Annotated in this window: 57 protein-coding genes and 1 tRNA gene (1 of these 58 only partly in view); 41 read left to right on the top strand and 17 right to left on the bottom strand. The window is 70.9% G+C overall.

Going from position 1 to position 56398, the window contains the following annotated elements; genetic code table 11:
* Positions 1-98 precede the first annotated feature (98 nt).
* Both D0T12_RS30040 and D0T12_RS30035 read right to left on the bottom strand, forming a co-directional pair.
* Positions 99-695, bottom strand: a complete 597-nt coding sequence (locus tag D0T12_RS30040; protein ID WP_117403840.1) for an MFS transporter — start codon at positions 693-695, stop codon at positions 99-101.
* Positions 696-946: 251 nt separating this feature from the next.
* A complete protein-coding gene (locus D0T12_RS30035) occupies positions 947-1618 on the bottom strand; it encodes a hypothetical protein (protein WP_117403838.1) in 672 nt (223 codons plus the stop codon).
* A 201-nt stretch (positions 1619-1819) separates the two neighbouring features.
* Between D0T12_RS30035 and D0T12_RS30030 the strand changes: the two genes are divergently transcribed.
* Together D0T12_RS30030 and D0T12_RS30025 are read left to right on the top strand one after the other, a co-directional pair.
* Positions 1820-3943 (top strand): sensor histidine kinase, encoded by a 2124-nt coding sequence (locus tag D0T12_RS30030; RefSeq protein WP_117403836.1) that lies wholly within the window; start codon positions 1820-1822, stop codon positions 3941-3943.
* Positions 3940-4587, top strand: a complete 648-nt coding sequence (locus D0T12_RS30025) for a response regulator transcription factor (protein WP_117403835.1) — start codon at positions 3940-3942, stop codon at positions 4585-4587. Before D0T12_RS30030 ends, D0T12_RS30025 begins: the two co-directional genes overlap by 4 nt.
* Before the next feature lie 27 nt (positions 4588-4614).
* Here the strand turns inward: D0T12_RS30025 and D0T12_RS30020 are convergent, their stop codons facing one another.
* Together D0T12_RS30020 and D0T12_RS30015 are read right to left on the bottom strand one after the other, a co-directional pair.
* Positions 4615-6375, bottom strand: a complete 1761-nt coding sequence (locus tag D0T12_RS30020) for a TerD family protein (RefSeq protein ID WP_233526362.1) — start codon at positions 6373-6375, stop codon at positions 4615-4617.
* Between the two features lie 151 nt (positions 6376-6526).
* Positions 6527-6952, bottom strand: coding sequence for a VOC family protein (locus D0T12_RS30015; protein ID WP_117403833.1), 426 nt, complete (start codon positions 6950-6952; stop codon positions 6527-6529).
* A 103-nt stretch (positions 6953-7055) separates the two neighbouring features.
* On the opposite strand from D0T12_RS30015, the gene D0T12_RS30010 reads away from it, so the two are divergent.
* Both D0T12_RS30010 and D0T12_RS30005 read left to right on the top strand, forming a co-directional pair.
* The gene (locus D0T12_RS30010) at positions 7056-8036 is read left to right on the top strand and encodes a helix-turn-helix transcriptional regulator (protein WP_117403832.1); all 981 of its coding nucleotides are present in this window, start codon (positions 7056-7058) and stop codon (positions 8034-8036) included.
* 147 nt (positions 8037-8183) lie between these two features.
* The gene (locus D0T12_RS30005) at positions 8184-9092 is read left to right on the top strand and encodes an NAD-dependent epimerase/dehydratase family protein (RefSeq protein WP_117403831.1); all 909 of its coding nucleotides are present in this window, start codon (positions 8184-8186) and stop codon (positions 9090-9092) included.
* A 77-nt stretch (positions 9093-9169) separates the two neighbouring features.
* On the opposite strand, the gene D0T12_RS35640 is transcribed toward D0T12_RS30005, so the two are convergent.
* Both D0T12_RS35640 and D0T12_RS30000 read right to left on the bottom strand, forming a co-directional pair.
* Positions 9170-9313 (bottom strand): hypothetical protein, encoded by a 144-nt coding sequence (locus D0T12_RS35640; RefSeq protein ID WP_158581681.1) that lies wholly within the window; start codon positions 9311-9313, stop codon positions 9170-9172.
* A gap of 18 nt (positions 9314-9331) precedes the next feature.
* Entirely contained in the window at positions 9332-10723 is a 1392-nt protein-coding gene (locus D0T12_RS30000) for an MBL fold metallo-hydrolase (RefSeq protein ID WP_117403830.1), read from the bottom strand.
* 194 nt (positions 10724-10917) lie between these two features.
* Between D0T12_RS30000 and D0T12_RS29995 the strand changes: the two genes are divergently transcribed.
* The 5 genes from D0T12_RS29995 (at position 10918) to D0T12_RS29975 (ending at position 15655) form a co-directional block, all read left to right on the top strand.
* Positions 10918-11373, top strand: a complete 456-nt coding sequence (locus tag D0T12_RS29995) for a nuclear transport factor 2 family protein (protein ID WP_199487779.1) — start codon at positions 10918-10920, stop codon at positions 11371-11373.
* A 309-nt stretch (positions 11374-11682) separates the two neighbouring features.
* Complete coding sequence (locus D0T12_RS29990) at positions 11683-12897, top strand: MBL fold metallo-hydrolase (RefSeq protein ID WP_199487778.1); 1215 nt, start codon at positions 11683-11685, stop codon at positions 12895-12897.
* A 17-nt stretch (positions 12898-12914) separates the two neighbouring features.
* Positions 12915-13808 (top strand): alpha/beta hydrolase, encoded by an 894-nt coding sequence (locus tag D0T12_RS29985; RefSeq protein ID WP_117403827.1) that lies wholly within the window; start codon positions 12915-12917, stop codon positions 13806-13808.
* Between the two features lie 399 nt (positions 13809-14207).
* Positions 14208-15224, top strand: a complete 1017-nt coding sequence (locus D0T12_RS29980; RefSeq protein WP_117403826.1) for an MDR family NADP-dependent oxidoreductase — start codon at positions 14208-14210, stop codon at positions 15222-15224.
* A gap of 20 nt (positions 15225-15244) precedes the next feature.
* Positions 15245-15655, top strand: coding sequence for a MerR family transcriptional regulator (locus D0T12_RS29975; protein ID WP_117403825.1), 411 nt, complete (start codon positions 15245-15247; stop codon positions 15653-15655).
* 182 nt (positions 15656-15837) lie between these two features.
* Here the strand turns inward: D0T12_RS29975 and D0T12_RS35065 are convergent, their stop codons facing one another.
* On the bottom strand, positions 15838-16131 hold the full coding sequence (locus D0T12_RS35065; RefSeq protein WP_147339686.1) for a hypothetical protein: 294 nt from the start codon (positions 16129-16131) through the stop codon (positions 15838-15840).
* A 78-nt stretch (positions 16132-16209) separates the two neighbouring features.
* Positions 16210-16281 (bottom strand) — tRNA-Arg (locus D0T12_RS29970).
* A gap of 128 nt (positions 16282-16409) precedes the next feature.
* Between D0T12_RS29970 and D0T12_RS29965 the strand changes: the two genes are divergently transcribed.
* The 27 genes from D0T12_RS29965 (at position 16410) to D0T12_RS29835 (ending at position 43157) form a co-directional block, all read left to right on the top strand.
* Positions 16410-16772, top strand: coding sequence for a response regulator transcription factor (locus D0T12_RS29965; protein ID WP_117403946.1), 363 nt, complete (start codon positions 16410-16412; stop codon positions 16770-16772).
* Positions 16773-16782: 10 nt separating this feature from the next.
* Positions 16783-17472 carry a DALR anticodon-binding domain-containing protein gene (locus D0T12_RS37475; RefSeq protein WP_117403823.1) on the top strand — a complete coding sequence of 230 codons (690 nt, stop codon included), beginning with the start codon at positions 16783-16785 and terminating at the stop codon, positions 17470-17472.
* Positions 17469-18860: a diaminopimelate decarboxylase gene (gene lysA / locus D0T12_RS29955; protein WP_117403821.1), complete on the top strand. Its 1392-nt coding sequence runs from the start codon at positions 17469-17471 to the stop codon at positions 18858-18860. Before D0T12_RS37475 ends, lysA begins: the two co-directional genes overlap by 4 nt.
* Entirely contained in the window at positions 18857-20161 is a 1305-nt protein-coding gene (locus tag D0T12_RS29950; protein WP_117403819.1) for a homoserine dehydrogenase, read from the top strand. The genes lysA and D0T12_RS29950 overlap by 4 nt, the downstream gene beginning before the upstream one ends.
* Before the next feature lie 91 nt (positions 20162-20252).
* Positions 20253-21320 (top strand): threonine synthase, encoded by a 1068-nt coding sequence (gene thrC, locus D0T12_RS29945; protein WP_117403817.1) that lies wholly within the window; start codon positions 20253-20255, stop codon positions 21318-21320.
* 1 nt (position 21321) lies between these two features.
* Entirely contained in the window at positions 21322-22266 is a 945-nt protein-coding gene (gene thrB, locus D0T12_RS29940; RefSeq protein WP_117403815.1) for a homoserine kinase, read from the top strand.
* 454 nt (positions 22267-22720) lie between these two features.
* Positions 22721-24808: a transcription termination factor Rho gene (rho, locus tag D0T12_RS29935; protein WP_117403813.1), complete on the top strand. Its 2088-nt coding sequence runs from the start codon at positions 22721-22723 to the stop codon at positions 24806-24808.
* 201 nt (positions 24809-25009) lie between these two features.
* On the top strand, positions 25010-26416 hold the full coding sequence (locus D0T12_RS29930; protein ID WP_233526361.1) for a sensor histidine kinase: 1407 nt from the start codon (positions 25010-25012) through the stop codon (positions 26414-26416).
* A gap of 100 nt (positions 26417-26516) precedes the next feature.
* Positions 26517-27170, top strand: a complete 654-nt coding sequence (locus D0T12_RS29925) for a response regulator transcription factor (RefSeq protein WP_117403811.1) — start codon at positions 26517-26519, stop codon at positions 27168-27170.
* 238 nt (positions 27171-27408) lie between these two features.
* Positions 27409-27627 carry a 50S ribosomal protein L31 gene (gene rpmE, locus D0T12_RS29920; protein ID WP_021598595.1) on the top strand — a complete coding sequence of 73 codons (219 nt, stop codon included), beginning with the start codon at positions 27409-27411 and terminating at the stop codon, positions 27625-27627.
* Between the two features lie 86 nt (positions 27628-27713).
* On the top strand, positions 27714-28778 hold the full coding sequence (prfA, locus tag D0T12_RS29915) for a peptide chain release factor 1 (RefSeq protein ID WP_117403809.1): 1065 nt from the start codon (positions 27714-27716) through the stop codon (positions 28776-28778).
* A gap of 52 nt (positions 28779-28830) precedes the next feature.
* The gene (prmC, locus tag D0T12_RS29910) at positions 28831-29691 is read left to right on the top strand and encodes a peptide chain release factor N(5)-glutamine methyltransferase (protein WP_117403807.1); all 861 of its coding nucleotides are present in this window, start codon (positions 28831-28833) and stop codon (positions 29689-29691) included.
* A 119-nt stretch (positions 29692-29810) separates the two neighbouring features.
* On the top strand, positions 29811-30638 hold the full coding sequence (locus D0T12_RS29905; protein WP_117403944.1) for an L-threonylcarbamoyladenylate synthase: 828 nt from the start codon (positions 29811-29813) through the stop codon (positions 30636-30638).
* Positions 30639-30751: 113 nt separating this feature from the next.
* Positions 30752-31717: a DUF2207 domain-containing protein gene (locus D0T12_RS29900; RefSeq protein WP_158581680.1), complete on the top strand. Its 966-nt coding sequence runs from the start codon at positions 30752-30754 to the stop codon at positions 31715-31717.
* A 153-nt stretch (positions 31718-31870) separates the two neighbouring features.
* Positions 31871-33034, top strand: a complete 1164-nt coding sequence (locus tag D0T12_RS29895; RefSeq protein WP_117403803.1) for an MraY family glycosyltransferase — start codon at positions 31871-31873, stop codon at positions 33032-33034.
* Positions 33035-33202: 168 nt separating this feature from the next.
* On the top strand, positions 33203-33619 hold the full coding sequence (locus D0T12_RS29890) for a hypothetical protein (RefSeq protein WP_117403801.1): 417 nt from the start codon (positions 33203-33205) through the stop codon (positions 33617-33619).
* 84 nt (positions 33620-33703) lie between these two features.
* Positions 33704-33928, top strand: coding sequence for an AtpZ/AtpI family protein (locus D0T12_RS29885; RefSeq protein WP_117403799.1), 225 nt, complete (start codon positions 33704-33706; stop codon positions 33926-33928).
* Positions 33929-34001: 73 nt separating this feature from the next.
* A complete protein-coding gene (gene atpB, locus D0T12_RS29880; RefSeq protein ID WP_117403797.1) occupies positions 34002-34796 on the top strand; it encodes a F0F1 ATP synthase subunit A in 795 nt (264 codons plus the stop codon).
* A gap of 98 nt (positions 34797-34894) precedes the next feature.
* Entirely contained in the window at positions 34895-35128 is a 234-nt protein-coding gene (gene atpE / locus D0T12_RS29875) for an ATP synthase F0 subunit C (RefSeq protein ID WP_211342930.1), read from the top strand.
* Positions 35129-35159: 31 nt separating this feature from the next.
* Positions 35160-35717 (top strand): F0F1 ATP synthase subunit B, encoded by a 558-nt coding sequence (locus tag D0T12_RS29870; RefSeq protein WP_117403793.1) that lies wholly within the window; start codon positions 35160-35162, stop codon positions 35715-35717.
* Positions 35714-36535: a F0F1 ATP synthase subunit delta gene (locus D0T12_RS29865; protein ID WP_117403791.1), complete on the top strand. Its 822-nt coding sequence runs from the start codon at positions 35714-35716 to the stop codon at positions 36533-36535. The genes D0T12_RS29870 and D0T12_RS29865 overlap by 4 nt, the downstream gene beginning before the upstream one ends.
* A 40-nt stretch (positions 36536-36575) precedes the next feature.
* Entirely contained in the window at positions 36576-38210 is a 1635-nt protein-coding gene (gene atpA, locus D0T12_RS29860; RefSeq protein WP_117403789.1) for a F0F1 ATP synthase subunit alpha, read from the top strand.
* A 5-nt stretch (positions 38211-38215) separates the two neighbouring features.
* Positions 38216-39112: a F0F1 ATP synthase subunit gamma gene (locus D0T12_RS29855; protein WP_117403787.1), complete on the top strand. Its 897-nt coding sequence runs from the start codon at positions 38216-38218 to the stop codon at positions 39110-39112.
* Positions 39113-39114: 2 nt separating this feature from the next.
* A complete protein-coding gene (atpD, locus tag D0T12_RS29850; protein WP_117403786.1) occupies positions 39115-40545 on the top strand; it encodes a F0F1 ATP synthase subunit beta in 1431 nt (476 codons plus the stop codon).
* Between the two features lie 61 nt (positions 40546-40606).
* Positions 40607-40993, top strand: a complete 387-nt coding sequence (locus tag D0T12_RS29845; protein ID WP_117403784.1) for a F0F1 ATP synthase subunit epsilon — start codon at positions 40607-40609, stop codon at positions 40991-40993.
* A gap of 22 nt (positions 40994-41015) precedes the next feature.
* Positions 41016-41480: a DUF2550 domain-containing protein gene (locus tag D0T12_RS29840; protein ID WP_117403782.1), complete on the top strand. Its 465-nt coding sequence runs from the start codon at positions 41016-41018 to the stop codon at positions 41478-41480.
* 135 nt (positions 41481-41615) lie between these two features.
* Positions 41616-43157, top strand: a complete 1542-nt coding sequence (locus D0T12_RS29835; RefSeq protein WP_233526360.1) for a M28 family peptidase — start codon at positions 41616-41618, stop codon at positions 43155-43157.
* On the opposite strand, the gene D0T12_RS29830 is transcribed toward D0T12_RS29835, so the two are convergent.
* Both D0T12_RS29830 and D0T12_RS29825 read right to left on the bottom strand, forming a co-directional pair.
* Entirely contained in the window at positions 43154-44083 is a 930-nt protein-coding gene (locus D0T12_RS29830; RefSeq protein ID WP_158581679.1) for a DUF4097 family beta strand repeat-containing protein, read from the bottom strand. The two genes, D0T12_RS29835 and D0T12_RS29830, sit on opposite strands and share 4 nt — an antisense overlap.
* A 115-nt stretch (positions 44084-44198) precedes the next feature.
* Positions 44199-44825, bottom strand: coding sequence for a cob(I)yrinic acid a,c-diamide adenosyltransferase (locus tag D0T12_RS29825; protein ID WP_117403778.1), 627 nt, complete (start codon positions 44823-44825; stop codon positions 44199-44201).
* 73 nt (positions 44826-44898) lie between these two features.
* On the opposite strand from D0T12_RS29825, the gene D0T12_RS29820 reads away from it, so the two are divergent.
* Positions 44899-46491 carry a GMC family oxidoreductase gene (locus D0T12_RS29820; RefSeq protein WP_117403777.1) on the top strand — a complete coding sequence of 531 codons (1593 nt, stop codon included), beginning with the start codon at positions 44899-44901 and terminating at the stop codon, positions 46489-46491.
* A 342-nt stretch (positions 46492-46833) separates the two neighbouring features.
* Here D0T12_RS29820 and D0T12_RS29815 read toward each other — a convergent pair whose 3' ends face one another.
* Together D0T12_RS29815 and D0T12_RS29810 are read right to left on the bottom strand one after the other, a co-directional pair.
* On the bottom strand, positions 46834-48333 hold the full coding sequence (locus D0T12_RS29815) for an aldehyde dehydrogenase family protein (protein ID WP_117403775.1): 1500 nt from the start codon (positions 48331-48333) through the stop codon (positions 46834-46836).
* Between the two features lie 92 nt (positions 48334-48425).
* Positions 48426-49247 carry an SDR family oxidoreductase gene (locus tag D0T12_RS29810; protein ID WP_199487777.1) on the bottom strand — a complete coding sequence of 274 codons (822 nt, stop codon included), beginning with the start codon at positions 49245-49247 and terminating at the stop codon, positions 48426-48428.
* Between the two features lie 83 nt (positions 49248-49330).
* Between D0T12_RS29810 and D0T12_RS29805 the strand changes: the two genes are divergently transcribed.
* The gene (locus tag D0T12_RS29805) at positions 49331-49936 is read left to right on the top strand and encodes a TetR family transcriptional regulator (RefSeq protein ID WP_233526359.1); all 606 of its coding nucleotides are present in this window, start codon (positions 49331-49333) and stop codon (positions 49934-49936) included.
* A 9-nt stretch (positions 49937-49945) separates the two neighbouring features.
* Here D0T12_RS29805 and D0T12_RS29800 read toward each other — a convergent pair whose 3' ends face one another.
* From D0T12_RS29800 to nucS, 4 genes are all read right to left on the bottom strand, one after another.
* Positions 49946-50734: a site-2 protease family protein gene (locus D0T12_RS29800; RefSeq protein WP_117403769.1), complete on the bottom strand. Its 789-nt coding sequence runs from the start codon at positions 50732-50734 to the stop codon at positions 49946-49948.
* 123 nt (positions 50735-50857) lie between these two features.
* Complete coding sequence (locus tag D0T12_RS29795; protein ID WP_233526358.1) at positions 50858-51265, bottom strand: DUF3224 domain-containing protein; 408 nt, start codon at positions 51263-51265, stop codon at positions 50858-50860.
* 70 nt (positions 51266-51335) lie between these two features.
* Positions 51336-52739 (bottom strand): protein kinase domain-containing protein, encoded by a 1404-nt coding sequence (locus tag D0T12_RS29790; RefSeq protein WP_147339685.1) that lies wholly within the window; start codon positions 52737-52739, stop codon positions 51336-51338.
* A gap of 209 nt (positions 52740-52948) precedes the next feature.
* Complete coding sequence (gene nucS, locus D0T12_RS29785) at positions 52949-53629, bottom strand: endonuclease NucS (protein WP_117403941.1); 681 nt, start codon at positions 53627-53629, stop codon at positions 52949-52951.
* A 161-nt stretch (positions 53630-53790) separates the two neighbouring features.
* Here nucS and D0T12_RS35635 point away from each other — a divergent pair, with 161 nt between their 5' ends.
* Both D0T12_RS35635 and D0T12_RS29775 read left to right on the top strand, forming a co-directional pair.
* Positions 53791-53961 (top strand): hypothetical protein, encoded by a 171-nt coding sequence (locus D0T12_RS35635; RefSeq protein WP_158581678.1) that lies wholly within the window; start codon positions 53791-53793, stop codon positions 53959-53961.
* 132 nt (positions 53962-54093) lie between these two features.
* Positions 54094-54480, top strand: a complete 387-nt coding sequence (locus D0T12_RS29775) for an SCO5389 family protein (protein ID WP_117403762.1) — start codon at positions 54094-54096, stop codon at positions 54478-54480.
* A gap of 42 nt (positions 54481-54522) precedes the next feature.
* Here the strand turns inward: D0T12_RS29775 and D0T12_RS29770 are convergent, their stop codons facing one another.
* A complete protein-coding gene (locus D0T12_RS29770) occupies positions 54523-55509 on the bottom strand; it encodes an LLM class flavin-dependent oxidoreductase (RefSeq protein WP_117403939.1) in 987 nt (328 codons plus the stop codon).
* A gap of 55 nt (positions 55510-55564) precedes the next feature.
* On the opposite strand from D0T12_RS29770, the gene D0T12_RS29765 reads away from it, so the two are divergent.
* On the top strand, positions 55565-56398 hold the 5' portion of the coding sequence (locus D0T12_RS29765; RefSeq protein ID WP_117403760.1) for a 3-hydroxyacyl-CoA dehydrogenase family protein. It continues 738 nt past the right edge of the window; the window shows 834 of its 1572 coding nt (coding positions 1-834); it begins with the start codon at positions 55565-55567; the stop codon falls past the right edge of the window.

Raw genomic sequence — 56398 nt, 5'->3', positions numbered from 1 at the left:
AGATCTTCGGGGGAAACGGCACCGCGCCCTGGAGGGCTGAGGTGCCGTGACGTTTCCGCTCGAGAACGGCGACGCCGATGCCCCAGAAGGCCCCGGTGTCAGGCGTGAGCGGCCACGCTCCCCGGAGGCCCGCGCCTGACCATGGCGTAACGGAGGATGACGGCGTCCACCGGGGCCTGGAGCCGGCGCCTCGCCCGAATCGGACGAGCCGGGCCGTACACGGGCGCCGGCCGTAGCCGGGCGAACGCCCGCAGCGTCCAGCGGGCCAGCCGGCGCACCAGCGCGCACAGCCTGGCCTCGCCGCACTCCAGCCACCATGAGGTGACCAGCACCGCGACGGCGTGCATGAGCAGCATGGCGAGCCCGCCCGAGCCACCGTGCGGCTCGGGCATCGGCATCGACATCGCCGCGGACGCCTCGGCGGCGGGCACGGCCGCCGTATGGCCCCCGTCGGCCTGCGACAGCGAGAAGTGCAGGACCGCCTGGGCGGCGGCGACCGCGGGCAGGATCGTCGCGATCGTCCTCTCCCGGCGGGTGGCCGCGAGCGCCAGCGCGAGCATCACCAGAAAGCCGACGCCGACCGCCGACCGGTCGAGCCGTCCACCACCCGCGACATGGCCGCCGGCCGCCAGCACGGCACAGGCGGCGGCGAAGCTCGCCGCCCGCACCCACCGCACCGGCGACCGCAGTTCCATAGGTTCATGATCTTCTCACGGCCGCTTCCCGAGCCGTCTATCGAACGAGCGACAACCAATGACACTTCCAGACAAACAGCCAGGAGGCTCGATGACCTGACACCCCTTCGGGCGGACGGCCTCCGGGTCAGCGCCGGAGAGCGGGGCTGGTCGCCGGTGGGTTCGGGGCCCCCGCTCCCGTCGAGGGACCGTCCATGGGCGGACGGCCTTCGAGACAACCCACCGGCGGGCTCAGCCGCCCGACCGGCCGATCAGGACGCGGGCGCGGCGGGCGCGGCGGGCGTGGCGGGTGCGGCGGGGGCGGCCGGCAGGACGATGCGGGGCGTCACCGCGAGCCGCAGGCCGAGGACGCCGTAGGAGATGCCGAGCCAGGCCGCGCCCGGATAGGTGCCGCCCTCGTCGCCGAGCGCGGCCTGCCCCGCGCCCGCGACGACCAGCCACAGTCCGCACAGCAGGACCTGCCAGCGCAGCAGTCCCCGGAAGCGGCCGACCCTGGCGACGGCGATGCCGATGACGAGCATGCCGAGCATCGACAGCGGCCAGCAGATGTCGAACGGGATCACCCAGGCGGGAGTGTCGTCCGGATAGGCGACGATGAGCGGGCACCAGATCATCGCCGGCACGAGCAGCACCAGCTCCACGATGGGGATGTACCGGCCCTTGCGGCTCCCGGTGGCGTTCGTGGACAGCACCAGGACGACCAGGGACGCCACGCCCAGCAGGAACGCCAGGCTGCCCCAGATCTCGACGGGGACGACGTCGTCCTGGATGTCGTCCCCGGCGATGAGCAGCCCGGTGATCCAGGCGGTGGTGCCGGCGACGAGCGCGGCGCCGGTGAGGCGGGTCCGGAGCAGCAGCCCTCCGGGGCCGGGGTCGGACGGGTCGTGCGGATAGACGGAGCTGGGCCGGATGTGCACGGTCATTCGGTTCTCTCTCCCGTGACGGGCGGCGCAGGGGCGCGCCGCCGGTGACCCTGACGTTCCGTCCCCGATGTCCCGGGCGGCCAGTGACAGGGACGGCGCGAGCGGCCCCGGCCCACCCCCGAATCACCAGTGACCCTTGTCCTGGCCTGCAAGGACGCCGGACCCAGGTGATCGGGACGCCGCGCGGGTCAAGCTGGCCTGATGGGGAGCGCTCACCCGGCGCCTCGGGCCGAGCGGCTCCTGAGGCCGCCCGCCGTCGCGATCGCCGTGCTGTGCGCCGCGGCGACCGTCGCGACCGTCTGGCTCGACGTCCTGCTGGCGGACGCCGGCGAACCGCCGGACCCGCTGAACTGGGCGCACTGGGGGTCGTCGGGGTCGGGGCTGCCGGTGGCGGTCGCGGGCGGTGTCCTCGCGACGCGGCTGCCGCGGCATCCGCTGACCTGGCTCATGCTGGCGGGCGGGTCCATCGCGGTCCTGGACGGGGTCGCCGCGGCGTACGCGTCGCTGTCGGTGCTGGAGCACGACGGCGACCTGCCGCTGACGGCGTTCGCGGTGTACGCGGGCGGCCGCTTCGGCCCCATGATCAACATGATCGTGCCGCTGACGCTGATGTTCTTCCCGGACGGGCGGCTGCCCTCGCGGCGATGGCGCTGGCCGGTGGGGGCGGCGATCACCGCGCAGTTCGTCGGGGTCCTGGCGCTGCTGATGGTGCCGTGGGACGTGTTCTCGCGGGGTGAGCCGCTCGCGCCCGGCCTGCGGGACGTCCCCCTGGACCCGCTGACGCCGCCGCTCCCCGCCGGGATCTGGCCGGTGTCCGGCTGGATGTTCTACGCGGGCTTCCTCACGTCCTTCGGGGTGTCGATCGCCGCGTTCACGGTGCGGTTCCGCCGGTCGGACCCGGTGCGGCGGACGCAGCTGCGGTGGATGCTGCTGGCGCTGGTCGTCAACGTCGTCGCGTTCGCCTCGGGCATGGTGCTGACGGAGGTGCTCTCGCCGTCGCTGAACTGGTGGATCGGCGACATCTCCCTCATCCTCATGCACGCGGCGATCGCTGTGGCGGTGCTGGTCGCGGTCGCCCGGTACCGGCTCTACGACGTCGACCTGCTGCTCGGCTGGACGCTCCTGTACGCGGCGCTGGCGGCGGTCGTGGTCGGGATCGACGTGGCGGTGTTCGTCCTCGCGGGGACGTTCATCGACGAGCCGATCGCCGCGGTGACGGGCGCGGGCGTGGTCGCCGTCCTGTACGCGCCGCTGCGGCTGCGGTTGCAACGGTGGGTGAACCGGGTCTTGACGGGGCGCGCGGAACCCTACGACGTGGTGTCGGCACTGGCACGCCGGCTTGAGCGCTCCATGGGCCCGGACGAGTTGCTGCTGGAGGTGGCGCGGGTGGTGGCGGAGTCCTTCCGGTCCCCGTACGTGCGGGTCGAGCTGGACCGCGCGGACGGCCGGACGGTCGTCGTGGAGCACGGAACGGCCCGGGACGACGTGGTCGTCCTGCCGTTCGGGTACCGGGGCGCGGCGATCGGGCGGCTGGCGCTGGTGCCGCGCACGGGCTCCCGCCTTCCGGCGTCCGACCAGCGCCTCCTCGCGGACGTGGTCCGCCAGGCGGCCGCCGCCGCGCGGGCGACGGCGCTGACCGAGGAGCTCCAGCGCAGCCGGGAGCAGCTGGTGACCGGGATCGCCGAGGAGCGGCGGCGGCTGCGCCGCGACCTGCACGACGGCCTGGGCCCGTCGCTGGCCGCGGCGGCACTGAAGATCGAGGCGGCCCGCAACCTGGCGCCGCGGGACGGGGCCGCCGCCGACGCGACCCTGGAGTCGGTCCGCGAGGACCTGTCGGTGGTGCTGTCGGACGTCCGGCGGCTCGTGCACGACCTGCGGCCCCCGTCCCTGGACCAGTTCGGCCTGGTCGGGGCGGTGGAGCAGCTCACGGAACGGTTCCAGGGGCGGTCAATGCGGGTGCGGCTCCACTGCGCGGGCGAACTCGCGGCGCTCCCGGCCGCGGCCGAGGAGGCCGCGTACCGGATCGTCGCGGAGGCCCTGGCGAACGTGTCGCGGCACGCGGAGGCGACGCGCTGCGACGTCCGGTTGGAGGCGTCCGGGGACGCGCTGGAGGTGGAGGTCGCCGACGACGGGCGCGGCGTCCCGCCGGGAGCGCTCGTCGGCGTCGGGCTGGTCGGGATGCGGGAGCGGGCCGAGGAACTCGGCGGGCGGTGCGCGGTGTCGGCCCGGCCGGGCGGCGGGACGCTCGTCCGCGCCGTCCTGCCGTTCGGGCCGCGCGAGGTCGCCGAGCGGGAACCGCTGCCGGTGACCGGGAGCGCGCCATGACACCGCGGGTGCTGCTCGCCGACGACCATCCCGTGTACCGGGACGGGCTGCGGCTCATGCTGGACTCCACCGGCGAGGTGGAGATCGTCGGGACCGCGCCGGACGGGGCGACGGCCGTCGAGATGGCGGCCCGGCTGCGCCCGGACGTGGTGGTCATGGACCTCCAGATGCCACGGCTCGGCGGCGTGGACGCCACCCGCCGGATCCTCGCGGCCCGCCCCGAGACCGGGGTGTTGGTGCTGACCATGCACGAGGACGACGAGAGCGTGTTCGCCGCGATGCTCGCCGGAGCCCGCGGATACCTGGTGAAGGGCGCCGACCAGCACGAGATCCTGCGGGCGGTGTCCGCGGTGGCCGGCGGCGAGGTGATCTTCGGCCCGGCGCTGGCGGGCCGGGTGGCGGACTACTTCGCGCGGATCGCGGCCGCGCCCGCCGCCGACGAACCGTTCCCGCAGCTCACCGCCCGGGAGCGGGACGTCCTCGAACTGGTCGCGCTGGGCCTGCCGAACCCGGCGATCGCCGAGCGGCTCGGCCTGTCGCCCAAGACCGTCCGCAACAACGTCTCGACCGTGTTCGCCAAGCTCCAGGTCGCCGACCGCGCGGAGGCGATCCTCCGCGCCCGCGACGCCGGCCTCGGCCGCTGATCCCCGACCGTCGTGCCGTCGCGCCGTTCAGTCGTCGACGTCGACGCCGTAGTCGCGGGCCAACTCGTCCAGCCCGTGGTCGTACCCCTGGCCGATCACGCGCAGTCGCCAGGACGGTCCGCGCCGGTAGATCTCCGCCAGGAGCATCGTGCGTTCGGTGGTGGCGGCGTCGAGCGTCGCCTGCGCCAGGACCGCCTCGCCGCTGCCGGGCGCGACGGTGATCTCGATGGCGCCGGCGGTGCCGAACGTCGTGGTCCCGTCGATGGCGGCGGCGATGACGATCTTGTGGACCGCCGGGGGAAGGCTCGCCGTGTCGACCGTCATCGACTGCTCGGCCGGACCGTCCGCGGACAGGGTGACGGCGCCGCCGGGCACCTCGGGGGCGCCGTAGAACACGAAGTCCTCGTCACGGGACACCTGCCCGTCTCCGTCCAGGGCGAAGGCGACGAGGTCGATCTCGCAGGCCGCCCGGTGGGTCCAGGTGGCGGCGACGGTCCACCGCGCCGCCTGCGAGGTGGCGGGGAGATCGGTGGCGCCGCCCCGCGGCAGGACGACGACCGCGGGCGACTTCGGCCCCGCCGCGCCGGCGCCGAACGGCTGCGCCGGGGACGGCTTCTCCAGCCAGGGCTCCTCGCGCAAGGGCACTTCGAGGGAGCGGATGCGGTCCATGCGCCGATCGCGGTCCCCGCCGGGGAGGACGACGACGTCGGTGACGCTGGCGGACAGGTTGACCGCGGCGGCGCCGCCGAGTTCGACGACGCGTGCGCGGGTGGCCGCGGCATGGGGATGGGTGCCGCCGAGGACGAGCACCCGCCGTCCCGTCAACGGGCCGCGCCCGGGGCGCGGCTTCGCGGGGGCCGGCTGTCGCGGACCCTGCGCGCCCGTCGGCACACCGTGCGGGACACCGGGACGCACGTCTTCGAGCAGCCGCAGAAAGGTGGGCTCGTCGACGAGCGTGACGCCTTCGGCCGCGGCACGCCTGCTCTTGGTGCTGGGCGAGCCGGGGTGGTTCGTCACCAGCGCGCTGGTGTGCCGGCTGACCGTGGACATCACGTTCAGCCCCGCCTCGGCCGCCCTCGCCGCCAGCTCGGCGCGCGGCGTCCGGGTGTCTCCGGTGATCGCGATCTTCATGCCCTGGACGAGCGGCGCGCCGGCGGCGAGCCGACCGGGGTTGCGGTAGGCGCAGGGAACCTTCGGGACGCGCTCCGGGTGGTCGGGGACCTGGGCGGTCCGGCGGGGCGGGCACGGCACCAGCGGCAGGTCGAGGCCGAGGCGGGCCGCGGCGGCGAGCGACCCGTTCAGCACTCCCGCGAGGACGCGGGTGTCGTCGGCCGCGTCGTGCGCCTTGCGCTGGACGACGCCGTAGTGGGAGGCCAGCGTCCCCAGCCGCATGTCCGGGGTGGGAGGTGCCAGCCGGCGGTTGAGCGCCAGGGTGCACAGCCGCCGGTCGACCGGCAGGGGCACCTCGGCACGGGCGAACTCGTGCGCCAGGAAGTCGTAGTCGAAGCGCGCGTTGTGGGCGACCATGACACGTCCGCTGAGCAGGGCGGCGATGTCCGGAGCGACCTCCTCGAACCTGGGAGCCCCCGCGAGCCGCTGCCGGGTGAGCCCGTGAACATGCACCGGGCCGGGATCACAGCCGGGGTCCACGAGCGACGAGAACCGGCCGGTCACCTGGCCGTCCCCGCCGATCGCGAGTAACGCGACCGACAGCACCCGATGCTGCGAGGGCCGGAACCCGGAGGTCTCCACATCGACGACGGTCCAGTCCAGAGAGTAGTCCGACACGGACAGCATCCTCCCGGCCGGCCCTCACGGCCCGTGCTCGTACGGGCACGTTGGCCGCAGGCGGTCACCGACCCCCCGAACACCGAACGCCGCCGAACACCGAACGCCGCCTCACGCCCCGCCGGGGGAGCGTCAGGCGGCGTTCGAGACGCTAGTTCTCGCTGGAAGGACGAAGCGTCTCAAGGATCTCCAGGTAGTGCGGGTTGGTCATGATGCCGAGAACGTTGCCGAACGGGTCGACCACCGACGCGGTGACGAACCCGGTGTCGCCCTGGGCGGTGATCGGCTGGTGCTCCTTCGCGCCCAGCGACAGCAGCCGCTCGAACGTGCCCTCCAGGTCGTCCACGTGCCAGTACATGATCGCCCCGCCCGGCTCGGTGGACGACGGGCGGTACCGGCCGTCGATCAGCCCGAACTCGTTCTCGTAGTCGCCGACGCGGAACTCGTAGTAGGCGGTGTTCCCGTCCGGGCCGGGGCGGGAGAAGTAGGGCTTCATCTCCAGCACGCGCGAGTACCAGTCCTTCGCGGCCTCCAGTTCGTCGGCCCAGAAGACGATCGTCGCGAATCCACGGAACATGTCGTTCTCCCCTCATCCCACCGGGGCGTTCCCGGCTGACGTCTACGACGATAGGCGGCCATTAGGTCACTAAAAGTCCTAGAAGGACGGCAGGATGAGAAACATGCGCGATCCGTCCGGACGGCTGCTGCGGTTGCTGTCCCTCCTCCAGACTCCCCGGGAATGGCCGGGCTCCGAACTCGCCGAACGCCTCGGCGTCACGCCCCGTACCGTCCGCCGCGATGTCGAGCGGCTCCGCGAGCTGGGCTATCCCGTCCATGCCGCCCGCGGCAACATCGGCGGCTACCGCCTCACCGCGGGCACGGCGATGCCGCCGCTGCTGCTGGACGACGCGGAGGCCGTCGCCATCGCGGTCGGGCTGCGCACCGCCGCCGCGGGCGCCGTCGCCGGCATCGAGGACGCCGCCCCCCGCGCGCTGGCCAAGCTCGAACAGGTCCTGCCCGCACGGCTGCGCAGCCACGTCGCCGCCCTCGGCGAGGCGGCCCTCGCCCTGCCGCCCCAGGTCGCCGGCCCACCGCCCGCCGACCCCGAACTCCTGGCGCTGCTCGCCGCCGCCTGCACCGCCCGCGAGAAGATCCGCTTCGCCTACACCTCCGCCGGCGGCGCCGGCACACGGCGGCTGGCGCAACCGCACCGGCTCGCCACCGTCGGCCGCCGCTGGTACCTGGTCGCCTACGACGAGGACCGCGCCGACTGGCGCACCTTCCGCGTCGACCGCATCACCGACCCGCACCGCACCGGACTCCGGGGCCCCGAACGCGCCCTGCCCGGCGGCGTGGACGCCGCGGCCTGGGTGATGGACACGCTGGCCAGCGGGTCCGGGACGATCAACGCCCGGGTGCTGCTGCACGTCCCCGCCGCCGAGGCCGCCGAGCACGTCACCGCCTGGCACGGCGTCCTGGAACCGGTGGACGACACCACATGCCTTCTGCACACCCGCTCGGACTCGCTGCACTTCCTCGCCTACCGCGTCACCCTGCTGCCCCTCGACTACACCCTCCTCGACCCACCCGAACTGGCCGAGCCCCTGGCCGCCATCGCCGCCCGCGCCGCCCGCGCCATCACCTCCTTCCCCACCGCCTGACCTCCACGGGGAGCACTTCACCGCCGACGCGTCCGCGACATCGCCGTGCTGAAGCGCGCCTGCGAGCACCTGCGCATGCCCCTTGGTAGAACCGTTGGTCATGGCACCGACCGCGCGGGACATCCTCGCGGGAAAGGCAGGACGCCCATGCGCATCTTCCTGACCGGTACGACCGGCTACCTGGGCGGCTCGCTCGCGGTCACGCTGCTCAGCAACGGCCACCACGTCCGTGGTTTGACCCGCTCGGAGCCCGCCTTCGCCGCGCTCCGTGGTCTCGGGGTCGATCCCGTCCTCGGCGACCTGGACGACCAGCGGGTTCTCGCGGACGAGGCTCGCGCGGCGGACGCGGTGGTCAACGCCGCCGACAGTGACCACGCCGGGGCCGTCCAGGCGCTGCTCACCGCTCTGGACGGTTCCGGCAAACCGCTGCTCCACACCAGCGGGTCGAGCATCGTCGGCGAGGCCTCCAACGGCGAGGTCCAGGACGACGTCTACACCGAGGCCGATGTGGCGCCCGGCAGCGCGTGGCGGCCCGCGCCGGAGAAGGCGGCCAGGGTGGCGATCGACCGCGAGGTGATGGCCGCCGCCGACCGCGGCGTCCGCTCGGTCGTGCTGTGCAACACGATGATCTACGGCACCGGTCTCGGGTTGAGCGCCGACAGCGTCCAGATCCCCCGCCTCGTCGCGACCGCCCGGCGGACGGGGACGCCCCGGCATATCGGCGCGGGCGCGAACATCTGGTCCAACGTCCACCTGGCGGACGCCTGCGACCTGTACGTCCGGGCCCTGGAGGGCGCCGCGCCTGGCTCCTTCTACTTCGTGGAGAACGGCGAGGCCACCTTCCGCGATATCACCACGTCGATCGCGTCGGCGCTCCGGCTCCCGCCGCCCCGGCCCATCGGCATCGAGGACGCGATCGCCGAATGGGGATACGAGCCCGCCGTCTACGCCCTCGGCTCGAACAGCCGGGTCCGCGGCGTACGGTCCCGCGACGACCTGGACTGGCGCCCCCGCCACACGTCGGTGACCGACTGGATCGCCCGCTCGCTCACCTGACGGCGGCGGTCAGGCAAGCGGTCCGGCCGGTTGCGGGGCGGTGAGGCGGAGAGGACGTCCAGGGGCACTACCAGGCCTCAGCCCTGCGACACGACGCGTCCCGGATGGTCATCATTCATCGCGGGGATGTGGGCTGTCTCGGATTCGCCGGGGGTGCGCCCGTCGATCAGGCGGGGCGCGTCACCGGTGTCCAGGGTGACAGGAAGGGGTGGGGGCGTCATCAAGTCTCCTGTGCGGGTTCAGTGATCGGTGATGGGCAGGCCCGCGTCCGCGGCGTCTTCGAAGGCGTCGTCGATGTGCACCACCCGGCGTCCGGCCCGCTGGAGCAGGCTGCTCGCGGCGGCGGCCCGGTAGCCGGAGCCGCAGTGCACCCAGACGGTTCCGGGCGGCACCTCGCCCAGGCGGTGGGGCAGCTCGGGAAGCGGAACGTGGGTCGCGCCGTCGATGTGTCCGGCGCGCCACTCGTTGCGCAGCCGCACGTCGAGGACGACGTCCGGCGCGGACAGGTGACCGGGGACGCGCCCGGCTCGTGCGGCGGCCAGGTCGGTGAACGACGCGACGGCCAACCCGCCCAGGCGGGTCGCGTCGCCCCCGGCCCACTCCCGCGGGGTGCCGCTCGCGGTGGCGGCCGGGCGGTCGATGCCGATGCGCGCCAGTTCCCGCTGCGCGGCCGCCACCTGCTCGCGGCTGTCGCCCAGCAGCGTGAGCGGCGTGCCCCACTCGATCATCCAGCCGAGCCAGGTCGACATCGGGCCGTCCAGGCCGAAGCTCAGCGTCCCCGCCAGGTGCCGCCGCGCGAACGCCTTGCGGGAGCGCAGGTCCACGACCCACTCGCCCGCGGCGATGCGCTCGCGTAGTTCGGCGGCGTCCGCGGCGCGCGCCGGCGTGAGGTCGACCGGGTCCGCGCCCGTGGTGTTGCGGACGCCCATGTGCGCGTAGTACGCGGGGTAGGCGTCCAGCCCTTCGAGGGTCTCCGCGACGAAGTCGTCGGCCTCCAGCCGCAGCGCCGGGTTGGACCGTTTCTCCTGCCCGATGGTCGAGGCCGCGACGTCGGACTGGCCCGCCGAGCAGAAGCTTCCGAAGCCGTGCGTGGGCCAGACGTGCGCGCCGTCCGGTAGGAGGTCGGCCAGGTGGCGCGCCGACGTGTGCTGCCGGTAGGCCAGGGGCCGGGCGTGCTCCGTTCCGACCAGGTCGGTACGGCCGGTGGTGCCGAACAGCAGCGACCCGCCGGTGAACACCCCGACCGGACCGTCCGGGCCCGAGACGATGTAGGACAGGTGGTGGAAGGTGTGGCCCGGCGTGGCGACCGCGCGGACGCGCATCGTCTCCGACACGGCGATCTCGTCGCCGTCGGTCACGGCCACGCGGTCGAAGGCGACGTCGTCGGCGGCGGCGACCAGGTACGCGGCGCCGGTCAACCGGGCCAGCGCCAGACCGCCGGAGACGTAGTCGTTGTGCAGGTGGGTCTCGGCCACGTGCGTGACGCGGACGCCCAGCCGTCCGGCCAGGGTCAAGAAGCGGTCGATGTCGCGCTGTGGATCGACCACCAGGGCGACCTGCCCGTCATGGGCCAGGTAGCTGCGGTCGCCCAGGGACGAGGTCTCCACTACCTCTGTGCGGATCGCGGACATGTTCCCCCCTCATTCACGTCGTCACGCCAGTGTGCTCGGTGCCCCCTCGTCCAGCCGCAAAGCCTGGTCGCGTCCCAGGCCGAGCGTGGGTCGATCGCGTACGGCCGACCGGGTCGCGTAAGGCGCGTCCATAACTGATGGTTATTACAGCAGGTATTGGACGGGTTCGAGCGGCGGGTCCCAGGATGGGGCGCATGAGTGACACCGCCGATCGCCTTGCGATCATCGAGGCCTGTACCCGGATGGCGTGGTACGCCGACCAACGTGAGTTAAACCGGTTGGGCGAGGTGTTCGCGGACTCGGTCACCCTGGACTTCACGAGCTCGCACGGTGGTGTGCCGGTCACGTTGACGCCGGCGCAGATCGTCGAGGTCTGGGCGGGTCTGTTGGGGGCGTTCGACGCCACGCATCATCTGGTCACCAACCATCTGGTCACCCTGGAAGGCGACAGCGCGGTGTGCGCGGCGGCGTTTCATGCCACGCATCGGCTCAGTGATCCGTCCGGTGGGCCGCTGTGGACGCAGGGTGGAACGTACCAGTTTGACCTGGTTCGGGTGGAGGGTGTGTGGAAAATCGCCGGTGTGGTGATGGCCGCCACCTGGGCCGACGGCAATCGGAACCTGATGTCCCTGGCGGCGGGCACGCGGTGACCGCGCTCGTTACCGGCGGCCTGGCAGGAACAGCGACATGACCGACGCGGTGCCGAGTACGTGAACGCGTGCTTCGACTCCGCGTGAACCGATCGTTCGACACGTCGATCGTCCGCGAACCCCGCACCTTCCAGCGGTGGGTGCGCGCCCGCGCGGACGACTTCCGCCGACCCCCCGACTTCACAGAGGCTCTCGATGAACCAGAGATTGCGGCGCCTTGTCGCCGCAGGCTCCGCCGCCGCATGCGCGATCGCGCCAGTGGCGGGCTGCTCCAGCGACGACAAAGCGTCAAAACCAAGACGGAACACCGTGGGGGGACACTCCGAACCGGGTCGTTTCGCCTCGTCCAACCCCGGCTCGGTCAACACCTACTGGATCAAAGCGCCGGACGGGCTGATCGTCATCGACACCCTGCGCACGCCGGTCGACGCCCGCAAGGCGTTGGCAGAGATCAAGAAGACCGGCGAACCGGTCGTCGCGATCCTGCTCACCCACTCCCATCCCGACCATGTCGGCGGCGCGGGCGCCTTTCGCGAGGCGTTCCCCAAGGCCCCCGTCTACGCGTCCAAGGCGACGGACACGACGATGCGGGAGGACAAGCGAGGCTTCTATCCGCTCGCCCGTACGTCCAACCCGAACTTCCCCACGAAGCTCATCTACGCCGACCGTGTCTTCGAGGACGGCGCGCCGTTGCAGGTCGCGGGACTCCGCCTGGAAACCGCCGGATTCGCCCACGGCGAGTCCGACACCGCGACCGTCTACCACCGTCCCGACACCGGCGACCTGTTCTCCGGTGACCTGGCGACGGGCAAGGTCACCCCCGCACTGATCGAGGGGAGCAGTTGCGGCTGGCTCCAGATCCTCGACCGGCTCGGCGGCCGCTTCCCCGGCGCCAAGACCATGTACCCCGGACACGGCGCCGCGGGCCCGGCCCGCGCGTTGATCGACGAGCAACGCCGGTATCTGCGGGCGTTCCGCGGCCTGGTCCGTCCCGCCATCGCCCCGAGTTCACCCGAGGGCAGGACGGTCAGCACGGGCGAACAGAAGTCGATCACCACCGAACTCGACCGTGCCTACCCGGGCCACCCGCCGGTCGCGGACCTCCCGACCATCGTGCAGGAGAACATCAAGGCCGTCGCGCGGGAACTCACCGCCGAGGACCCCAAGAAGACACCCGCCGCCTGCGCGGACAGCCCCGCGCAGGGGCTCCTACCGCCGGTGAACGCCTACGTCAACGCGGTCAACGACCGGAACCTCGACGCCCTGGCGGGCGCGTTCGCCGACGACGCCGAGCTCATCGACGTCGGACGGCGCTTCACCGGCCGCGCCGCGATCCGCGCCTGGGCCGAGGCCGAGGTCATCGGTGGCCGCCTGACCGTCCTCAAGGTCGCCGAGAACCGCCCCGGCCACCAGCGCCTCCTCGTGCGCTTCGCCCCCGGCGGCCAAGGCGGCTTCGACGCCTACTACGCCTTCACCGTGGACGGCTCGTCCATCACCAAGGCCGAACTGACCTACGCGAACTGATGAGGAGCCGAAGGTTCATGACCTCGAAGCAGAAGGTCGAATTCCCTTCCGGCGGCGTCACGCTGACCGGCAACCTGTTCCTGCCCGACGGCGCCGACCCGGCGCCGGGCATCGTCGTGGCGGGCACCTGGACGAGCGTCAAGGAGCTGATGGCCGACCGGTACGCCGAGCGTCTCGCCGACCGGGGGTTCGCCGCACTGTCCTTCGACTTCACCGGCTACGGCGAATCCCAAGGCGAACCGCGCGACTACGAGGCGCCGGAACTGAAGATCAGCGACATCGAGCACGCGGTGACCTTCCTCGCCGGCCATCCCGCCGTGGACGCCGCCCGTCTCGGCGCCCTCGGCGTCTGCGCGGCCGCGATGTACATGAGCGGGAACGCCGTCCGCGACCCCCGCATCCGGTCGCTGGCGCTCGTCGCGCCCTGGCTGCACGACCCCGCGATCTGCCGGGACGTGTACGGCGGCGACGAGGGTGTCGCGACCAAACTCGCCGATGCCGCCCGGGCGCGCGAGCAGTACGAGAAGACCGGCGAGGTCGAGTACGTGCCGGTCGTCAGCGGTTCCGACCCCCGCGCCGCGATGCCGTTCGACATCGACTTCTACCTGAACCCCGAACGCGGCGGCCTCCCGCAGTGGCCCAACCGCTTCGCGGTGATGGCGTGGGACGGCTGGCTCCAGTACGACTCGATCTCCCTGGCGCCGCAACTCACCCAGCCCGTCCTGCTCGTCCACAGCGAGGACGCCGCCATCCCCGACGGCGCCCGCCGCTTCCACGCCGCCCTACCCGGCCCGAAGGAGTTCGTCTGGACCGAAGGCGACCAGTTCGCCTTCTACGACCAGGAACCCCAGGTCACAACGGCAACAGACGCCGCCGCAGCCCACTTCACCCGCACGCTACTCCCCGAATAGCCCGACGCGTCCGGACGACCTACACACGCTGTGTACACGCTGAGCGGCGATCGCGAACCCCTACCTGTTCGCGAGCGCCGGCGGTGTGGCCACCGTCCGGTGTCCCGCCGAGTGGTCCTGGGACGCCAGAGGCGAATGTCGTAGGTGGGGCGGTCGTAACCCGGGAGGAGGTGGCGACGCGCCTGAGGCTGGTCGCAGGCGGTCACGCCGGTGCCGAAGCCGCCGACGTCCAGGCCGAGGAGGGCCGTATCCGCACCGACCACCAGTTCATCGACCCGGCCTGACACCCCCGTCCGCAGAATCCGGGAACTCGGCCCTTGACCCTGACGCACGGGTCAGGGGTTAGCGTCGCGAGGTCGTGCACGGGTTCAAGGATTTCTGTGGTGAGGAGCGTTGAGAATGCCCGGTACATCCCACGAGGTCCGGCTCGTCGTCCGGCCGGAGGGCCTGCCCGAACCGGACCACTTCGCCGTCGTCGAGGTGCCGATGCCGGTCCCCGGCGACGGCGAGGTGCTGGTCAGGAACCGCTTCTTCCACGTCTTCCCCGCTTTGCGCACCCTGATCGGCGGAAGCGTGCCGGGCGCGCCGTTCCCCGGCCTGCGACCGGGCGACACGCTGTACGGGAAGGCGATCGGCGAGGTCGTCTCGGCACCGTCCGACGCGGGCGTGCGGCCGGGTGATCTCGTCGAGCACTGGTTCGGCTGGCGCGAGTACGCCGCCGTCCCCGCCGGACAGTGCTCGCCGCTCGACGGCACGCTGCCCGACCCGGCGGCCCACCTGGGACAGGCGGCGATCGCGTACACGGCGCTGACGCGGGACGCGCGGCTCCGTCCCGGCGACACCGTGTTCGTGTCCGGCGGCGCGGGCGGGATCGGGTCGCTGGCCGGTCAGTTCGCGCGGGCGCTCGGCGCGGGACGCGTGATCGGCAGCACCGGCTCGCCGGACAAGGCGAAGCGCCTGGTGGCCGAGCTCGGCTACGACGCGGCCATCCTCCGCGGGACGGGCGGGCGCATCGCCGACCAGCTCGCGGAGGCCGCGCCGGACGGCATCGACGTCCTCGTCGACAACGTCGGCGGCGAGCAGCTCCGGGCTGCGATCGCCGCCGCCCGTCCAGGCGCGCGGTTCGCGCTCGTCGGGGCGCTGGCCGGGCAGCTGTCGCCGGACCTCGCGGGCGGCACCGCCCCGGTCGAGATCGACACCTTCCAGGTGATCCTCAAGGGCATCGAGATCCGCGGTTTCGGAGGCTCCACCGGCCCGGCGGCGAACCGCGAATGGGCGGAACGTTTCGGCGGCTGGCTGCGCTCCGGGAAGGTCACGTTCCCGCATGTACGCGTCGCGGGCATCGGGAACGCCCCGCCCGCGTTGCACGAGATGATCGGCGGGCGGCACCTCGGCACCGTCATCGTCGAACTGTAGGCGCCGAGAACGGAGCAGCGATGCGGATCAGCGACGCCGCGGCGGCGGCCGGGACCACCCCGCGCGCACTGCGGTTCTACGAGCAGCGCGGCCTGCTCCCGCCGCCGTCCCGCACGTCCGGCGGGCAGCGCCGGTACGGGCCGCGCGAGGTGGCGCGTGTGCGAACCATCCGCCGCCTGCTGGGCGTCGGGCTGACCGTCGAGGACCTCCGCCACTGCGCGAACCTGCTGCACCTCCTGGACGAGGACGGTCCCGGCGGCGCGGGCTGCGGGCAGGGGTCGGGGATCGCGCGGCGACGGCTCGACGCGCTCGACGCCGAGATCGCCCGCCTCACCCGCCTGCGCGACGACCTGGCCGCCCAGATGGGCCTGACCGACCAGGACGCGTCCGACAGCGTCGCGCAAACATCTATGCGGCCAGACCCTCAGTAGTAGCCGCCCGACCGCGGGCTGGTATGACCTGCTTGAGGGCACTGGGCGACGAATCTAAGCGACGACCTGGCTTCCTTGCGGCTCGCCGTCGCTTCAGACTCCCCGGCCGTCACCGAGTGGCCGCGGCAGAGGGACCGCTCCCGACCTTCTTGCCGCGACTTTGACGTAGGCGGACGTCCACGCTATTCACGAGAATGATCACGAGTCTCCGGCGGGGAAGAGCGGCATTCCTCGCGCCACTGGCGCCAGGAACGTGCAGCGTTGCTTTTGGCATCCCCTGTTGCCAGCTCGACGATGGGCCGGGCGGCCAGTTCGGTGGTGAGCGAAACTTCGGCACGCCAGTGCTTCTTGACGGCGGGGCGTCCGCGCGTGCCGCCGCGGGGGAGTTCAGGGTCAATGCCGACCTGGACCAGGACTCCGATCATGGAATCGTCTTCGCTGTAGCGCACGTCGGCGAGGACCACGCCCCAACCCATGCTGCCTTCCGTGTTCCGCACTCCCGAGCGCCCACCGTGAGGTGATCGCCGAGAAGGTTCGCGAACTGTCGGGATCGGTGCCCCCTGCAGGATTCGAACCTGCGCACACGGCTCCGGAGGCCGTTGCTCTATCCCCTGAGCTAAGGGGGCCCTGCGGCCTTGGTGGCGCGCGGTAGAAGGTTACCAGGGTTGGCGGGGGGACGCGCACGTGGACGTTCGCCGTGCGCCACGGGGGTGAGTGGGCTAACTTCGTGGCCGTGACCGAGCCACTGGGACGCGTGCTGGTCGTCGATGATGACGAGGTGATCCGCCAGTTGATCGCCGTGAACCTGCAACTGGAGGGGTTCGAGGTGGCGACCGCGGTGGACGGTCAGGACTGTTTGGAGAGGGTCGCCGAGGTGCGGCCGGACGTCGTCACGTTGGACGTGATGATGCCCAGGCTGGACGGGTGGGTGACGGCGGTGCGGCTGCGGGAGGACCCGGAGACGGCGCACATCAGGGTCGTGATGATCACGGCGCGGGCGCAGGAGCATGATGTGCGCCGGGGGCATGAGATCGGGGTCGACGCGTACGTGACCAAGCCGTTCGACCCGAATCAGCTGATCCAGACCGTTCGGAAGCTCGCGGCGGTGTCCGGATAGTCTCACCGGTGTGACTCCAGCCGAGGTGGGCGATGCCCTGGTGGGCGCGGTGCGGGACGCCGTGGCCGAGGGTGAGCTTGATGTGGTGGTGCCTCGGGGGGTCGTGGTTTTCAGTCGGGGCGCCGGGGTTTTCGAGAGTCCTGTGGCGTTGCGGTTGGGGGTTGATCCCTGGGTGATCGCGCGGCGGGTCGGGGGGTCCGTGAGTGGGCCCGGGTTCGTGCGGGTCGTCCGTGGGGTGGGGGACGTTGTGGAGGGGGTTCTGCGGCAGGAGTTCGGAGGTGTGCGGGTGCCGGGGGGGTGGAGTGAGTGGCCTCGGACGTTCGAGAATCCTGGGTTCTCGGTGCGGTACGCCTATGCGCGGGCTTGTTGGGTGGGACGTTGGGCCGCGGAGCTCGGGGTGCGGCAGGGGCCGTTGTCGCGGGTGGGGGCGGAAGAAGGCGAGTTGGTGGGGGCGTTGGGGGACGTTCGGGGGAGGGTGCTTCAAGCGGAGCGGGAACGGGATGCCAGGCCGCTGATGTTGTGTTTGGAGAGAGTGGCCGGGGCGTACCACGACGTCCATGAGCGTTGCCCGGCCGTGCCGAAGGGCGATGAGATGCCCGGGGCGGTGCACGGAGGGCGGGTCCGGTTGGCCGAGGCGGTGAAGGTCGTTCTCGGCAACGGGCTGAATGTGATCGGTGAGACCCCTAGAGAGCGAATATGAGTCGAGTACATCCTGCTGGGCCGCGGCATGCCGACGTTCTGCCGGAGGATCATCCGGCCGGGCCCGCGGACGACCTGAACGCGCTGGAGCCGGCGGTCTGGCCGAGGAGCGCCAAGAGGGACGGCGGCGTTCTGACGGTCGGTGGCGTCGACGTGCGGGATCTCGCGCGGGAGTACGGGACGCCCCTGTACGTCTATGACGAGGAGGACGTGCGGAGCCGTGCCCGGGAGTACGCGGCGGCGTTCCATGACGGGGACGTGCACTACGCGGGCAAGGCCTTCTTGTGTACGGCCGTCGCGCGTTGGGTGAAGGAGGAGGGGCTCGGCCTGGACGTGTGCAGCGGGGGTGAGCTCGCTGTGGCGTTGGCGGCCGATTTCCCCACCGAGCGCATCACCTTGCACGGGAGCAACAAGGCGACCTGGGAGATCGAGAGGGCGCTGGAGGTCGGGGTCGGACGGCTCGTGCTCGATTCGTTCGAGGAGATCGCCCGGGTGGGGTATCTCGCCCAAGAGATGGGTGTGCGGCCCAAGGTGATGGTGCGTGTCACCACCGGTGTCGAGGCGCACACCCATGAGTTCATCGCGACCGCTCACGACGACCAGAAGTTCGGGTTCTCCAGGAGTTCGGGCGCGGCCTTGGAGGCGGTGCGCAGGGTTCTGGCGCTGCCGCAGTTGGAACTGGTGGGACTGCACAGCCATATCGGGTCGCAGATCTTCGACGTGGACGGCTTCGAGGTCGCGGCGCACCGGCTGGCGGAGTTGCTGGTCGCGATCCGGGACGAGCACGGCGTCGAGCTTCCGGAGCTGGACCTGGGCGGCGGGTACGGCATCGCGTACCTGCCGGGCGAGGAGCCGCACGACCCGAAGTCGATCGCGGACGGGCTCAGGAACATCGTGGCGCGCGAGTGCAGGGCGTACGACCTGTCGATGCCGCGGCTGACGGTGGAGCCGGGGCGGGCGATCGTGGGGACGGGCGGCGTCACGCTGTACGAGGTCGGAACGGTCAAGGACGTCGAGGGCCTCCGGACGTACGTGTCCGTGGACGGCGGCATGAGCGACAACCTGCGGACCGCGCTGTACGGCGCGGAGTACACGGGCGTGTTGGCGAGCCGGTCGTCCGACGCATCACCCATGCTCAGTAGGCTTGTCGGCAAGCACTGCGAAAGCGGCGACATTGTGGTGCGGGACCTGTGGTTCCCCGAAGATATTTCGGCGGGGGACCTGGTGGCGGTGGCGGGGACCGGTGCGTACTGTCGGTCGATGGCCAGCAACTACAACTACGTCCCGAAGCCCGCCGTGGTGGCGGTGAGGGACGGCAGGTCGCGCGTGATCGTTCGCCGGGAGGGCGCCGAGGACCTGCTGCGGCTCGATGCGGAGGTCGAAGCGTGAAACCCGGACTGCGCGTGGCGCTGCTCGGATGCGGCGTGGTCGGAACGGAGGTCGTCCGGCTGCTGAACGAGCAGGCGGCCGATCTGGCCGCGCGGGTCGGGGCGCCGCTGGAGCTGGCCGGGATCGCGGTGCGGCGCCCGGACCGGGTGCGGGAGGGCGTCGACCGGAGCCTGCTGACGACGGACGCGCAGGCTTTGGTGACCAGGGACGACGTCGACATCGTCATCGAGGTCATCGGCGGGATCGAGCCGGCCAGGTCGCTGATGCTGGAGGCGATGAAGGCCGGGAAGTCGGTCATCACGGCGAACAAGGCGCTGCTGGCGGAGGACGGCGCGACGTTGTTCGCGGCGGCCCGGGAGTACGGCGCCGATCTGTACTACGAGGCTTCCGTCGCGGGCGCGATCCCGTTGCTGCGGCCGTTGAGGGAGTCGCTGGTCGGCGACCACGTGCATCGGGTGCTCGGCATCGTGAACGGCACCACGAACTACATCCTCGACCAGATGGACACGCACGGCGCCGGGTTCAACGACGCGTTGGAGGAAGCGCAGTCGCTTGGTTACGCGGAGGCCGACCCGACCGCTGATGTGGAGGGGTTCGACGCGGCGGCCAAGGCGGCGATCCTGGCGCAGCTCGCGTTCCACACTCCGGTGACGGCGGCGGACGTCCATCGTGAGGGCATCACCGAGGTGAGCGCCGCGGATGTGGCCGGCGCCAAGGGCATGGACTGTGTGGTCAAGCTGCTCGCCATTTGTGAGCGGGTCCCTTCGGAGGACGGTCGGAACGGCCGTGGCGTATCGGTTCGCGTGTATCCGGCGATGATTCCCCGGTCGCATCCGCTGGCGAGTGTCCGTGAGGCTTATAACGCGGTGTTCGTCGAGGCGGAGTCGGCCGGTTCACTGATGTTCTATGGCGCGGGGGCCGGTGGGGCTCCGACGGCGTCCGCCGTACTCGGCGACTTGGTGGCGGTGGCCCGCAACGTGGCGGGCGGTACACCCGGCCCGGTGGAAGTGACGTACGCGAAGCTTCCAGTACTGCCGATGGGTGAGACGGTCACGCGCTACTACATTCAGGTGGACGTGACCGACGAGGCCGGTGTTCTCGCCACGGTCGCCGAAGAGTTCGCCAGGCACGGCGTCTCGATACAGGCCGTCCGGCAGGTCGGCCTGGGTGAAGAGGCACAGCTCGTCGTGGTGACGCACCGGGCGCCGGACGCGGCCCTCGCCGCGACGGTCAAGGGGTTGCGCGAACTCGACATCGTCCGAGAGGTCACGAGCGTCATGCGCGTCGAGGGCGAGGAGTAGAACGTTCTCTTTGCCCGAGTGGCGAGGAGAGCGGCCGCTTCGGCACCGGTAGACTCCGGGCAACATCGCAGGTCATTCAGGGAGTCCGAACGTGAACGCGAACGCCCGCGCGTGGCGTGGCCTTATCGAGGAGTACCGCGACCGGCTTCCGGTGACGGACGCGACGCCGGTCGTGACGCTGCTGGAGGGCGGCACGCCGCTGCTGCCCGCCGGACGGCTGTCCCAGCTGACCGGCTGCGAGGTGTTCCTCAAGGTGGAGGGCGCGAACCCGACCGGTTCGTTCAAGGACCGCGGCATGACCGTGGCGATCAGCAAGGCCGCCGAGGACGGCGCGAAGGCCGTCATCTGCGCCTCGACCGGCAACACGTCGGCGTCCGCCGCCGCGTACGCGGTACGGGCCGGGATGACCTGCGCCGTCCTCGTCCCCGCGGGGAAGATCGCGATGGGGAAGCTGGCGCAGGCGCTGGTGCACGGCGCGCGGCTGCTCCAGGTGGACGGCAACTTCGACGACTGCCTCGAACTGGCCCAGAAGCTGGCCGTCGACTATCCGGTGGCGCTCGTCAACTCCGTCAACAAGTACCGGTTGCAGGGGCAGAAGACGGCCGCGTTCGAGATCGTGGACGCGCTCGGCGACGCCCCCGACGTGCACTGCCTGCCCGTGGGCAACGCGGGCAACATCTCCGCGTACTGGATGGGCTACAAGGAGTACGCCGCCGCCGACGTGGCCTCGAAGACACCGCGGATGCTGGGGTTCCAGGCGTCCGGGGCGGCGCCGTTCGTGAAGGGCGAGCCCGTCCTGAAGCCGCAGACCATCGCGACCGCGATCCGGATCGGCAACCCCGCGTCCTGGGACCTGGCGGTCGCCGCGCGGGACGAGTCGGGCGGCGCCATCGCCTCGGTCACCGACCGGCAGATCCTGGCCGCGTACCGGCTCCTCGCCAGGGAGGAGGGCGTCTTCGTCGAGCCCGCCTCCGCGGCGAGCGTCGCGGGCCTGCTCCAGGCGAGTGAGCAGGGCGGGGTCACGCCGGGGACGAGGGTCGTATGCACGGTGACGGGCAACGGCCTCAAGGACCCCGACTGGGCGATCTCCGGCGCGCCCGCCCCGACCACGATCAAGGTCGACGCGCACTCCGCCGCGTCGGAACTCGGTCTCACCTGAGGTGGGCTGGACGGACGGGCCGGTCCTGGTGCGGACCCCGGCCACCAGCGCCAACCTCGGCCCCGGATTCGACTCGCTCGGCCTCGCGCTGTCCCTGCACGACGACGTCGAGGTCGAGCTGACCGGCGGCGGGCTGACCATCGAGGTGGACGGCGAGGGCGCGGAGGTCGCCGACCGGGGCGAGCGGCACCTCATCGTCAAGGTGCTGCGCCGCACCTTCGACCGGCTGGACGACCTGGCCGGAACCGGTCCGGCCGGGCGGCCCGGGGGCCTGCGGCTGCGGTGCCGCAACCGGATCCCGCACAGCCGGGGCCTCGGTTCGTCGTCCGCCGCGATCGTCGCGGGCATCGTCGCGGCACGCGCGCTGCACCCGGCCGGGGAACTCCTCGGCGACGACGAGGCGCTCCGCCTCGCCACCGAGATCGAAGGGCACCCCGACAACGTCGCGCCGTGCCTCGCGGGCGGCCTGACCGTCGCCTGGACGACCCCGGGCGGGCCGCGGCTCGTCCGCCTGGAAACACAGATCACGCAGGTCACCGCGTATGTTCCGGAGCAGCGGCTGGCGACCGAGCGGGCCCGCGGGCTGCTGCCGGAGACCGTCCCGCACGGGGACGCCGCCGCCAACGCCGGACGCGCGGCCCTGCTCGTCGCCGCGTTGACCGGCGGGCTCGGCGCGGATGTCCTCCTCGACGCGACAGAGGACCGCCTTCATCAGAATTACCGCGCGCCCGCCATGCCCGAGTCCGCCGAACTGGTCGGGCGGCTTCGGGCGGCGGGTGTCCCGGCGGTGATTTCCGGGGCAGGACCTACTGTCCTGGCCTTCACAAGCGCATCACAAGTTGATTCGATAGCTCCCGAAGTGGGTAATGGGTGGCTCAAGCACCCGTTGGACGTCGCGACCCGCGGCGCACGCGTCGTGACCGGAGAATCCTCGCTCCGGCCCTGATGGCGGCACCGGGGGCGGGGGCAGACGTGTCGCGGCGGCCGGTGCGGGTTCCAGCGTGTTCCCGCTAGGTAAAATGCGAAGACATCGACCTCTGGGGAATAGCAGTGCGCCCTGGTGATGTTAGGCTGAATGCCGCACCAGATGCCCCGTTCGGGGCAGCGTGCTCGTCAGCCGCGCGTCATCTGATCGGCCTTCCGGCCGTGTCGGTTCCGCGTACTAGGCTTCCCGACACCGTGACATCCCGTTGTCCGGCATTCCAGCGAAACTTCGGACGTGGCGGTAGCGGGGACACCTGCGAGCGAACCGTCCCGTACACCATCTGGCTGTGCCCAGAACACGCAGATCCCGGCCCCACCGTGATCAGCGGAGCCCGTCCCGGCGCCCCCGCCGGGCCGCACTACCGGGTCGGCTGGCCGAAAACCGGCCAACGCCCGCTCCCTGGGAAGGACCCTTAGTGAGCGAATCCAGCGAACTCCTTACGGACGCATCGAGCACGGGACCCGTCGACGCCGCACAGGCCGCCGACGCCGCGCCCGCCACCCCCCGGCGCCGCCGGTCCGGCACCGGCCTGTCGGCCATGGTGCTGCCCGAGCTCAAGGCGCTCGCGTCCAGCCTCGGCATCACCGGTGTGACCGGGATGCGCAAGAGCCAGCTCATCGCCGCCATTCAGGAGAAGCAGGGCGGCGGAGTGCAGGGCTCGGCGGGGGGCGAGCAGGGAGCCGCTGCGACTGCCCAGCAGGAGCCGGCCAAGACCGAACGCCCCCGGCGGACCCGCACCGCGGCCGCCAAGCGGGAGGTGTCCGACGACCAGGTCGCGCTCACCGACATCGCTCCGGCGGGCGAGCGGCCGGCGGCCGGCGGGCAGCCGGAGGCGCAGCCCCAGACGGAGCAGGCAGAGAAGCCCGCCGACACCGAGACGACCGACAAGGCGGACAGGGCGGACAAGGCCGAGAAGTCCGACCGGGCGGACCGGGGCGAGCGGCACGGGGGACGGCAGCGCGGCGACCGGCAGGGCCGCGACCGCGACCAGGGGCGCGATCGTGACCAGGGCCGCGAGCAGAACGCCGAGGACGGCGAGTCCCAGGGGGGACGCGACGGGCGCGAGAACCGCGACGGCGGACGCGACGGCCGGGAGGGACGCGAGGGCGGCGGGCGCCAGCGTCAGCGCGGTGGCCGGGAACGCGGCGAACGCGGCGAGGGCCGCGACCGGGGTGACCGCGGCGAACGCGGCGAGCGGAGCGACCGCGGCGACCAGGGCGGTGGCCGTCAGCGGGGCCAGAGCCAGGGCGGCGGCGGCCAGCACGACGACGATGACGGCGGCGGCCGGAGCCGTCGCGGACGCCGGTTCCGCGAGCGCAACCGCGGCCGTGGCCGTGAGCGCTACGAGGAGCCGGTGATCACCGAGGACGACGTCCTGATCCCGGTGGCGGGCATCCTCGACATTCTCGACAACTACGCGTTCGTCCGCACGACCGGCTACCTGGCGGGCGCGAACGACGTGTACGTGTCGCTGGCCCAGGTCCGCAAGAACGGGCTGCGCAAGGGCGATGTCATCACCGGCGCCGTCCGGCAGCCCCGCGAGGGTGAGCGGCGCGAGAAGTTCAACGCGCTCGTCCGGCTCGACACCGTCAACGGGATGGAGCCCGAGCAGGCCAAGAACCGCGTCGACTTCTCCAAGCTGACGCCGCTGTACCCGCAGGAGCGGCTGCGGCTGGAGACCGACCCCGGCATCCTGACGACCCGGATCATCGACCTGGTGTCGCCGATCGGCAAGGGACAGCGCGGCCTGATCGTGTCGCCGCCCAAGGCCGGTAAGACGATGGTGCTGCAGGCGATCGCCAACGCGATCACCAAGAACAACCCGGAGTGCCACCTGATGGTCGTCCTCGTGGACGAGCGTCCGGAGGAGGTCACCGACATGCAGCGGACGGTGAAGGGCGAGGTGATCCACTCGACCTTCGACCGTCCCGCCGAGGACCACACCACGGTGGCGGAACTGGCGATCGAACGTGCCAAGCGGCTGGTGGAGCTCGGCCACGACGTCGTCGTGCTGCTCGACTCGATCACCCGGCTGGGCCGCGCCTACAACCTGGCGGCGCCCGCGTCCGGGCGGATCCTGTCCGGTGGTGTCGACTCGACGGCGCTGTACCCGCCGAAGCGGTTCTTCGGCGCGGCGCGCAACATCGAGAACGGCGGTTCGCTGACCATTCTCGCCACCGCGCTGGTCGAGACCGGGTCCCGCATGGACGAGGTCATCTTCGAGGAGTTCAAGGGCACCGGCAACATGGAGCTGAAGCTCAACCGGGGCCTGGCCGACAAGCGGATCTTCCCGGCGGTGGACGTGGACGCCTCCAGCACCCGCAAGGAGGAGATCCTCATGGCGCCGGAGGAGCTGCGCATCGTCTGGCAGCTCCGCCGCGTCCTGCACGCCCTCGACATGCAGCAGGCGCTGGAGCTCCTCATCGAGAAGATGAAGGAGACCAAGTCGAACGCCGAGTTCCTGCTCCAGGTGCAGAAGACCACGGTCTCCGACGACCGCTGAGCCGCCGCCTGGTCAAGGCCTGACGAGGTGTGCGCGCCCCCGCCCGGAACGGTCCGGGCGGGGGCGTTCGGCGTTCCTCCCCGCGCCTCCCCACGATGGTGGGGTTAGCCCCACCCCCGATTGGGCGGCGCGCATCATGGTCCCTCCACCTGGGCCAGGGCACTCTTGGACCGTAGGTTGGAACGGGCATGGAGGGACGTCGTGAGCGAGCTGAGCAGGAAGGCAGGGGGCGGAGGAGCGACCGCCGCCGGCGCCGCCGCGCGATGGGCGGCGGCGCGGTGGGCCACGATGCTGAACGCCGGGGGAGACGCGGCGTCGACCGTCGCGAACGGCCCCTGGACGCCGCTCGGCCTGCTGAAGTCGTCGCTGACCTGGCGTTCGGCGATCTACCTGGCCGCCGCACTGGCGTTCGGGCTCGGCTGGTTCGTCGTGCTGGTCGTCGGGCTCGCCCTGTCGGTCAGCCTGCTGATCATCTGGGTGGGGCTGCCGATGCTGGCGCTGCTGATGGTGGCGTGGCGGTTCGGCGCGGTGCTGGAACGGCAGCTCGTCCGGGCGGCGTTCGGCGTCAAGATCCCGAGCCCGTACCGGCCGCTGCCGGAGGTGCGCAACCCGCTGGTGAAGCTGAAGAGCATGGCGGCCGACCCGGCCACCTGGAAGGACCTGGTCTACCTCCTGGCGCTGTTCCCCATCACGCTGCTGGAGTTCGTGGTGTCCGCGGCGATCTGGGCGGGGACGGTGATGCTGCTGTTCATGCCGGTGATCGTGGCGGTGGACGGAAGCGGCGCCGAGGTCAGCGCCGGGTTCGTCTCGTACTGGGCCGGTAACCCGATCGAGGCGCTGCCGATCTCCGTGCTCGGGCTGTTCGGACTGGTCGTGGCGATGTACGTGACGCGGGTGATGGCGATCGGCCATTCGGCGTTCGCGGGGCTGATGCTCGGCCCGAGCCCGGCGCAGAAGGAGAACGTGGAGTTGCGGAGGCGGACGGAGCATCTGCGGGCCAGCCGCGCCCGAGGTGTCGACGCGGCGGAGTTCGAGCGCCGCCGCATCGAGCGCGACCTGCACGACGGGGCGCAGCAGCGGCTGCTGGCCGTGGCCATGGACATCGGCCGGGCCCGCGCCAAGCTGGAAGACGACCCGGAGGGCGCGCGGGCGCTGATCGAGCAGGCCCACGCCGGCACCAAGGAGGCGATCTCCGAGCTGCGCGACCTGGCCCGCGGCATCTACCCGGCGATCCTCACCGACCGGGGCCTGGACCCGGCGCTGTCGGGCCTCGCGGGCCGCGCGCCCGTCCCGGTGGAGGTCGACGTGGACCTGCCGGAGCGTCCTCCGGCGGCGGTCGAGAGCATCGCGTACTTCATCGTCGCCGAGTCGCTCGCGAACATCGCCAAGTACGCCCGCGCGACCCGCGCGTCCGTCCGGGTCGTCCGGGAGGACCGTTGGGTGGTCGTCGAGGTGATCGACAACGGGGTCGGCGGCGCGGTCGCGCGGTCCGAGGGGGGCCTGGCGGGCCTGGCCGACCGGGCCGCCACGATCGACGGGATGCTCATCGTGGACAGCCCGCCCGGCGGTCCGACGATCATCCGCGCGGATCTGCCGTGCACCTGGTGATCACCGGGCCGCCGGTGACCTGAGGCGTCCGACTTCCGAACGGGGCCGTCCGCGTCCGCGGACGGCCCCGTTTCGTCGGCACAGGCCCGATAATGGGCTGATGCGGGTTGTGATCGCCGAGGATTCGGTGTTGTTGCGCGAAGGGCTCGTCCGGCTGCTCGACGACGCCGGGATCGAGACGGCGGCGACGGTCGGGGACGGCCCCGGTCTGCTCGGCATCGTCGAGGAACACGAACCCGATCTCGCCATCGTGGACGTGCGGATGCCGCCGTCGTTCACCGACGAGGGGCTGCGGGCGGCGCTGGCCGTCCGGGAACGCCGTCCGGGCACCCCGATCCTCGTCCTGTCGCAGTACGTGGAGGAGCGGTACGCGACCGACCTCATCGGCGGCGGCGCCGAGGGCGTCGGGTACCTGCTGAAGGAGCGGGTGGCGGACATCGCCGAGTTCATCGACGCGGTCCGCCGCATCGCCGCGGGCGGGACGGTCATCGACCCGGAGGTGATCGGTCAGTTGCTGGGCCGCCGCCGGACCGGCGATCCGCTGGACGCGTTGACGCCGCGGGAGCGGGAGGTGCTGGCGTTGATGGCGCAGGGACGGTCGAACGGCGCCATCGCCGAGGACCTCGTCGTCACCGAGGGCGCCGTGGAGAAGCACATCTCCAACATCTTCATGAAACTGGACCTGCAACCCGCGCAGGGCGGCCACCGCCGGGTCATGGCGGTCCTGGCCTACCTGGGCCGCGCCGACGGCTGAGCGGCCTCCGGTCCGGGACGTCCAAGATCGGGAATGCCCGGTGACGTCGGCACGTTCACGTATCTGGCACACTTGGGGCCGAGTGGTTCTGAGAACCGCTTGGAACCCAACCGCTCGGAACCAACCGCTGCGGCACCGGTTCACGTTTCCACTTCTCTCATGGCTCCGCGGCTGCGCGAACGGCCATGCGAGCCATGCGAGGCGGAGCGCCCGGTACCGCCAGAAGCGAGGAGAACCCGTGAAGCCCGACATTCACCCGAACTACGTCGTCACGACCGTGACGTGTACGTGCGGCAACACGTTCGAGACCCGCAGCACCGCCGAGAACGGTGTGATCCACGCGGACGTCTGCTCGAACTGCCACCCGTTCTACACGGGCAAGCAGAAGATCCTCGACACCGGCGGTCGGGTGGCGCGCTTCGAGCAGCGCTTCGGCAAGAAGAAGGCCGGCAAGTAGGACGAGCGCCGCATCCAGCGACCAGATGACGGCCCGGGGACTCACCGAAGGGTCTCCGGGCCTTTCCGAACGGGCCAGGACACATCGTGAATCTCGACGAACTGATCAGCGAATACGCGGGCATCGAGGAACGGCTCGCCGATCCGTCCGTCCATGCGGACCAGAGCCTGGCGCGCAAGCTCGGAAAGCGCTACGCGGAACTGCGGCCGATCGTCGAGACGCACCGGGAGCTGGCGTCGACCGAGGACGACCTGGCCGCCGCCCGGGAGCTGGCCAAGGAGGACGAGGCGTTCGCCGCCGAGGCCACCGACCTGGAACGGCGGCGCGAGCAGCTTGAGGAGCGGCTGCGGCGGCTGCTGGTGCCGCGCGACCCGAACGACGCCAAGGACGTCATCCTCCAGGTGAAGGCGGGGGAGGGCGGCGAGGAGTCGGCGCTGTTCGCCGGCGACCTGCTCCGCATGTACCTGCGGTACGCCGAGCGCGCCGGCTGGAAGACCGAGGTCATCGACTCGCACCCGTCCGACCTCGGCGGGTACAAGGACGTCACCGTCGCCGTGAAGGCGAAGGGCGTGCAGGACGAGGGGGTCTGGACGCGGCTGAAGTACGAGGGCGGCGTCCACCGGGTGCAGCGCGTTCCCGCGACCGAGTCGCAGGGCCGTATCCACACCAGCGCCGTCGGCGTGCTCGTCACCCCCGAGGCGGAGGACGTCGACGTCCAGATCGACCCGAACGACCTGCGCATCGACGTGTACCGCTCGTCCGGGCCCGGCGGGCAGAGCGTCAACACCACAGACTCCGCGGTCCGCATCACGCACCAGCCGACGGGCGTGGTCGTCTCGTGCCAGAACGAGAAGAGCCAGCTCCAGAACAAGGAGCAGGCACTGCGCATCCTGCGGTCGCGGCTGCTGGCGATGGCGCAGGAGGAGGCCGACGCCGCCGCGGCCGCCGAACGCAAGAGCCAGGTCCGCACGGTGGACCGCTCGGAGCGGGTTCGCACCTACAACTTCCCGGAGAACCGGATCTCCGACCACCGGGTCGGCTACAAGGCCTACAACCTCGACCAGGTCCTGGACGGCGATCTCCACAACGTCACGCAGGCGCTCGTCGACGCCGAGATGGAGCGCCGCCTGGCCGAAGCCCAAAAAATATGAGCGGAGCGAACCGGGGGGTGTGGGGGGTCGTCCCCCTACGGAGGGCAGGGGCATGAAGCTGTTGCTCGACGAGATCGCCAGGGCGACCGCGCGGCTCGCGGACGCGGGTGCCGCCTCGCCCCGCGCGGACGCCGAGGAGCTCGCCGCGGCCGTGCACGGGGTGAAGCGGTCGGAGCTGCACAACGTCCCCGACAGCGCGTTCGACGCCCGGTTCTGGGAGTTCGTGGCGCGCCGGGAGGCGGGCGAGCCGTTGCAGCACATCACGGGGCGGGCGTTCTTCCGGTATCTGGAGCTGAAGGTCGGGCCCGGCGTGTTCGTCCCGCGGCCGGAGACCGAGGTGATGGTCGGGTGGGCGCTGGAGACGTTGCGGGACATGGACGTCCGTGATCCCCTGGTCGTCGATCTCGGCACGGGCTCGGCGGCGATCGCTTTGTCGGTCGCGTTGGAGGCGCCGCGCGCCCGGGTCCACGCCGTGGAGAAGGATCCGACGGCGTTCGTCCACGCCACCCGTAACGTTGAGGAGCTGGACGAGCGCGGCCGTGTGCGGCTGCATCTGGATGACTTCGCCACCGCGTTGCCGGAGTTGAACGGCACTGTCGACCTTGTGGTGTCGAACCCCCCGTACATTCCGATGAGCGAGTGGGAGTTCGTGCCGCGCGACGTCCGCGACCACGATCCCGCCGACGCGCTGTGGGGCGGCGGGGACGACGGGCTGGACGCGATCCGCGTGGTGGAGCGCACGGCCCGGCGTCTGCTGCGTCCCGGCGGGTACGTGGCGGTCGAGCACAGCGATCTTCAGGGCAACGACGTCTACTGGGTGTTCGCGGAGGAGAACGGTTGGCGGGACGTCCGCAACCGCCGCGACCTCACCAACCGGGACCGGTTCGTCACGGCCCGGACGGCGTCCGACTGACCCGCCTCACCGGCGCCGACCCGCGCGGATCGTGGGCGGAGACGGGCTGCGCCGGAGCGCGGCTATCCTTGGCGGTGCCATACCGGACGAGCGCTGCGCAGATGGGAAGACGGGCGACCGTGAGCCGACGTTATGACTGCTCCGATCCGATGGAGCGCACCCGCGGGATCGCCGAGGCCGTGTCGGCCGTGCGGCGCGGTGAGCTGATCGTCCTGCCGACCGACACCGTGTACGGCGTCGGTGTGGACGCGTTCCTGGCGGCGGCGGTGGAGAAGCTGCTGTCCGCGAAGGGCCGGGGACGGGAGATGCCGCCGCCGGTCCTGGTCGGGTCGGTGCGGGCCGCGACCGCGCTGACGGAGGACCTCGGCGTCTACGGGCAGGACCTCATCGAGGAGTTCTGGCCGGGTGCGCTGACCCTCGTGGTCCGCGCGAACCCGAGCCTCATGTGGGACCTCGGCGACACGAAGGGCACCGTGGCGCTGCGGATGCCGATGCACGACCTGGCGGTGGAGCTGCTGAAGGAGACCGGCCCGATGGCGGTCAGCAGCGCGAACCTCAGCGGTCGTCCCGCCGCCCGAGACGTCGAGGAGGCCGAGAAGATGCTCGGCGACTCCGTCTCGGTCTACCTGGACGGCGGTGTGGCCGGGCATGTCGAACCGTCGACGATCGTGGATCTGACCGGGTCCGTGCCGCGGCTGCTGCGCGCGGGCGCCATTCCCGAAGACAAGATCCGTTCGGTGGTCGGCGTGCTGCTGACGGACGAGGACGACGAGGACGGGGAGCCCGCAGAGCCCCCGTCGAGCCCCGACGTTCCCGGGCCTTCCCTCACCAAGGCGTCCCCGGCAGGATCTCCGGACGAGCCCGCTGAGGCCCCCACCGACCCCACCGGGCGCCCGTCCGGCTCGGCCGACGAGCCCGCGGCTCCCGCGACGACCAACGACGCCTGACCGGCGGCGCCCGACCCGCGTGCTCCGCATGCTGTCGCGGACCGGAAGTGGTCTGTGACCTGGGGGGAGTATCGACGTCGTTACACGGGCCGATGGGCGGCAACGGTGAAACCATGCCTGTCGTGCGTGGCCGTTTCCGGGGGCCCGCGATCGTCGCGGGTGTGCTCATGCTGTTCTCGTTCGGGCTCGCGACGCCCGTCGCCGCCGACGGGAGGTCGCGGGAACACATCCCGACGTACGACGTCGTGCTGTCCATCGGCGTGGACGGCGTCCTGTACGTCCGGGAGACGATCACCTATGACTTCGACGAGGAGGGCGAGCACGGGATCGTCCGGAGCGTGCCGTTCCGGCACGGTGACCGGGTGTACGACGTGCGGGGCGTGCGGAGCAGTTCGTCCACCGGCGCCCCGTCCCGGGTCCGGACGACGAAGTTCCTGAACAACGTGCGGATCAGTGTCGGCGACCGGGGCCGCGAGGTCAGCGGGCGGCAGGCGTACGTGCTCGAGTACGAGGTGGCGTGGGCGTTCACGCCGCGCGACCGCCACGACGAGCTGGTCTGGGACGCGCTCGGGACGGGCTGGAACGTGCCGATCGGGCACGCGGCCGTCAGGGTGGTGGCGCCGGTGCCGCTGCGGCACGTGACCTGCCGGGCGGGCGTCCCGGGGGTGACGACCCGGTGCCTGCGCGACCGTGACGGGCCGTTCGCCGTGGACTTCGTCCAGGGCGCGCTCGCCCCGCGCGAGGGCATGACGGTCAGGGTCAGGCTGCCGAAGCGGGCGATCGCCGTGCCGCCGCCTCGGTACGTCCCGCCGCGCTGGACGGGCGACTGGACGGGCACCGCGCTGCTCACCCTCTCCCTCGCGGCCGTGGCCCTGCTCGCGCGCCGCCCGGCGCCGCCCCGGCAGGTCGGGACGGGCCTCGGCGCGGCCGGGTTCGTGCTGGTCGTCGCCGACGCGGTCGACGACATCGCGGCGCACGGGCCCTGGGCGTTCTCGCTGGGGGACCGTTCCCTCGCCGGACTCGCGCTCGTGATCGTCGGGGTGGGGATCGTGTGCGGGCGGCGGCACCGGATGGTGTGACCGGCCACGACCGGTGCGCCGGTGGGACTAGAGTTGATCGGTCCCGGTGTGAACAGATCGTCCCGGCGAGCCGTCTACCAAGGTGACGGCCCGCGCGGACGGGGTACGGGGCGTGCGCGGGCGACGGCGACCGGTGAGGGGAGGCGCGGGGGAATGCGGGAGTACCTGCTCAGCATCCTCGTCGCCGCCCTCGTCGCCTACCTGCTGACCCCGATCGTGCGCGTGTTCGCCGTCTGGTTCGGCGCGCAGGCCGTTCCCCGCGAACGCGACGTGCACGTCATCCCGACGCCCCGGCTCGGCGGCCTGGCGATGTTCGGCGGGATGGTGGCGGCGCTGGTAGTGGCGACGGGGCTGCCGGAGATGCGCAAGGTCCTCGCGGACGGCGACATCAACGTGACCCGGGCGCTGCTGCTGTCCGGCGGGCTGCTCGTGCTGATCGGCATCGCGGACGACCGCTGGGAGGTGGACGCCCTCACCAAGTTCGCCGGTCAGGTCGCCGCGGCCGGGATCTTCATCATGCAGGGCATCCAGATCTACGTGATCCCGCTGCCGACGGGCGAGTCGTTGACGCTGCCGCCCGCCTACGGGGTGCCGTTGACGGTCCTCGTCGTCGTGGCCACGATCAACGCGGTCAACTTCATCGACGGGCTGGACGGCCTGGCCGCGGGCGTCGTCGGGATCGCCGCGCTGGCGCTGTTCTCCTACGCCTACCTGCTGTCGCGGGAGTACGGGCTGAGCACCCTGACCGCCGCGACCCTCATCGCGGCGATGCTGTTCGGGATGTGCCTGGGGTTCCTGCCGCACAACTTCAGCCCGGCCAAGATCTTCATGGGGGACACCGGCTCGATGCTGATCGGGCTGCTGCTCAGCGCGTCCACGATCATGCTGACGGGCCAGTTCGACCCGGCCATCCTCGCCAACGGGCTGTTCCCGTTCTTCGTTCCGCTGCTGCTGATCCCGGCGGTGGCGGCGGTCCCGTTCATCGACATGCTGCTCGCGGTGTGGCGGCGCACCAACCAGGGCAGGTCGCCGTTCGCGCCCGACAAGCAGCACCTGCACCACCGGCTGCTGGAACTCGGCCACTCCACCCGCCGCGCCGTGCTGATCATGTACTGCTGGGTCGGGCTGCTGGCCTCAGGCCTGGTCGGGCTGGCCGTGTTCGACGCCGCCTGGGTCACCGTCGGCATCACCCTGGTCGTCGCGATCACCGGGGTGCTGCTCATGCTCATGAAGCCCAAGCGTCGTCCCCGGCGGGGCGTCGCTCCGGAGCCGCCGCCCGCGGGACGGTCCTCGCGGCACCGCGCGGGCGTGCCGTGAACCCGCGCTGACCATCGGGTGAACTCGGTTAGAGTCCGTGGTGCCGACCGCGAGGTCGGTACGCTTCGGAGTTCGCATTACCTCTAGGGTAATTGTGGACATACCGGACGCTTGTGATACCTTTCACGAACAAGAGCCGACCACTCAACGTGACCAGCCGGAGCCCTCATGCACACCTCCGACGCCAGGATGCTCCGCGGCGCCGCGATCCCGGCGGCGGCCGCCGGGGTGGGCGCCGTTCTCATCGGCCTGCTGACCGCGGGCGGCAAGGGCGCCCTCGCCGCGGCGCTGGCCTCCGTCGTGGTGATCGCGTTCTTCTCGATCAGCGCGCTGGTGGTCTCGTGGGCCGCCAAGATCTCCACCCAGACGATGATGCTGGCCGCCCTCGCGAGCTACGCGGTGAAGATCCTCGCGGTGATGGTCCTGGTCAGGGCCATGGACGAGGTCACGATCTGGAACACCACGGTCTTCGGCTGGACGGTCATCGCGCTCGCGCTGCTGTGGATCGCGGCCGAGTTCCGCATCGCCATGCAGCAGAAGCTGTACATCGACGAGCCCGAGAACGTCCTGGACCGGAGTCCGTGATGACCCCGCCACGGACGGCGCCGGTACCCCCGGACTACTCCAATATGACCACTGCCTGGATGGCCTGCTATCGTCCGGAGCGCGATGAGCGAGCAGAAGCCTCGGCCGGAGGACGGCCAACGGGAATTCGCCGATGCCGCCTGGTCCGTGCCCAGCTACCTTCTCTCCGGGATGATCATCTGGGGCGGTCTCGGGTGGCTGCTGGCCGAGTGGACCGGCCAGAGCTGGCTGATACCCATCGGCGTGATCATCGGCGTCGTGCTCGCCATCTACCTGGTCTACGTGAAGTACGGTCGCCACTCCCTCTGAGCGGCCCCGCCGTCGAGGAAGCCGCCGAGGAAGCCTTCGTGAAACATCACCACATTGATGAAGGGAACGCCGCGTGAACGCGCAGACGGTTCTCGCCTCCTCCGGGGACGAATTCAAGGCCCCGGGGCCGGAGCTGTTCGAATTCCCGCCCCTGTTCGCCGGTGGCCCCGAGTGGCTGACCAAGCCGGTCGTCTTCGCGGTCTTCGGCTCGCTGGTCGTGGTCGTGTTCTTCTGGAGCGCGTTCGCCAACCCGAAGCTGGTCCCGCGGGGCGTGCAGAACCTCGGCGAGGTCGGCTACATGTTCGTGCGCGACCAGATCGGCCGCCCCTTCCTCGGCAAGAACACCGACCAGTGGATGCCGCTGCTGATGTCGGTGTTCTTCCTGATCTGGATCTGGAACATCTTCGCGGTCGTCCCGATCATCCAGTTCCCGATCGCCTCGCACATCGCGTTCCCGGCGGTGCTGGCCGCGTCCGTCTACTTCATCAAGATCTACCTGGGCATCAAGCACCAGGGCCCGGTGAAGTACTTCACCAACATGATCCCCTCGGGCCTGCCGCTGCCCGTCTACTTCCTGCTGGTGCCGATCGAGTACCTCTCGACCTTCATCCTGGCGCCGTTCACGCACGCGGTCCGGCTCTTCGCCAACATGTTCGCCGGGCACACGATCCTGGCGTTCTTCAGCCTCGTCGGCTTCTGGTTCCTGTTCGAGAAGCCCACGGTGGCCGGGTTCAGCGTCGGCATCATCGGCGTGCTCGTCACGATCGTCATGACCGCGTTCGAGCTGCTGATCCAGTTCCTGCAGGCGTTCCTGTTCACGATGCTCGCCGCCATGTACATCCAGAGCGGCCTGCACGCGGAACACTAAGCCCGCGGCGGCGCCTCGGTGATCCGCCCACATCGACAACCTCGTCAGCCAAGACCGGCGAACAACACTCGCCGGCCGACAGTAAAGGAATGAATCCCATGGGAGTCCTCGCCGCCGAGCTCAGCGGTAACGTCACCTCGATCGGCTACGGTCTCGCGGCCATCGGTCCGGGCATCGGCGTCGGCATCATCTTCGGCCAGGGCGTGAACGCCATCGCCCGCCAGCCCGAGCTGACCGGCGTGATCCGCACCAACATGATGCTGGGCTTCGTCCTCACCGAGGCGCTGGCCCTGATCGGTCTGGTCGCGCCGTTCATCTTCCAGGGCATCTGACCCGGATCCCATCTGAGGAAGGGCTGCAGACATGATCCAAGCAGCGTCCGTCCTTGCGGCGGAGGAGAACAACCCTCTCATTCCGCATACGTTCGAGCTCGTCGTCGGCATCTTCTCGTTCGCCGTCGTCATGATCTTCCTCGGTAAGGTCCTCACCCCGCGCATCCAGAAGACGCTGGCGGAGCGCACCGAGGCGATCGAGGGCGGTCTCGAACGGGCCGAGCAGGCGCAGCAAGAGGCCCAGCAGGTCCTCGACGAGTACAAGGCCCAGCAGAAGGCGGCCGCGCTCGAGGCGTCCAACGAGCGTCGCAAGGCCGAGGAGCAGGGCGCGCAGATCATCGCCCAGGCCAAGGAGCAGGCCCAGGTCGAGGCGCGCCGGATCGTCGAGAACGCCAAGGCGCAGATCGAGGCGGAGCGGCAGCAGGCGTTGCAGTCGCTGCGCGCCGAGATCGGCGCCCTGTCGGTCGAGCTGGCCGGACGTGTCGTGGGCGAGTCCCTTGAGGACAGCGCGCGGCAGAGCCGGGTCGTCGACCGGTTCCTCGAAGAGCTTGAGGAGCGCGCTCGCACGCAGGAGCAGATCACATCATGACCATCACGGGAGCGGTGAGCAGGGCGTCGCTGGCCGAGGCCAGGGAGCGGTTCGAGGCGGTCGTGCCGTCGGCCGACCTGGCGCGGCTGGGCGGCGACCTGTTCGCGGTGCTGCACCTGTTCGACAACGAGCACGGCCTGCGCCGGGCGGTCTCCGACCCGGCGCGGGACGGTGCCGACAAGGCGCAGCTCGTCCAGATCCTGCTGGAGGGCAAGGTGTCGCCGGCCGCTCTCGGGCTGGTCGCCGATGTCGTCCGGCTGCGCTGGTCGAAGCCGTCGGAACTCGCCGACGCGCTGGAGACCCTCGCGGTGACCGCCGAGGCCGCACGCGCCGAGGCGGACGGCAGGATCGACGACCTGGAGGACGAGCTGTTCCGGTTCTCCCGGGTCATCGAGGGCGAGGCCGAACTGCGCGGCGCGCTCGCCGGTCCCGGCCTGCCGGACGAGCGCAAGCTCGGCCTGGTCGAGGCGCTGCTGGACGGCAAGGTCACCGCGTCGACGCTGACGCTCGTCACCGAACTGGTGCTGCGCCCGCGAGGACGTAGCCTGGAAGGCGGGCTGGCCGAGTACGGCAGGCTCGTCGCGCAGCGGAGGCAGCGGCTGGTCGCGCTCGTGCGCACCCCCGTCGAACTGCCGGAGGCCCAGCGCACACGGCTCGCGGCGGTGCTCGCCGCGGCCTACGGCCACGAGGTACACCTGAACATCGAGATCGACCCCACGGTGATCGGCGGACTGTCGATCCAGCTCGGGGACGAGATCATCGACGGCACGATCGCCGGACGGCTGGACGACGTCCGCCGGCGGCTCGGCACCGGCTGAGGCCGGCAGAGCGGACTTCTGAGGGAGCAAGAGAGGAATCATGGCGGAGCTGACGATCCGTCCGGACGAGATCCGGAACGCGCTGGAGCGCTTCGTCCAGTCGTACGAGCCCGACGCCGCCGCTCGCGAGGAGGTCGGCACCGTCGTCGATTCCGGCGACGGCATCGCCCACATCGAGGGGCTGCCGTCCGCGATGGCGAACGAACTCATCGAGTTCGAGGACGGTACCCGGGGTCTGGCTCTGAACCTGGACGTGCGCGAGATCGGTACCGTTGTCCTGGGTGACTTCAGCAAGATCGAGGAGGGCCAGAAGGCCCGGCGGACCGGCGAGGTCCTGTCGGTCCCGGTCGGCGACGCCTTCCTCGGTCGCGTCGTGGACGCGCTGGGCAACCCGCTGGACGGCAAGGGCCCGATCGAGTCCACCGAGCGCCGCGCGCTCGAACTGCAGGCCCCGACCGTCGTGCAGCGCCAGTCGGTGAGCGAGCCGCTCCAGACCGGCATCAAGGCCATCGACGCGATGACCCCCATCGGCCGCGGCCAGCGGCAGTTGATCATCGGTGACCGGCAGACGGGCAAGACGACCGTCTGCGTGGACACCATCATCAACCAGAAGGAGAACTGGGAGTCCGGCGACGAGAGCAAGCAGGTCCGCTGCATCTACGTCGCGGTCGGCCAGAAGGGCTCCACGATCGCGAACGTGCGCCGCTCCCTGGAGGAGGCCGGCGCGCTGGAGTACACGACGATCGTGGCGGCGCCCGCGTCCGAGCCGGCGGGCTTCAAGTACATCGCCCCCTACACCGGGTCCGCGATCGGGCAGCACTGGATGTACCAGGGCAAGCACGTCCTGATCATCTTCGACGACCTGTCGAAGCAGGCCGAGGCCTACCGCGCGGTGTCGCTGCTGCTGCGCCGCCCGCCGGGCCGCGAGGCCTACCCCGGTGACGTGTTCTACCTGCACTCCCGGCTGCTGGAGCGCTGCGCGAAGCTGTCGGACGACATGGGCGGCGGTTCGATGACGGGTCTGCCGATCATCGAGACCAAGGGCAACGACGTGTCGGCCTACATCCCGACGAACGTCATCTCCATCACCGACGGGCAGTGCTTCCTGGAGACGGACCTGTTCAACCAGGGCGTCCGTCCGGCGATCAACGTCGGTATCTCGGTGTCCCGGGTCGGCGGCGACGCGCAGATCAAGGCGATGAAGCAGGTCGCCGGTACGCTGCGCCTCGCCCTGTCGCAGTTCCGTGACCTGGAGGCGTTCGCCGCGTTCGCGTCCGACCTGGACGCGGCGTCCCGCGCGCAGCTCGACCGCGGATCGCGGCTGGTGGAGCTGCTGAAGCAGCCCCAGGGTTCGCCGTTCCCGGCCGAGCAGGAGGTCGTGTCGGTGTGGGCGGGCACGTCCGGTGAGCTGGACGACGTGCCGGTCGAGGACATCCGCCGGTTCGAGCGCGAGTTCCTCGACTACGTGGAGCGCGAGCAGGGCGGCGTCCTGACCACGATCCGCGAGACGGGCAAGCTGTCCGACGACGCCCTCACCAACCTCAAGAACGCCATCACGGAGTTCAAGAAGGGCTTCCAGACCAGCGAGGGCGAGATCCTCGCGGAGGAGCCGGTGGAGCCGATCGACAAGAAGGCCGTGGGTCAAGAGACGATCACCCGCGTCAAGAAGGACTGACGGCGATGGCCGCACAGCTTCGCCAACTCCGGCAGCAGATCAAGTCGGTCAAGTCGACCGCCAAGATCACGCGTGCCCAGGAGATGATCGCCACGTCGCGGATCGTCAAGGCCCAGCAGGCGGTGACGGCCTCCAAGCCCTACGCCGACCAGATCACCCAGGCCCTGACCGCGCTGGTGAGCCATCACGTCGGGATCGACCATCCGCTCCTCCAGGAGCAGCCGACCGACCGGCGCAGCGCCGTCCTGGTCATCACCAGTGACCGCGGGTTCTGCGGCGCCTACAACGCCAACGTGATCCGCGAGTCCGAGGCGCTGATGAGGCGGCTGCGGGACGCGGGTCGCGAGCCGATCCCATACGTGATCGGCAACAAGGGGATCACCTGGTACCGCTTCCGGGGCCGGGAGGTCGCCGAGACGTGGCACGGGTTCAGCGACCGGCCCGACTTCGCGAACGCGGAGCGGATCGGGCAACGGCTCACCGAGGACTTCCTGAAGACCGACGCGGAGGGCGGGGTCGGTGAGATCCACGTGGTCTACACCGAGTTCGTCTCGATGCTGACGCAGGCCGTCCAGGTCAAGCGACTGCTGCCGTTGGAGATCGAGGAGGCCGAGTCCGGGAAGGTCCCCCCGGCCTACGAGTTCGAGCCGTCCGCGTCGGCCGCGCTCGACCTGCTGCTGCCGAACTACGTCGAGAGCCGCATCTTCCACATGCTGCTCCAGTCGGCGGCGTCGTTCCAGGCGTCCGTCCGGCGGGCGATGAAGTCGGCGACCGACAATGCCAACGAACTGCTCGGGGTCTACACGCGCCAGATGAACCAGGCGCGGCAGGCCGCGATCACCCAGGAAATCAGCGAGATCGTCGGTGGCGCTGACGCGCTCGCCGAGTCTGGCGGGGAGTGATAATGACTGCTCAGGTAGAGACGGCGACCGCGACCGGGCGCGTCGCCCGTGTCATCGGCCCGGTCGTCGACGTGGAGTTCCCCGCCGACGCCATCCCGGAGATCTACAACGCGCTGCACGTGCAGGTCACGTTGGGCGGCGAGGAGAAGACCCTGACGTTCGAGGTCGCGCAGCACCTCGGCGACAACATGATCAGGGCCATCTCGATGCAGCCGACCGACGGCCTGGTCCGCGGCGCCCCGGTGGTCGACACCGGTTCGTCCATCACGGTCCCGGTCGGTGACATCACCAAGGGCCACGTGTGGAACACCCTCGGCGACGCGCTGGACGTTCCGACGGCCAGCCTGGAGGTCACCGAGCGGTGGGGCATCCACCGCGGCGCCCCGCCGTTCGACCAGCTGGAGTCCAAGACCGAGATGCTGGAGACCGGCATCAAGGTCATCGACCTGCTGGCCCCCTACGTCAAGGGCGGCAAGATCGGCCTGTTCGGCGGCGCGGGCGTCGGCAAGACCGTGCTGATCCAGGAGATGATCCGCCGGGTCGCGCTGAACTTCGGTGGCACCTCGGTGTTCGCCGGTGTCGGCGAGCGCACCCGTGAGGGCAACGACCTCTGGGTCGAGATGGACGAGATGGACGTCCTCAAGGACACCGCCATGGTGTTCGGGCAGATGGACGAGCCGCCGGGCACCCGCCTGCGGGTCGCGCTGTCCGGGCTGACGATGGCGGAGTACTTCCGCGACGTCCAGAACCAGGACGTGCTGCTGTTCATCGACAACATCTTCCGGTTCACCCAGGCGGGCTCGGAGGTGTCGACGCTGCTCGGCCGGATGCCGTCCGCGGTGGGCTACCAGCCGACGCTGGCGGACGAGATGGGTGTGCTCCAGGAGCGGATCACCTCGACGCGCGGTAACTCGATCACCTCGATGCAGGCGATCTACGTGCCCGCCGACGACATCACCGACCCGGCGCCGCACACCACGTTCGCGCACCTGGACGCCACCACCACCCTGTCGCGGAGCATCTCCGAGAAGGGCATCTTCCCGGCCGTGGACCCGCTGGACTCCACGTCCCGGATCATGGACCCGCAGATCCTCGGCAACGAGCACTACCAGGTGGCGCAGGAGGTCAAGCGGATTCTGCAGAAGTACAAGGAGCTGCAGGACATCATCGCGATCCTCGGTATCGACGAGCTGTCGGAGGAGGACAAGGTCACCGTCCAGCGGGCGCGGCGCATCGAGCGTTTCCTTTCGCACCCGATGTACGTGGCGGAGAAGTTCACCGGCATCGCCGGTGTGACGCTGTCCAAGGACGACACCGTCGCCTCCTTCAAGGCGATCGCCGAAGGCAAGTACGACCACCTGCCCGAGCAGGCGTTCTTCATGTGCGGCGGCATCGAGGACGCCGAGAAGAAGGCCCGCGAGCTGGAGAAGTGATCCGCTCCGGAGGGGCCGCCCGGGTCAGGGCGGCCCCTCCGGATCCGAGGAGGAAGCAGACGTGGCAAACCTGAGAGTCGGGCTGGTCTCGCCGGAGCGCGAGATCTGGTCCGGCGAGGCCAAGATGGTGGTCGCCCAGACCGTCGAGGGCTCGCTCGGCATCCTGCCGGGCCACGCCCCGGTGCTGGGCGTCCTCCTCGACGGCAGTGTGGTGAAGATCGAGCCGGCGAACGGCGGTGAGCCGTTCCTCGCGATGGTCGGCAGCGGCTTCTTCTCCGTCGCCGCCGACGAGGTGTCGGTGCTGGCCGAGCAGGCGGAGCTGGGCAAGGACATCGACGTCCAGGACGCCCGGCGGGCGTTGGAGGACGCCCTCGCGGCCGAGAACGACGACGCGACGCCGGAGCGGCGGGCCCGGGCACGGCTGCGCGCGGCGGGCATCGAAGCCTGAGGCTTCGGCGGACGGCGGGAGATTGGGCGAGCACCTGGCGGTGGACGTGGGCGGGGTGCTCGCCGCGGTCGTCCTTGTCGCGGTACTGCTGTACGTGGGAATGGTGGTGCGGCGCCGGCTGTTCGCCCGCGGCGGCGGCACCGTGGAGTGCAGTCTGCGTGAGCTGCCCCGGGACGGGGAGGTCCCGGGAGCGTGGCGTCTCGGCTTCGGGCGTTACAAAGGCGATGTCCTTCAGTGGCATCGTGTCTTCGGTTTCCGGACCAGGCCCCGGCAGGTGATTCACCGCCGGGGCCTTGTCGTGGCCAACCGGCGCGGCCCGGGCCCGGAGGAGACGGAGAGCCTGCCGCCCGATGTGACGATCATCGAGGTCAGGGACGGTGACCTGACGGTGGAGCTGGCGATGGGCGCGGAGGCGCTGACGGGTTTCCTCGCCTGGTTGGAGGCCGCGCCGCCGGGCTTCCCGGTCGACCTGCCGTCCCCGGAGTGAGCCGGCCGCGGAAGTCGGTCGGCGTGCGGTAAGGCTTCGGTATGGGGTCGGTGCGGTGGCGGCGCGCCGATCACGGCGGGTCGGGCGTGGGCGGCGAGGATCGCTGCTGGTCCGTCTCCGTCCACAGGAGTCCCCGTGCGCAAGCTGCTCATCGGCGCCGCCGTGGCGCTGCCCGCCGCCTGCCTGCCCGCCGCGTTCCTGTCCGTGCCCGTCGTGTCGGGTGTGCCGACGTCGGCTGGCACGAGCGTCGAGGCACGTCCCGATCTCGCCGCGCTCGTCCGGGCGAAGGACGTCGAGGCGCACCTCAGGGCGTTCCAGGAGATCGCCGACTTCAACGGCGGGAACCGCGCGTCGGGCGGCGCCGGATACGACGTGTCGGTGAAATACGTGGTGGGACGGCTGCGGAAGGCGGGCCTCACCCCGCGGATCCAGAAGTTCAGGCACCCGTACTGGCGGGAGCGGTCCGACGCGGTGCTGGCCCGGACGGAGCCGTCGAAGGCGACCTACCAGGAGGGCCGGGACTTCCGCACGTTCGCGTACTCGGGGTCGGGTGATGTGACCGCGCGGGTGACCGCCGTCGACCTGCCGTCCAAGGGCGACGGGACGAGCGGCTGCGAGAAACGCGACTTCACCGACTTCCCGAAGGGCTCGATCGCGCTTCTGCGACGCGGGACCTGCACGTTCGAGACGAAGGCCGCGAAGGCGAAGGCCGCGGGCGCGTCCGCCGTCGTGATCTACAACGGGCCCGGGGAGAAGGGGCCGGTGAACGGCACCCTGAACAAGCCGTCGACGCTTCCGGTGATCGGGCCGTCCCACAAGGTCGGCGCCGCGTTGGCGAAGGCGGCGGAGAAGGGCGGGCTCCACCTGCGGGTGCGGACCGACACCGTGCACGGCGAGCGGCGCACCGCCAACGTCATCGCCGACACCGACCACGGACGCGGCGACAACGTCGTGCTGGTCGGCGCGCACCTCGACAGCGTTCCCGCGGGCCCGGGGATCAACGACAACGGCACCGGCGCGGCCGCGCTCCTCGCCATCGCCGCGAAGATCAAGGAGTTGGGCGAGGACGGCCTGCGCAACCGGGTCAGGTTCGCGTGGTGGGGCGCCGAGGAGGAGGGGCTCCGGGGCTCCACGCATTACGTGAAGTCGCTGTCGCCGTCCGACCGGAAGTCGATCGCGCTGGCCCTGAACTTCGACATGCTCGGCTCGGTCAACGGCACCCGTGGCGTGTACGACGGGGACCACTCCGTCCGCGCCGGGGTCCGGGCGCCCGCCGGTTCGGGCGCGATCGAGAAGATGTTCCGGGACTACTTCGAGCGCCGCCACCTGCCGACCACCGAGCACGTGTTCGACGGCCGTTCCGACTACGGCCCGTTCGTCGAGGCCGGCATTCCGGCCGGGGGAATGGCGACCGGGGCCGAGGGCGTGAAGACCGCCGCGGAGGCCGAGGCGTTCGGCGGCAGCGCGGGTAAACCGTACGACCCGTGCTACCACAAGAAGTGCGACCGGCTGAAGAACGTGAACCTCAAGCTCCTCGACTCCAACGTCGACGCGATCGCGCACGTCACCCAGCATCTGGCCAGGACGACCGTCGCGGTCAACGGAGGTGCCCGCCTGAGCGTCGGCGACGGCCCGTCCGAGGCCCCCGTCCGGCGGGGGTCCCGCCGGGTCCGTTAGGCGGGCGAGACGGCGACGTCGCCGTTGTCGCTGCGGACGTGGATGCGATGGCCTGACGTCGAGTCCTGGCGGAGGGCCGAGTCGATCCGATCGCCGCCGTTGGAGCTGGACGCGCTGATGGCGTAGCTCTGGCCGGTCGGGACGCGGACATGGACCGAGCCGTTGGAACTGGCCGCGCGGACATCGGACGGCGGTGTGGTGAGCCGCAGGTCGACGCCGCCGTTGTCGGTCTTCGCCGTGATCCTGTCGGCGGTGAGGCCGCCCGCCACGATCGACCCGTTGTCGGTGCCGACGTCGGCGACGGTGGCGCGCCCGCCGAGGTCGATGCTGCCGTCCTTGCTCCGGGCGGTCAGCCTGTCGGCGGTGAGGCCGGTGGCGTGGATGGAACCGTTGTCGCTGTGCAGGTCGGCGGTCTTGACGTGACCGGAGACGTGGATTCCGCCGTCGGCGGAGCTGAGCGACACCGACGTCGCGCGCAGGTCGGTCACGCGCACCGCGCCGTTGTCGCTGTGCAACTTCACGTTTCCGCCGAGGCCGGACGCGGTGATCGACCCGTCGTCGGTGTGGACCTCCACCGGCGTCGCCTTCGGCACCTGGACGTGGTACGAGACGCCGCACTGGGTGACCCCGATCGTGGCCCTGGCGCACGAGGACGACAGCGTGACCGTGTCGCCCCTGGTGATGTGCCGCGGCGTCGGCTTGTTCTTATCGTTCGACCAGCGCAGCCGTTCCCGCACCTTGATGCCGGGGGAGTCGGACGTCGTGATCTCCACATGGCCCGCGCCACTGATCTTCAGGGCGGTGACGTTCGCGGGCGCGGAGTAGGTGCGGTCCTCGTGATGCGTCCCGAAGCTCAGGTTGCCGCAGCCGGTCAGCGTCGCGGCGGCGGCCGCCGTCAGCGCGGCCGAGATCGTCAGGGTCCTCACGTGGTCACTCCTGTTGTCGCTGTACACCCGTAGGAACCAGCCTGCTCGACCGGGGACGCCGTCACCAGGAGGGGAGCCGGTCTCCCGGAGGTGGGGCTAACCCCACCCCCGACGGTCAGCGTTCTCCGCCGGGCTTCCAGAGAATGTCGCCGTGCTCCACGTTGGCGAGGCGGCACAGGATGAACAGCAGGTCGGACAGCCGGTTCAGGTAGCGGGCCGTCAGCGGGTTCACCCCGCCCTCCGCCGCCTCCGGGTCGCCGTCGGCGGCCGCGCCGTGCGCCTCGATCGCCGCCCACGCGGACCGTTCGGCGCGCCGGCACACCGTCCGCGCGACGTGCAGCAGCGCCGCGCCCGGGGTCCCGCCCGGGAGGACGAAGCTCCGCAGCGGCGCCAGGGACTCGTTCTGCTCGTCGCAGTCCGCCTCCAGCCGGTCGATGTACGGCTGGTCGATGCGCAGCGGCGGGTACTCCGGGTCGGGCACGACCGGCGCGCACAGGTCGGCGCCCACGTCGAACAGTTCGTTCTGGACGCGGGCCAGCAGCGCGACCGCGTTCTCCGGCAGGGAACCGAGCGCGACGGCGGTCCCGATCGCGGCGTTGGCCTCCTCCACGTCGGCGTAGGCGGCGAGCCGTGGATCGGTCTTGCGGGTCCGGGACGCGTCGCCCAGCGCGGTGGTGCCCTCATCGCCCGTCCTGGTGTAGATCCGCGAGAGGACGACGGGGTTCTCCCTGTTCTTCGCCATATCGATCACCCTAGCCGCGGCCGAGGGCAGAAGCCCGTTCGGTAGGGTTTCGGGAAATGACCCGGAGGCCGACGTGTACGACTACATCATCGTGGGTGCGGGCAGCGCGGGATGCGTACTCGCCGCCAGACTGACCGAGGACCCCTCCACCACGGTCCTGCTGTTGGAGGCGGGCCCGCCCGACGACGCGCCCGAGATCCACATTCCGGCCGCGGTCGGCTCGATGATGAAGGGCCCCTTCGACTGGGACTACGCCACGGTCCCGCAGGAGCACGCCGCGGGACGCTCGGTGTACTGGCCGCGGGGTCGCACGGTCGGGGGGAGTTCGTCCACCAACGCGATGGTCTACGTTCGCGGGGCCCGGTACGACTTCGACACCTGGCGCGACGTGTACGGCTGTGACGGCTGGGGCTACGAGGACCTGCTGCCCTACTTCTGCCGCGCCGAGGACCAGCAGCGCGGCGAGCTTCCGTACCACGGCGTCGGCGGCCCCCTCCGCGTCGAGGACCTGCGCTTCAAGCACCCCCTGACCCGCGCGTGGGTGCAGTCCGCCAAGGCGTACGGTCTCGCCGCGAACCCCGACTTCAACGGCGCCGACCAGGACGGCGTCGGCTTCTACCAGGTGACGCAGAAGCGTGGCCGCCGCTGGTCGGCCGCCGACGCCTACCTCCACCCGGTCGCGGACCGTCCGAACCTCACGGTCGTCACCGACGCCCTCGCCACCCGGGTTCTGGTGGAGGACGGTCGCGCGACCGGCGTCCGGTACGAGGCGCGCGGCGAGACCGTGTCGGCCCGCGCCGACGCCGAGGTCGTCCTGTCGGGCGGGGCGGTGAACAGCCCGCAGCTCCTCATGTTGTCGGGCATCGGCCCCGCCGACCATCTCCGCTCCGTCGGCATCGACGTCCTCGTCGACTCCCCGGTCGGGCGGGGCCTTCAGGACCACCCGTTCGTGAACGTCATGTTCGCGACGCCCCGGTCCAAGCCCCTGTGGGAACTGGCGAACGCCCGAGCCCTCGCCCTCTACCAGGCGGTCGGGCGCGGCCCGTACGCGTCCAACGTCGCCGAGGCGGGCGGGTTCGTCCGGACGGTCGAGGGCCTGCCCGCGCCCGACCTCCAGTACCACGTGATGCCGTCGCCCTACGTCAACCAGGGGCTCACCGAGACGTCGGAGCGCCTGTTCTCCGTCCTGGTCACGGCGGTGGCCGTCGAGAGCCGGGGCGCGCTCACCCTCCGCTCCGCCGGTCCCCACGCCAAACCGCTGATCGACCCGGCCTACCTCGCCGCCAAGTCCGATCTGGACATCCTGGTCGCCGGCGTCCGGCAGGCCCGTGAGATCGCCGCGACCGGGCCGCTGGCGTCCCTGACCGGCGGCGAGTGGGCCCCCGGCGAGCAGGTCGACACCGACGACGCCCTCGTCGACTTCGTCCGCCGTGAATGCGCGACCCTGTTCCACCCCACGAGCACCTGCGCGATGGGCGCGGACGGCGCGGTCTGCGACCCCGAACTCCGAGTCCGTGGTGTCGAGGGCCTGCGCGTGGTGGACGCGTCGGTCATGCCCGCCGTCCCGCGCGGCAACACCAACGCCGCCACCATCGCCCTGGCCGAACGCGCCGCCGACCTCATCCGCGGCCGCTCGCCCCTGAAGCCCGCCACCGCCCGCACCTGACCTCCGGCCCGGGGGATCGCCGCGCACGAGAAAGCGCCCCCGTCCGTTCGGACGGGGGCGCGGAACCGCTCGGACAGGCCGGGGGCGTCACCGCTTGAGGGCCTTCGCGGCGCGGACGCGGCGGGCCTTCTTGGCCTCCTTGCGCAGCGCGCTGACGCGGTCGTTGATGATGACGTTGCTGAAGTCCGGACGCATCATGTCGCTCTCCTTGTCTCCGCCGGGCCCTTTCGGCCCGACATGTACAAGGTTCGTCCTAAGGCGGCACCCCTCACATCGGGACGACGCCTTATCTAGGCGGCCTCAGAGCGCCTTAGTCGCCCGTAGGGGCCTCAGGCCGGGGCCTCAGCGCTTGTACCGGCGGGCGTGCAGCATGTTGACCAGGCCGAGGACCCGGGCCATGTCCCTGTCGGTCCGGGTGAACGACGCCAGGTTCATGGCCGCGAAACGCTGCCGGGTGATGGCCTTCGGGCGGGCGAACTCGCGCAGGCCGTCCGGGCCGTGGACACGGCCGAAACCGGACTCGCCGACGCCGCCGAACGGCAGCGCGGCGATCTGCGCGTACGCGCCGAACGCGTTGATCGAGGCCATGCCGGTGCGCATCCGGCGGGCGGCGTCCATGGCGCGGGACCGGTCGCCGGAGAAGATCGCCCCGGCGAGGCCGTAGCCGGTCGCGTTGACCTTCTCGACGGCCTCGTCGAGGTCCCCGACCCGGTGGACGGTGATCGTCGGGCCGAAGGTCTCCTCGCGGACGGCGGACGAGTCGTCCGGCACGTCCGTCAGGACGACCGGCTCCACGTAAGGCCTGCGGACGGACTCGACGCCGCCCACGACCGCCGTCGCGCCCCTGTCGAGGGCGTCCCTGATGTGGCGTTCGATGACGTCGAGCTGTCCGGGCATCGTGATCGGGCCGTAGGCGGCCTCGCGGTCGAAGCCGGGCCGCAGCTCGCGGGCCCTGGCGGTGAGCGCGCCGAGGAACGCGTCGTAGACGTCGTCGACGACGTAGATCCGTTCGATGGCGATACAGGTCTGGCCCGCGTTGGCCATGGCGCCCCACAGGGCGGCGTCGGCGGCGGCGTCGAGGTCGGCGCCCGCGTCCACGACACAGGCGTCCTTGCCGCCGCACTCGGCGATGATCGGGGTGAGGTTCTCGGCGCAGGCGGTCATGACGCGCCTGGCGGTCCGGGCCGAGCCGGTGAAGGCGACCTTGTCGACGCCGGGGGAGGAGGCGAGCGCCGCGCCGGTCTCCCCGAACCCGGTGACCGTCTGCAGGACGGGATGTTCGGGGACGACCGCCGCGACCAGCTCCGCCAGGAACACCCCGACGCCCGGGGTGAACTCCGACGGCTTGAACACCACGGCGTTCCCGGCCGCCAGCGCGTAGGCGATCGAGCCCATCGGGGTGACGACCGGGTAGTTCCACGGGCCGATCACGCCGACGACGCCGAGCGGCTGGTACTCCAGCACGCACTTGTGGTTGATCGCCATGAGGCCGGGATAGACGGTCCGCGGGCCGAGGACCTTGTGCGCGTTGCGGGCGGCGAAGTCGAGATGCGTGATCGCGATGATCGTTTCGAGCTGGGCGTCCTGCAGCGGCTTGCCGGTCTCCTGGTGGATCAGCTCGGCCATCCGGTTGAGGTTCCTGGCGAGGGAGCCCTTGACGTTCAGGAGCCGGAGCCTGCGCTCCTTCCAGCCGAGGGCGCTCCACCATCCCGCCGCCTCCCGGGCGCGTTCGACGGCCGCGGCCACGGCGGCGGCGTCCCGGACGGGATGTTCGGCGACGACCTCGCCGGTGGCCGGGTTCAGGGACGCGAACGTCTCGGCGTTCTCCGTGGCCACGGACATCAGGAACCTCCCGGGAGGGCTGGCAAGGCCTGTCTGGGGCGAAGGGTACTCGCTGGTAATCCACCCTATGCCCCCGGCCGCGGGAGGCCCGGTCAGCGGAAGTCGGCGGCGTGGTCGACGGCCCAGGAGGCGAAGGTACGCGCCGGACGGCCGGTGACGCGCTCGACCTCGGGGGACGGTTCCGGCGGATGCTCGACCGACTCGGCCCGCAGCTTGAGCAGGGCGTCCACCACGCCCGGCCGCATGTGGGGGTGGGCGAGCATCTCCGTCCGCGCCTCCTCCGGGGTGATCTCCTCGAAGCGCGCCGGGCGGCCGGTCGCCTCGCCGATGAGCCGGACCATCTCCGGCGCGGTGATCGACTCGGGGCCGCTGAGCACGGGCCGTGTGCCGACGAGTTCGTCGGTGAGCAGGGCACGGGCGACCACGGAGGCGATGTCGCGCTCGTGGATCGGCGTGCTGCGCGCGGCGGCGTACGGTCCGCGCACGGCGGCACCGGCGCGGATCGTCTGTTGCCAGGCCAAGGCGTTGGACGCGAACTCGCCGGGGCGCGCGAACGTCCACTCCATCCCGGACTCCTCGATCGCGCGCTCGATCGCCCGATGGTGAGCGGCGATCTCGTTGGACGGATCGGGGTCGAGGGCGGCCGACGTCGACAGCATGACGACGCGGCGGACGCGGTGGTCGACCGCGCGAACCAGCAGGTCGTCCACGCCGCCCCAGAACACGGCCGGGTTGAGGAAGATCGCGGTGACGCCGGTCAACGGCAATGTGTCGGTGTGAGCCACCTCCACGCCGCCCGGCAACCGCGCCGTGGCGGGATCGCGGGTCAGGGCGCGGACCTTCGCGCCCGCGCGGAGCAGTTCGTCCACGACGGGACGGCCGACATTTCCGGTGGCTCCGGTAACAAGAATCATGAGCCTCATCTTCAACCGTCTGGTTGAACATGTCAAACAGTCGGATGGATGAGCTGGTCAGGCACCCGGCTAGCATGTGGCGGGTGACGGACACCACGCGCCGACCCCGGCGATCCCCGGCCCCGGACGAGCGCAAACTGGACGCCGAGCGGTCGCGGCGGCTGCTGCTGGACGCCGCGCTGGAGGAGTTCGCCGCCCGCGGCTTCGCGGGCGCCCGCGTCCAGGACATCGCCGACCGGGCGGGCCTCAACAAACAGCTGATCAACTACTATTTCGGCGGCAAGGAGGGCCTGTACCGGGCGCTGAGCCGCCGCTGGCTGGAGCGAGAGGTCGAGTTCAACGACCCGGCCGTGCCGCTCGACGAGATCGTCGTCCGGTATCTCGACCATGTGCTGGACGACCCGCGCGGGACGCGGCTGAACGCGTGGCGCGGCCTCACCGAGGACCTCGACGACATCCCCGGAGACCACGAAGACCTGTCCGACCTGGAACGTCGCCAGGCCGCCGGAGAACTCGCCGACGACCTGGACCCGGCCGCGGTCATGCTGGCGATGACGGCGATGGTCTCGGCGCCCGTGACCATGCCGCTCGCCGTGCGCCGCGTCTTCGGGCTGGACCCGGACTCACCCGAGTTCCGTGAACGCTACGCCGAGCAACTCCGCCGCATCACCCGGCACCTGTCGGCCTGAACGGCCGTATCAGTCGTTCCACCACTGGAACAGCGTGTGACCGAACTGGATCGGCAGCTCGTCCAGGCCCAACACGTCGGTGATGTTGAAGACCAGGTCGAAGAAGGCCTCGTTGATCGGGTCGAGCCAGAGCAGCGCGACCAGGACGAGGAAGGCGTAGCCGCTGTAGGCCTGGGCCTGGTCCACCAACCGGCGCGGCAGATACGGCTCGATGATGCCGAAGCCGTCCAGCCCCGGGATCGGCAGCAGGTTCAGGACCGCGGCCGTGACCTGTAGGAACGCGAGGAACGCCACGCCCAGCCAGAAAATGCCGTGATCCTGGTGCGCGAAGTTCTTGTAGAAGACCGCGAGCATCACCGCGAACGCCGCGTTGGACAGCGGTCCCGCCGCCGAGATCAAACTGTGCCGCAGCTTCCCCTGGATCAGATGCCGGTCGATCCACACCGCGCCGCCCGGCAGGCCGATCCCGCCGAGCAGGATGAACACCACCGGGATCACGAAGCTGAGGAGCGTGTCGGAGTACTTCAGGGGGTTCAGCGTGAGATACCCCTTTTGGACGACACCGCGATCGCCCGACCGGAACGCCATGTAGGCGTGCCCGAACTCGTGCAGACACAGCGACAGCACCCACGCGGACAGGACGAACCCGAACAGCGCGAGCCGCGCCGACCTGGACGGATCGTTCCCGTACCGCCACGCGATCAGCCCGCACAGGACGGTCGCCGCCACGATCGCGAGGAACACCGGGCTCGGCCGCACCGCCGCGGCCCCTCGCGTCCCGTGCGCAGTTCCCCTCATTGCTCCCGGCCCCTCTCGCCACACCGCCGTTCCCCGGGCGTCCCGTCTAAGTCGACCGTCGTCGCGTCGGTGGGGGCCGGGGGCATAGGTGAACATTACCGGGCGTGCGGCGCCGTCCCGTCCCTAGTCGAGGGTGTACTCCAGCGCCCAGGAGTGGCCACCGTCCTCGCCGACGGTGATCTGACCGACCCCGCGGATGCCCGCCAGCTCGCCGGTGCCGGACGTGGGGACGATCAACCATCGCAGCCACTGCGTGTCGGGCGTGCCGTCCTCGCTGCCCGCGCTGTGCTGGAGGACGAACGTGCCCTCGCGCCCATGCAGGATCCCCTGGAGATGCTCGACGCCCACATAGGCGACGGGCCCGGCGGCGGTCTCCACGGTGATCAGTTCGGTGCTGCTCGTCCCGACCAGGTCGCCGTGAAAGGTCTTGCCGACGTGGATCCGGGTCAGCTTGGTGCCGCCCTGCTCCTCGTACGGCTTCTCCGCGTCCCAGGCGTCGATGTCGAAGGTGCCGCTGGCTTGAAACGTCATGCCCGTAATGATGCCGCCTCACCGGCGCCCCGCGTGCGGCCTCAGAAGAGGGTGCCCTCATGTTCGATGCTCACGGTGCTTCGGCGACACGAACCAGCACGTAGACGCCCTCGTGGTTCGGGAAGTAGGGGCGGCCCTTCGCGTCGGTCAGCTTCCAGTCGACGCGACACGACCCGGGGAGGTCGGGCGCCGTGAACGTGACGGAGATCAGCGCGAACTTCCCGGGCGCGGTGTCCGGCACTCGAACCTGAGGAACCGAGGCGCATAACCCGGGGCCCTCGGCGGGTCCCTGCCGGGTGAGGAAACGACCTCGCCAGGGAACCGATCCACTGTTCTGGATCTTCCATGTCTTCTTGAAGACCTGGTTCGCGGTCACCGTCGTTCCATCGGGGATGGTGACGTCCCCGTCCGGCGGGAACGCCGTCCCATCGCCTGGAATGAGAGTTCCGGGGCTTCCCGCCGTTGGGGGTGTTATCGGCGTGAACGGAGGGCTCGGAAGGCTCCGGGAGGTGGGTCGGGGGGCGTCGTCAGTGTCGAGCATCGCGGCGAGACCGCCGGCGAACATCAGCATGGCGAGCGTGCCGACGGCGAACTGAACGGCGCATCCGACTCGTCGCCGTGGCGCGGGCGGTGTTCCGTCGCCGCCGCGGATCGCGGAGAGTTCCTCGCCGACCGCTTCGGCGTTTCTCGGACGGTCGTGGGGAGACTTGGCGAGCAACCGCGTCACCAGGTCGTCGAGCGCCGGGGGAATGCCGGAACGGAGCGAGCCGGGGCTTCGCGGTGAGCTCTCCCTGTGTTGGACGCCGAGAACGCCGGGGGCCTGGTCGGGAGCGAACGGAGGACGGCCCGTGAGCAAGGCGTACAGGACGCAGCCGAACGAGTAGAGGTCGGCTCGCTCATCGACCGGCTGCGCCGACCATTGTTCGGGAGCCATGTACGCCGGGGTGCCGACCACGTGCCCTTCGCTGGTGAGCCCCGAGGTGGCCTGGGCGAATCGCGCGATCCCGAAATCGAGGATCTTCACCCGTTCGTCGGGGAGCAGCATCAGATTGGCGGGCTTGATATCACGATGGACGATGTCGCTTGCATGGGCGGCGGCCAGAGCCTGCGCGATCTGTATCGCCATGGACAACGCCTGATCGACGGGTAATCCGTTCGGGGCGTCATCGAGTACCTTTTTCAGGTCTCGGCCTTCGAGATATTCCATCACGACGAACATTTGTCCATCGAACTCGCCGATATCGTGAATGGCGGCGATTCCGGGATGCTTGCCCGCGGCCGCGGCCTGGATCTCGGCTTCGTGCTTGAGCCGGGCGATCGCCTGGTGGTTCGGTCGCATCCGCGACAGCAGGATCTTGATGGCGACCTGGCGGTGCAGACGCAGGTCCTTCGCGCGCCAGACCTCGCCTACGCCGCCCCGCCCGATCCGATCTTCCAGCTGGTATCGACCATTGATCTTCACCCCAGGGCCCATGATCGCCTCCCCCCGCGCCGCCGCCGTCCCCGCCACTTCGTAGGACTCTTGAGGGCGTTGGGCGGTTCACGGTGTGCAAAAGTTCACTGTGGCGAACATTCCCGAAGAAGGCTCACGTTCAGCGGCCTTCTCGAAATCCGGGAAATGGTTCGGGGGTAATGACCAGGAAACCGCTTCCGATCGGTCCGATCTCTTGATCGAAAAGGCCGTCAGAAGAGGGTGCCCTCGTGTTCGATGCCGCGGAGGGCGTCGTAGTCGAGGGTGACGCAGTCGATGCCGCGGTCGGCGGCGAGGACGCGGGCCTGCGGTCTGATCTCCTGGGCGGCGAAGACGCCTCGGACGGGGGCGAGGTGCGGGTCCCGGTTGAGGAGTTCCAGGTAGCGGGTGAGTTGTTCCACGCCGTCGATCTCGCCACGGCGTTTGATCTCGATGGCGACGGTGGCGCTGTCGGCGTCCCGGCAGAGGATGTCCACGGGGCCGATCGCGGTCGGGAACTCGCGGCGGATCAGCGTCCAGCCGTCCCCGAGGGTGGTGATGTGCTCGGCGAGCAGCTCCTGGAGGTGCGCCTCCACACCGTCCTTCTGCAGGCCCGGGTCGAGGCCGAGTTCGTGGCGGGTGTCGTGCAGGATCTCCTCGATGGTGAGGATCAGCCGCTCGCCCGACTTGCCGTGGGTGACCGTCCAGCGGGCGACGGCGCCGTTCTCCTCATGGGGCTCCTCGCGCAGCGAACAGGGCGGGTTCATCCAGTTGAGGGGCTTGTAGGCGCGGTCGTCGGCGTGGATGCTGACGCTTCCGTCCGCCTTGATCAGGATCAGGCGGGGTGCCATCGGCAGGTGGGCGGTGAGCTTGCCGGCGTAGTCGACGCTGCAGCGGGCGATAACGAGACGCACGCCGACCAACCCTAGTGGGGGGCGTCGGCTAAGACGTGCGGATGCGGGATCTAAGGCGTCCTGCCGATGTGGGGGAGGTGGCCTTAGGACGAGTCTCTTAACTGCCGGGTCGTGCCGTTCGGCCCGGGAGACGGGGAGGCGTCTTGTACCACCACGACATCATGCGGTCGGTCATACGGGAGCGGGAGCGAGAGATGCGGGCCGAGGCGGACGCGATCCGGGCCGGGCGGTTGGCGCGGCGGGCCCGCGACTACTGGGCCGAGCGGGCCGAGCGGGTCGCCAGGCCGATCAAGCGGCGGACGTCCCGGCAGGGGGCCGCGCCCGCGCGCTGACCGCGTCCCGGCGCGCGGGGGCCGCCGGGGAGCCTCGCGTAGCGGAATGAAAATCTTTGTCAAGCCTGGAATTCGGCGGGGACCCTGATCTAGCGTCGAGAGCGGATCCGACGACTGCGAAAGGACCCCCGCATGTCTCTTGACGTGACCCCGGAACTCCTGGAGAGGGCGCAGCAGGGCGAGGTCGACGACGCGGCGTTCGTCGAGTGCATCAAGACGTCCCTGCCCTACGCCTGGGAAATGATCAGCGGTCTGGTGGCGCGGCTCCAGGTCGACGGCGGCGACTTCGCCGACAACGTGGAACCGCCGCCCGACGAGCAGGCCCGCGGCCAGCTGCTGAGGGTGCTCGCCAGCGATTCCATGCGCGGGACGCTGGAGCGCTACTTCGGCGTCAAGCTGGCGTTCCAGAACTGCCATCGCGTCGCCGTGTTCCCGAGCGGCGACTCCGGCGCCTACCGGACGTTCGTGACGCCCCGCGAACAGATCCTCAACCAGTCGCCCGAACTGCGCGACTGCTGAACCCGGCGCGGCGCGCCTCAACTCTCGGCGGCGCGCCGCGCCTCAGCTCGTGGCGGCGCGGACCTTCGGCAGGACGTCCGCGCCCAGCCGCGCGATGTTCTCCAGCGTGGCCGAACGGGACCCGGCGGCCTCCACCAGCATGATCAGATGCCGGATGCCGGTCCGTTCGACGGTGGTGACGAGCGACTCGACGCAGTCGTCCGGCGAACCGACGGGGTGCAGATCGCACATGCGTCGCGTGTAGCCGACCGGGTCGGGGGACGGCCGCGGACGATCGTCGACGGCGACGTACCCCTCCAACCCGGGGCCGAGCCAGCGCGGCATCCCGGTCATGAGGGTCGCGACGGCCTGCTCCCGGGTGTCGGCGACCTGTGCGACATGGGTGGAGATGTGGGGGGCGGAGTGTATGCCGTGGCGGGCGACGGCGGCGGCCTTCTCGTCCGGGCCGACATGCATCCCCAGCAACATCGGCAGCCCCCGCGCGGCGGCCAGCGCCTCCGTGGCCGGGGACGTGCACGCGACGGCCACCGGCGGCGGGACGGCGGCACGCGGCACCACCGGAACCTCACGGAACCGGAACCGTTCCCCCGACCACCCGACCCGGTCGGAACGCAGCCACGCCAGAAGAAGGTCGAGGGACTCGGCGAAACCGTGCTCGTAGCGGTCGAGGCCGGTGCCGAAGACCTCAAGGTCGCGCCACGGTCCGCCGCGTCCGACCCCCAGCCGGAAACGGCCGCCTGAGAGCAGGGACAGCATCGCCGCCTGTTCGGCGAGCGCCACCGGATGCTGGGTGGACAGCACGCTGACCGCCGTCCCCACCTCGATCCGGCCGGTGACGGCCAGCAGATGCCCGGCCAGGACCGTCGCCGACGGGACGACCCCGTACGACATGAAGTGGTGTTCGGCGAGCCACACGTCGTCGAACCCGGCCCGTTCGGCGGCGACGGCCGCCTCGACGGTGCGGGTCAAAGCGGAGGCGTCGTCCTGGTCGGGGAATCGGGCGGCGAGAAGGAAGACTCCGAGGCGCACATCCCCGTCGTACCCGGCATCGTGCGGCCGTGCGCGCTCTGCGAGACTGCCGTTCATGACTGGTCGTTCGTTCAGCAAAGTCGGGGTCGTCGGACTGGGCACCATGGGCGCCGGCATCGCCGAGGTGCTGGCGCGCGGTGGCCTCGCCGTCGTCGGTGTCGAGGTGGACGAGGAGGCGCTGGAACGCGGGCGCGGGCACCTGAGACGCTCGACCGGACGGGCCGTCGAACGCGGCAGGCTCACCGAGGAGGAACAGCGCGCCATCCTCGACCGGATCGCGTTCTCCGTCGACTTCACCGACCTGTCCGCCTGCGACCTCGTCGTCGAGGCCGTCCCGGAGCGGCTCGACCTGAAACGCGCGGTGTTCGCCGAGCTCGACCGGGTGTGCGGCGACGACGCCGTCCTCGCCACGAACACGTCCTCGTTGTCGGTCACCGGCATCGCGGCCGGGACGAGCCGTCCCGCCAAGGTCGTCGGGGTGCACTTCTTCAACCCCGCGCCCGTGATGAGACTGGTCGAGGTGATCGGGACCGTCCTCACCGAGCCGGACGCCGTGTGCCGCGTCGCCGAACTCCTGAAGGGCCTCGGCAAGACGCCGGTCGCGGTCGGGGACCGCGCCGGGTTCGTCGCGAACCGGCTGCTCTTCGGCTACCTGAACCAGGCCGTCGCGCTGCTGGACTCCGGGCACGCGACCCGCGACGACATCGACACCGCGATGAGGGTCGGCGCGGGCCTGCCGATGGGCCCGTTCACCCTCATGGACCTGATCGGCCTCGACACCTGCCTCGGGGTGCTGGACGCCATCTACGCCGAGACCCGCGACCGCCGCCACGCCGCCTCGCCGCTGCTCCGCGAGCTCGTCACCGCCGGGCTGCTCGGCCGCAAGACC

The organism is Actinomadura spongiicola, from assembly GCF_003432485.1.
GTDB classification, from domain to species: Bacteria; Actinomycetota; Actinomycetes; order Streptosporangiales; family Streptosporangiaceae; genus Spirillospora; species Spirillospora spongiicola.
The sequence above is the reverse complement of the archived record's forward strand: the minus strand, read 5'-3'. Positions and strand labels throughout refer to the sequence as shown.

Bases quoted from the DNA above. Each gene is read 5' to 3' on its own strand.
- D0T12_RS30035 (WP_117403838.1), bottom strand. From the start codon at position 1,618: ATGACCGTGCACATCCGGCCCAGCTCCGTCTATCCGCACGACCCGTCC.
- D0T12_RS29900 (WP_158581680.1), top strand. From the start codon at position 30,752: ATGCCTGTCGTGCGTGGCCGTTTCCGGGGGCCCGCGATCGTCGCGGGT.
- D0T12_RS29985 (WP_117403827.1), top strand. From the start codon at position 12,915: ATGACCTCGAAGCAGAAGGTCGAATTCCCTTCCGGCGGCGTCACGCTG.
- D0T12_RS29895 (WP_117403803.1), top strand. From the start codon at position 31,871: ATGCGGGAGTACCTGCTCAGCATCCTCGTCGCCGCCCTCGTCGCCTAC.
- D0T12_RS29975 (WP_117403825.1), top strand. From the start codon at position 15,245: ATGCGGATCAGCGACGCCGCGGCGGCGGCCGGGACCACCCCGCGCGCA.
- D0T12_RS29810 (WP_199487777.1), bottom strand. From the start codon at position 49,247: ATGATTCTTGTTACCGGAGCCACCGGAAATGTCGGCCGTCCCGTCGTG.
- lysA (WP_117403821.1), top strand. From the start codon at position 17,469: ATGAGTCGAGTACATCCTGCTGGGCCGCGGCATGCCGACGTTCTGCCG.
- D0T12_RS29865 (WP_117403791.1), top strand. From the start codon at position 35,714: ATGACCATCACGGGAGCGGTGAGCAGGGCGTCGCTGGCCGAGGCCAGG.
- D0T12_RS29815 (WP_117403775.1), bottom strand. From the start codon at position 48,333: ATGTCCGTGGCCACGGAGAACGCCGAGACGTTCGCGTCCCTGAACCCG.
- D0T12_RS30025 (WP_117403835.1), top strand. From the start codon at position 3,940: ATGACACCGCGGGTGCTGCTCGCCGACGACCATCCCGTGTACCGGGAC.
- D0T12_RS29995 (WP_199487779.1), top strand. From the start codon at position 10,918: ATGAGTGACACCGCCGATCGCCTTGCGATCATCGAGGCCTGTACCCGG.
- D0T12_RS29800 (WP_117403769.1), bottom strand. From the start codon at position 50,734: ATGAGGGGAACTGCGCACGGGACGCGAGGGGCCGCGGCGGTGCGGCCG.
- D0T12_RS35640 (WP_158581681.1), bottom strand. From the start codon at position 9,313: ATGACGCCCCCACCCCTTCCTGTCACCCTGGACACCGGTGACGCGCCC.
- D0T12_RS35635 (WP_158581678.1), top strand. From the start codon at position 53,791: ATGCGGTCGGTCATACGGGAGCGGGAGCGAGAGATGCGGGCCGAGGCG.
- D0T12_RS29890 (WP_117403801.1), top strand. From the start codon at position 33,203: ATGCACACCTCCGACGCCAGGATGCTCCGCGGCGCCGCGATCCCGGCG.
- D0T12_RS35065 (WP_147339686.1), bottom strand. From the start codon at position 16,131: ATGGGTTGGGGCGTGGTCCTCGCCGACGTGCGCTACAGCGAAGACGAT.
- D0T12_RS29925 (WP_117403811.1), top strand. From the start codon at position 26,517: ATGCGGGTTGTGATCGCCGAGGATTCGGTGTTGTTGCGCGAAGGGCTC.
- prmC (WP_117403807.1), top strand. From the start codon at position 28,831: ATGAAGCTGTTGCTCGACGAGATCGCCAGGGCGACCGCGCGGCTCGCG.
- atpA (WP_117403789.1), top strand. From the start codon at position 36,576: ATGGCGGAGCTGACGATCCGTCCGGACGAGATCCGGAACGCGCTGGAG.
- D0T12_RS29825 (WP_117403778.1), bottom strand. From the start codon at position 44,825: ATGGCGAAGAACAGGGAGAACCCCGTCGTCCTCTCGCGGATCTACACC.
- D0T12_RS29795 (WP_233526358.1), bottom strand. From the start codon at position 51,265: ATGACGTTTCAAGCCAGCGGCACCTTCGACATCGACGCCTGGGACGCG.
- atpD (WP_117403786.1), top strand. From the start codon at position 39,115: ATGACTGCTCAGGTAGAGACGGCGACCGCGACCGGGCGCGTCGCCCGT.
- D0T12_RS29980 (WP_117403826.1), top strand. From the start codon at position 14,208: ATGCCCGGTACATCCCACGAGGTCCGGCTCGTCGTCCGGCCGGAGGGC.
- D0T12_RS30010 (WP_117403832.1), top strand. From the start codon at position 7,056: ATGCGCGATCCGTCCGGACGGCTGCTGCGGTTGCTGTCCCTCCTCCAG.
- D0T12_RS30015 (WP_117403833.1), bottom strand. From the start codon at position 6,952: ATGTTCCGTGGATTCGCGACGATCGTCTTCTGGGCCGACGAACTGGAG.
- D0T12_RS30005 (WP_117403831.1), top strand. From the start codon at position 8,184: ATGCGCATCTTCCTGACCGGTACGACCGGCTACCTGGGCGGCTCGCTC.
- atpE (WP_211342930.1), top strand. From the start codon at position 34,895: ATGGGAGTCCTCGCCGCCGAGCTCAGCGGTAACGTCACCTCGATCGGC.
- D0T12_RS29870 (WP_117403793.1), top strand. From the start codon at position 35,160: ATGATCCAAGCAGCGTCCGTCCTTGCGGCGGAGGAGAACAACCCTCTC.
- D0T12_RS30000 (WP_117403830.1), bottom strand. From the start codon at position 10,723: ATGTCCGCGATCCGCACAGAGGTAGTGGAGACCTCGTCCCTGGGCGAC.
- D0T12_RS30030 (WP_117403836.1), top strand. From the start codon at position 1,820: ATGGGGAGCGCTCACCCGGCGCCTCGGGCCGAGCGGCTCCTGAGGCCG.
- D0T12_RS29885 (WP_117403799.1), top strand. From the start codon at position 33,704: ATGAGCGAGCAGAAGCCTCGGCCGGAGGACGGCCAACGGGAATTCGCC.
- D0T12_RS29775 (WP_117403762.1), top strand. From the start codon at position 54,094: ATGTCTCTTGACGTGACCCCGGAACTCCTGGAGAGGGCGCAGCAGGGC.
- D0T12_RS29855 (WP_117403787.1), top strand. From the start codon at position 38,216: ATGGCCGCACAGCTTCGCCAACTCCGGCAGCAGATCAAGTCGGTCAAG.
- D0T12_RS29790 (WP_147339685.1), bottom strand. From the start codon at position 52,739: ATGGGCCCTGGGGTGAAGATCAATGGTCGATACCAGCTGGAAGATCGG.
- D0T12_RS30040 (WP_117403840.1), bottom strand. From the start codon at position 695: ATGGAACTGCGGTCGCCGGTGCGGTGGGTGCGGGCGGCGAGCTTCGCC.